66 protein-coding genes and 3 pseudogenes (1 of these 69 cut by a window edge) are annotated in these 54,568 nt (G+C 44.2%); 46 read left to right on the plus strand and 23 right to left on the minus strand.

Annotated features, from left to right (window positions below):
• Positions 1-82: 82 nt before the first annotated feature.
• Both R8N47_RS20300 and R8N47_RS20305 read left to right on the plus strand, forming a co-directional pair.
• Positions 83-979, plus strand: a pseudogene (locus R8N47_RS20300) (sugar transferase); the annotation flags it as partial.
• 2 nt (positions 980-981) lie between these two features.
• A complete protein-coding gene (locus R8N47_RS20305) occupies positions 982-1,791 on the plus strand; it encodes a glycosyltransferase (RefSeq protein ID WP_102780296.1) in 810 nt (269 codons plus the stop codon).
• A gap of 280 nt (positions 1,792-2,071) precedes the next feature.
• On the opposite strand, the pseudogene R8N47_RS20310 reads toward R8N47_RS20305, so the two are convergent.
• Positions 2,072-2,262 (minus strand): annotated as a pseudogene (locus R8N47_RS20310) (transposase domain-containing protein); the annotation flags it as partial.
• A 679-nt stretch (positions 2,263-2,941) separates the two neighbouring features.
• Between R8N47_RS20310 and R8N47_RS20315 the strand changes: the two are divergent.
• The 3 genes from R8N47_RS20315 to galU all read left to right on the plus strand — a co-directional run bounded on the left by R8N47_RS20315 (position 2,942) and on the right by galU (position 5,994).
• A complete protein-coding gene (locus R8N47_RS20315; protein WP_411977262.1) occupies positions 2,942-3,238 on the plus strand; it encodes a transposase domain-containing protein in 297 nt (98 codons plus the stop codon).
• A 641-nt stretch (positions 3,239-3,879) separates the two neighbouring features.
• Complete coding sequence (locus R8N47_RS20320) at positions 3,880-5,046, plus strand: nucleotide sugar dehydrogenase (RefSeq protein ID WP_318070315.1); 1,167 nt, start codon at positions 3,880-3,882, stop codon at positions 5,044-5,046.
• A gap of 69 nt (positions 5,047-5,115) precedes the next feature.
• The gene (gene galU, locus R8N47_RS20325) at positions 5,116-5,994 is read left to right on the plus strand and encodes a UTP--glucose-1-phosphate uridylyltransferase GalU (RefSeq protein ID WP_318070316.1); all 879 of its coding nucleotides are present in this window, start codon (positions 5,116-5,118) and stop codon (positions 5,992-5,994) included.
• Positions 5,995-6,147: 153 nt separating this feature from the next.
• Here galU and R8N47_RS20330 read toward each other — a convergent pair.
• Together R8N47_RS20330 and tpiA are read right to left on the minus strand one after the other, a co-directional pair.
• A pseudogene (locus tag R8N47_RS20330) lies at positions 6,148-7,501 on the minus strand (MBL fold metallo-hydrolase RNA specificity domain-containing protein).
• A gap of 391 nt (positions 7,502-7,892) precedes the next feature.
• Positions 7,893-8,663 carry a triose-phosphate isomerase gene (tpiA, locus tag R8N47_RS20335; protein ID WP_104975795.1) on the minus strand — a complete coding sequence of 257 codons (771 nt, stop codon included), beginning with the start codon at positions 8,661-8,663 and terminating at the stop codon, positions 7,893-7,895.
• Positions 8,664-8,933: 270 nt separating this feature from the next.
• Here tpiA and R8N47_RS20340 point away from each other — a divergent pair, with 270 nt between their 5' ends.
• Both R8N47_RS20340 and R8N47_RS20345 read left to right on the plus strand, forming a co-directional pair.
• Positions 8,934-9,281 carry a 5-carboxymethyl-2-hydroxymuconate Delta-isomerase gene (locus tag R8N47_RS20340; RefSeq protein ID WP_017635986.1) on the plus strand — a complete coding sequence of 116 codons (348 nt, stop codon included), beginning with the start codon at positions 8,934-8,936 and terminating at the stop codon, positions 9,279-9,281.
• Positions 9,282-9,442: 161 nt separating this feature from the next.
• A complete protein-coding gene (locus R8N47_RS20345; protein ID WP_017635985.1) occupies positions 9,443-9,865 on the plus strand; it encodes a DUF805 domain-containing protein in 423 nt (140 codons plus the stop codon).
• Positions 9,866-9,923: 58 nt separating this feature from the next.
• Here the strand turns inward: R8N47_RS20345 and R8N47_RS20350 are convergent, their stop codons facing one another.
• The 3 genes from R8N47_RS20350 to glpX all read right to left on the minus strand — a co-directional run bounded on the left by R8N47_RS20350 (position 9,924) and on the right by glpX (position 12,277).
• Positions 9,924-10,274 carry a DUF3135 domain-containing protein gene (locus R8N47_RS20350; RefSeq protein ID WP_262664573.1) on the minus strand — a complete coding sequence of 117 codons (351 nt, stop codon included), beginning with the start codon at positions 10,272-10,274 and terminating at the stop codon, positions 9,924-9,926.
• Positions 10,275-10,434: 160 nt separating this feature from the next.
• Positions 10,435-11,055, minus strand: a complete 621-nt coding sequence (locus tag R8N47_RS20355) for a helix-turn-helix transcriptional regulator (RefSeq protein ID WP_258469773.1) — start codon at positions 11,053-11,055, stop codon at positions 10,435-10,437.
• 214 nt (positions 11,056-11,269) lie between these two features.
• Positions 11,270-12,277: a class II fructose-bisphosphatase gene (gene glpX, locus R8N47_RS20360; RefSeq protein WP_047101877.1), complete on the minus strand. Its 1,008-nt coding sequence runs from the start codon at positions 12,275-12,277 to the stop codon at positions 11,270-11,272.
• A 348-nt stretch (positions 12,278-12,625) separates the two neighbouring features.
• On the opposite strand from glpX, the gene zapB reads away from it, so the two are divergent.
• Positions 12,626-12,868 carry a cell division protein ZapB gene (gene zapB, locus R8N47_RS20365; RefSeq protein WP_005379536.1) on the plus strand — a complete coding sequence of 81 codons (243 nt, stop codon included), beginning with the start codon at positions 12,626-12,628 and terminating at the stop codon, positions 12,866-12,868.
• 135 nt (positions 12,869-13,003) lie between these two features.
• On the opposite strand, the gene rraA is transcribed toward zapB, so the two are convergent.
• The 3 genes from rraA to R8N47_RS20380 all read right to left on the minus strand — a co-directional run bounded on the left by rraA (position 13,004) and on the right by R8N47_RS20380 (position 15,436).
• On the minus strand, positions 13,004-13,510 hold the full coding sequence (gene rraA, locus R8N47_RS20370) for a ribonuclease E activity regulator RraA (RefSeq protein ID WP_005379537.1): 507 nt from the start codon (positions 13,508-13,510) through the stop codon (positions 13,004-13,006).
• A gap of 76 nt (positions 13,511-13,586) precedes the next feature.
• Positions 13,587-14,504 (minus strand): 1,4-dihydroxy-2-naphthoate polyprenyltransferase, encoded by a 918-nt coding sequence (locus R8N47_RS20375; RefSeq protein WP_005383178.1) that lies wholly within the window; start codon positions 14,502-14,504, stop codon positions 13,587-13,589.
• 128 nt (positions 14,505-14,632) lie between these two features.
• Complete coding sequence (locus tag R8N47_RS20380; protein WP_213906584.1) at positions 14,633-15,436, minus strand: hypothetical protein; 804 nt, start codon at positions 15,434-15,436, stop codon at positions 14,633-14,635.
• A 404-nt stretch (positions 15,437-15,840) separates the two neighbouring features.
• Between R8N47_RS20380 and R8N47_RS20385 the strand changes: the two genes are divergently transcribed.
• Positions 15,841-16,497: an inovirus Gp2 family protein gene (locus tag R8N47_RS20385; protein WP_046874062.1), complete on the plus strand. Its 657-nt coding sequence runs from the start codon at positions 15,841-15,843 to the stop codon at positions 16,495-16,497.
• A 374-nt stretch (positions 16,498-16,871) separates the two neighbouring features.
• Here the strand turns inward: R8N47_RS20385 and R8N47_RS20390 are convergent, their stop codons facing one another.
• The 4 genes from R8N47_RS20390 to radC all read right to left on the minus strand — a co-directional run bounded on the left by R8N47_RS20390 (position 16,872) and on the right by radC (position 19,866).
• On the minus strand, positions 16,872-18,029 hold the full coding sequence (locus R8N47_RS20390; protein WP_318070317.1) for a hypothetical protein: 1,158 nt from the start codon (positions 18,027-18,029) through the stop codon (positions 16,872-16,874).
• Positions 18,026-18,850, minus strand: a complete 825-nt coding sequence (locus R8N47_RS20395; protein WP_025998521.1) for a helix-turn-helix transcriptional regulator — start codon at positions 18,848-18,850, stop codon at positions 18,026-18,028. The genes R8N47_RS20390 and R8N47_RS20395 overlap by 4 nt, the downstream gene beginning before the upstream one ends.
• 114 nt (positions 18,851-18,964) lie before the next feature.
• Entirely contained in the window at positions 18,965-19,396 is a 432-nt protein-coding gene (locus R8N47_RS20400) for a DUF2787 family protein (protein ID WP_017633432.1), read from the minus strand.
• Positions 19,393-19,866, minus strand: coding sequence for a RadC family protein (radC, locus tag R8N47_RS20405; RefSeq protein WP_064353570.1), 474 nt, complete (start codon positions 19,864-19,866; stop codon positions 19,393-19,395). Before radC ends, R8N47_RS20400 begins: the two co-directional genes overlap by 4 nt.
• Before the next feature lie 403 nt (positions 19,867-20,269).
• On the opposite strand from radC, the gene R8N47_RS20410 reads away from it, so the two are divergent.
• Positions 20,270-20,494, plus strand: coding sequence for a hypothetical protein (locus R8N47_RS20410; RefSeq protein ID WP_064353571.1), 225 nt, complete (start codon positions 20,270-20,272; stop codon positions 20,492-20,494).
• A gap of 163 nt (positions 20,495-20,657) precedes the next feature.
• Here the strand turns inward: R8N47_RS20410 and hslU are convergent, their stop codons facing one another.
• The 5 genes from hslU to priA all read right to left on the minus strand — a co-directional run bounded on the left by hslU (position 20,658) and on the right by priA (position 26,986).
• On the minus strand, positions 20,658-21,989 hold the full coding sequence (gene hslU / locus R8N47_RS20415) for an HslU--HslV peptidase ATPase subunit (RefSeq protein WP_017633435.1): 1,332 nt from the start codon (positions 21,987-21,989) through the stop codon (positions 20,658-20,660).
• Between the two features lie 23 nt (positions 21,990-22,012).
• Positions 22,013-22,564: an ATP-dependent protease subunit HslV gene (gene hslV / locus R8N47_RS20420; RefSeq protein WP_005383176.1), complete on the minus strand. Its 552-nt coding sequence runs from the start codon at positions 22,562-22,564 to the stop codon at positions 22,013-22,015.
• 115 nt (positions 22,565-22,679) lie between these two features.
• On the minus strand, positions 22,680-23,228 hold the full coding sequence (ftsN, locus tag R8N47_RS20425) for a cell division protein FtsN (protein ID WP_025998522.1): 549 nt from the start codon (positions 23,226-23,228) through the stop codon (positions 22,680-22,682).
• 222 nt (positions 23,229-23,450) lie between these two features.
• Positions 23,451-24,479 carry a DNA-binding transcriptional regulator CytR gene (gene cytR, locus R8N47_RS20430; protein WP_257978021.1) on the minus strand — a complete coding sequence of 343 codons (1,029 nt, stop codon included), beginning with the start codon at positions 24,477-24,479 and terminating at the stop codon, positions 23,451-23,453.
• Between the two features lie 302 nt (positions 24,480-24,781).
• Positions 24,782-26,986 carry a primosomal protein N' gene (gene priA / locus R8N47_RS20435; RefSeq protein WP_017633438.1) on the minus strand — a complete coding sequence of 735 codons (2,205 nt, stop codon included), beginning with the start codon at positions 26,984-26,986 and terminating at the stop codon, positions 24,782-24,784.
• 295 nt (positions 26,987-27,281) lie between these two features.
• On the opposite strand from priA, the gene rpmE reads away from it, so the two are divergent.
• The 29 genes from rpmE (at position 27,282) to rplQ (ending at position 41,618) form a co-directional block, all read left to right on the plus strand.
• Complete coding sequence (gene rpmE / locus R8N47_RS20440; protein ID WP_005379546.1) at positions 27,282-27,503, plus strand: 50S ribosomal protein L31; 222 nt, start codon at positions 27,282-27,284, stop codon at positions 27,501-27,503.
• A gap of 455 nt (positions 27,504-27,958) precedes the next feature.
• On the plus strand, positions 27,959-28,270 hold the full coding sequence (gene rpsJ / locus R8N47_RS20445; protein WP_004410492.1) for a 30S ribosomal protein S10: 312 nt from the start codon (positions 27,959-27,961) through the stop codon (positions 28,268-28,270).
• A gap of 14 nt (positions 28,271-28,284) precedes the next feature.
• Entirely contained in the window at positions 28,285-28,914 is a 630-nt protein-coding gene (gene rplC, locus R8N47_RS20450; protein WP_005379555.1) for a 50S ribosomal protein L3, read from the plus strand.
• A 17-nt stretch (positions 28,915-28,931) separates the two neighbouring features.
• Positions 28,932-29,534 (plus strand): 50S ribosomal protein L4, encoded by a 603-nt coding sequence (gene rplD, locus R8N47_RS20455; RefSeq protein ID WP_005379556.1) that lies wholly within the window; start codon positions 28,932-28,934, stop codon positions 29,532-29,534.
• The gene (gene rplW / locus R8N47_RS20460; protein ID WP_004398471.1) at positions 29,531-29,833 is read left to right on the plus strand and encodes a 50S ribosomal protein L23; all 303 of its coding nucleotides are present in this window, start codon (positions 29,531-29,533) and stop codon (positions 29,831-29,833) included. Before rplD ends, rplW begins: the two co-directional genes overlap by 4 nt.
• Positions 29,834-29,848: 15 nt before the next feature.
• Complete coding sequence (gene rplB / locus R8N47_RS20465) at positions 29,849-30,673, plus strand: 50S ribosomal protein L2 (protein ID WP_005383168.1); 825 nt, start codon at positions 29,849-29,851, stop codon at positions 30,671-30,673.
• Between the two features lie 21 nt (positions 30,674-30,694).
• Positions 30,695-30,973 carry a 30S ribosomal protein S19 gene (gene rpsS, locus R8N47_RS20470; protein ID WP_004394525.1) on the plus strand — a complete coding sequence of 93 codons (279 nt, stop codon included), beginning with the start codon at positions 30,695-30,697 and terminating at the stop codon, positions 30,971-30,973.
• A gap of 10 nt (positions 30,974-30,983) precedes the next feature.
• Positions 30,984-31,316 (plus strand): 50S ribosomal protein L22, encoded by a 333-nt coding sequence (gene rplV / locus R8N47_RS20475; RefSeq protein ID WP_005383164.1) that lies wholly within the window; start codon positions 30,984-30,986, stop codon positions 31,314-31,316.
• A gap of 18 nt (positions 31,317-31,334) precedes the next feature.
• Entirely contained in the window at positions 31,335-32,033 is a 699-nt protein-coding gene (rpsC, locus tag R8N47_RS20480) for a 30S ribosomal protein S3 (RefSeq protein WP_005383161.1), read from the plus strand.
• 11 nt (positions 32,034-32,044) lie between these two features.
• The gene (gene rplP, locus R8N47_RS20485) at positions 32,045-32,455 is read left to right on the plus strand and encodes a 50S ribosomal protein L16 (RefSeq protein WP_005379577.1); all 411 of its coding nucleotides are present in this window, start codon (positions 32,045-32,047) and stop codon (positions 32,453-32,455) included.
• Positions 32,455-32,646, plus strand: coding sequence for a 50S ribosomal protein L29 (gene rpmC, locus R8N47_RS20490; protein ID WP_005379576.1), 192 nt, complete (start codon positions 32,455-32,457; stop codon positions 32,644-32,646). The genes rplP and rpmC overlap by 1 nt, the downstream gene beginning before the upstream one ends.
• Positions 32,646-32,900 (plus strand): 30S ribosomal protein S17, encoded by a 255-nt coding sequence (gene rpsQ / locus R8N47_RS20495; RefSeq protein ID WP_140367210.1) that lies wholly within the window; start codon positions 32,646-32,648, stop codon positions 32,898-32,900. Before rpmC ends, rpsQ begins: the two co-directional genes overlap by 1 nt.
• 162 nt (positions 32,901-33,062) lie before the next feature.
• Positions 33,063-33,434 (plus strand): 50S ribosomal protein L14, encoded by a 372-nt coding sequence (rplN, locus tag R8N47_RS20500; protein ID WP_004410450.1) that lies wholly within the window; start codon positions 33,063-33,065, stop codon positions 33,432-33,434.
• A gap of 13 nt (positions 33,435-33,447) precedes the next feature.
• Positions 33,448-33,765 (plus strand): 50S ribosomal protein L24, encoded by a 318-nt coding sequence (gene rplX, locus R8N47_RS20505; RefSeq protein ID WP_005379574.1) that lies wholly within the window; start codon positions 33,448-33,450, stop codon positions 33,763-33,765.
• 23 nt (positions 33,766-33,788) lie between these two features.
• Positions 33,789-34,328, plus strand: a complete 540-nt coding sequence (gene rplE, locus R8N47_RS20510; RefSeq protein ID WP_005379573.1) for a 50S ribosomal protein L5 — start codon at positions 33,789-33,791, stop codon at positions 34,326-34,328.
• 17 nt (positions 34,329-34,345) lie between these two features.
• Entirely contained in the window at positions 34,346-34,651 is a 306-nt protein-coding gene (gene rpsN, locus R8N47_RS20515; RefSeq protein WP_004410442.1) for a 30S ribosomal protein S14, read from the plus strand.
• Between the two features lie 29 nt (positions 34,652-34,680).
• Entirely contained in the window at positions 34,681-35,073 is a 393-nt protein-coding gene (rpsH, locus tag R8N47_RS20520; RefSeq protein WP_005379572.1) for a 30S ribosomal protein S8, read from the plus strand.
• A 13-nt stretch (positions 35,074-35,086) separates the two neighbouring features.
• The gene (rplF, locus tag R8N47_RS20525) at positions 35,087-35,620 is read left to right on the plus strand and encodes a 50S ribosomal protein L6 (protein ID WP_005379570.1); all 534 of its coding nucleotides are present in this window, start codon (positions 35,087-35,089) and stop codon (positions 35,618-35,620) included.
• Between the two features lie 9 nt (positions 35,621-35,629).
• Entirely contained in the window at positions 35,630-35,983 is a 354-nt protein-coding gene (rplR, locus tag R8N47_RS20530) for a 50S ribosomal protein L18 (protein WP_005379568.1), read from the plus strand.
• 14 nt (positions 35,984-35,997) lie between these two features.
• On the plus strand, positions 35,998-36,501 hold the full coding sequence (gene rpsE, locus R8N47_RS20535; RefSeq protein ID WP_004745894.1) for a 30S ribosomal protein S5: 504 nt from the start codon (positions 35,998-36,000) through the stop codon (positions 36,499-36,501).
• Positions 36,502-36,508: 7 nt separating this feature from the next.
• Positions 36,509-36,685: a 50S ribosomal protein L30 gene (gene rpmD, locus R8N47_RS20540; RefSeq protein WP_005379565.1), complete on the plus strand. Its 177-nt coding sequence runs from the start codon at positions 36,509-36,511 to the stop codon at positions 36,683-36,685.
• Positions 36,686-36,690: 5 nt separating this feature from the next.
• A complete protein-coding gene (gene rplO / locus R8N47_RS20545) occupies positions 36,691-37,125 on the plus strand; it encodes a 50S ribosomal protein L15 (protein WP_005383155.1) in 435 nt (144 codons plus the stop codon).
• Positions 37,126-37,145: 20 nt separating this feature from the next.
• On the plus strand, positions 37,146-38,480 hold the full coding sequence (secY, locus tag R8N47_RS20550) for a preprotein translocase subunit SecY (RefSeq protein WP_005379562.1): 1,335 nt from the start codon (positions 37,146-37,148) through the stop codon (positions 38,478-38,480).
• A 38-nt stretch (positions 38,481-38,518) separates the two neighbouring features.
• Complete coding sequence (gene rpmJ / locus R8N47_RS20555) at positions 38,519-38,632, plus strand: 50S ribosomal protein L36 (protein ID WP_000868186.1); 114 nt, start codon at positions 38,519-38,521, stop codon at positions 38,630-38,632.
• Between the two features lie 149 nt (positions 38,633-38,781).
• Complete coding sequence (rpsM, locus tag R8N47_RS20560) at positions 38,782-39,138, plus strand: 30S ribosomal protein S13 (RefSeq protein WP_005383154.1); 357 nt, start codon at positions 38,782-38,784, stop codon at positions 39,136-39,138.
• 18 nt (positions 39,139-39,156) lie between these two features.
• Entirely contained in the window at positions 39,157-39,546 is a 390-nt protein-coding gene (rpsK, locus tag R8N47_RS20565; protein ID WP_001118870.1) for a 30S ribosomal protein S11, read from the plus strand.
• A gap of 27 nt (positions 39,547-39,573) precedes the next feature.
• Positions 39,574-40,194 carry a 30S ribosomal protein S4 gene (gene rpsD / locus R8N47_RS20570; protein WP_005383146.1) on the plus strand — a complete coding sequence of 207 codons (621 nt, stop codon included), beginning with the start codon at positions 39,574-39,576 and terminating at the stop codon, positions 40,192-40,194.
• A gap of 24 nt (positions 40,195-40,218) precedes the next feature.
• On the plus strand, positions 40,219-41,211 hold the full coding sequence (locus R8N47_RS20575; RefSeq protein ID WP_005383143.1) for a DNA-directed RNA polymerase subunit alpha: 993 nt from the start codon (positions 40,219-40,221) through the stop codon (positions 41,209-41,211).
• 26 nt (positions 41,212-41,237) lie between these two features.
• On the plus strand, positions 41,238-41,618 hold the full coding sequence (rplQ, locus tag R8N47_RS20580; RefSeq protein ID WP_005383141.1) for a 50S ribosomal protein L17: 381 nt from the start codon (positions 41,238-41,240) through the stop codon (positions 41,616-41,618).
• Between the two features lie 135 nt (positions 41,619-41,753).
• Here the strand turns inward: rplQ and R8N47_RS20585 are convergent, their stop codons facing one another.
• Both R8N47_RS20585 and R8N47_RS20590 read right to left on the minus strand, forming a co-directional pair.
• Positions 41,754-42,233: a DUF2780 domain-containing protein gene (locus R8N47_RS20585; protein ID WP_258516068.1), complete on the minus strand. Its 480-nt coding sequence runs from the start codon at positions 42,231-42,233 to the stop codon at positions 41,754-41,756.
• A 153-nt stretch (positions 42,234-42,386) separates the two neighbouring features.
• Positions 42,387-43,007: an FKBP-type peptidyl-prolyl cis-trans isomerase gene (locus R8N47_RS20590; protein ID WP_005383137.1), complete on the minus strand. Its 621-nt coding sequence runs from the start codon at positions 43,005-43,007 to the stop codon at positions 42,387-42,389.
• Between the two features lie 232 nt (positions 43,008-43,239).
• Here R8N47_RS20590 and R8N47_RS20595 point away from each other — a divergent pair, with 232 nt between their 5' ends.
• On the plus strand, positions 43,240-43,836 hold the full coding sequence (locus R8N47_RS20595; RefSeq protein ID WP_318070319.1) for a LysM-like peptidoglycan-binding domain-containing protein: 597 nt from the start codon (positions 43,240-43,242) through the stop codon (positions 43,834-43,836).
• Between the two features lie 108 nt (positions 43,837-43,944).
• On the opposite strand, the gene R8N47_RS20600 is transcribed toward R8N47_RS20595, so the two are convergent.
• A complete protein-coding gene (locus tag R8N47_RS20600; protein ID WP_318070324.1) occupies positions 43,945-44,406 on the minus strand; it encodes a GNAT family N-acetyltransferase in 462 nt (153 codons plus the stop codon).
• A 142-nt stretch (positions 44,407-44,548) separates the two neighbouring features.
• Here R8N47_RS20600 and dbpA point away from each other — a divergent pair, with 142 nt between their 5' ends.
• Positions 44,549-45,928 (plus strand): ATP-dependent RNA helicase DbpA, encoded by a 1,380-nt coding sequence (gene dbpA / locus R8N47_RS20605; protein WP_318070320.1) that lies wholly within the window; start codon positions 44,549-44,551, stop codon positions 45,926-45,928.
• Between the two features lie 54 nt (positions 45,929-45,982).
• Here dbpA and R8N47_RS20610 read toward each other — a convergent pair whose 3' ends face one another.
• Both R8N47_RS20610 and cpdB read right to left on the minus strand, forming a co-directional pair.
• Positions 45,983-46,561 (minus strand): Crp/Fnr family transcriptional regulator, encoded by a 579-nt coding sequence (locus R8N47_RS20610; protein WP_033906009.1) that lies wholly within the window; start codon positions 46,559-46,561, stop codon positions 45,983-45,985.
• A gap of 97 nt (positions 46,562-46,658) precedes the next feature.
• Positions 46,659-48,620, minus strand: coding sequence for a 2',3'-cyclic-nucleotide 2'-phosphodiesterase (gene cpdB, locus R8N47_RS20615; RefSeq protein ID WP_318070321.1), 1,962 nt, complete (start codon positions 48,618-48,620; stop codon positions 46,659-46,661).
• A gap of 275 nt (positions 48,621-48,895) precedes the next feature.
• Between cpdB and cobA the strand changes: the two genes are divergently transcribed.
• The 5 genes from cobA to cysC all read left to right on the plus strand — a co-directional run.
• A complete protein-coding gene (cobA, locus tag R8N47_RS20620) occupies positions 48,896-49,771 on the plus strand; it encodes a uroporphyrinogen-III C-methyltransferase (protein ID WP_031780800.1) in 876 nt (291 codons plus the stop codon).
• Between the two features lie 59 nt (positions 49,772-49,830).
• Positions 49,831-50,739, plus strand: coding sequence for a sulfate adenylyltransferase subunit CysD (cysD, locus tag R8N47_RS20625; protein WP_005379592.1), 909 nt, complete (start codon positions 49,831-49,833; stop codon positions 50,737-50,739).
• Between the two features lie 18 nt (positions 50,740-50,757).
• Positions 50,758-52,188: a sulfate adenylyltransferase subunit CysN gene (gene cysN / locus R8N47_RS20630; RefSeq protein WP_017633444.1), complete on the plus strand. Its 1,431-nt coding sequence runs from the start codon at positions 50,758-50,760 to the stop codon at positions 52,186-52,188.
• A gap of 251 nt (positions 52,189-52,439) precedes the next feature.
• Entirely contained in the window at positions 52,440-54,164 is a 1,725-nt protein-coding gene (locus R8N47_RS20635; RefSeq protein ID WP_005379596.1) for an SLC13 family permease, read from the plus strand.
• A 24-nt stretch (positions 54,165-54,188) separates the two neighbouring features.
• Positions 54,189-54,568, plus strand: the 5' portion of a protein-coding gene (gene cysC / locus R8N47_RS20640) for an adenylyl-sulfate kinase (protein ID WP_104975808.1). 238 nt of this gene lie beyond the right edge of the window; 380 of the gene's 618 nt are visible here — the first part of the coding sequence; it begins with the start codon at positions 54,189-54,191; its stop codon lies off the right edge, out of view.

The raw sequence follows: 54,568 nt of genomic DNA on the forward strand, positions 1-54,568 counted from the left end.
ACCATTTGATCACATGACAAGATGTGCATCTACCTTAAATTTATGATTTTTATCAAAATCATTAGGGGATTCCTCAGCACAAGATGCTTGCCTTTACATTTACTGTCCTGCTTCAGATGAAGAAAAGATTTCTTTAGTGTTGGAAAGGCACCCAGAAATCAATGCGCAGATCAACAACTATGCAATTCGTGACTTTAAAAATAAGACACTTTGTCATTTTAGAAGCTCACACCTAGACGGTGAGCAGCAAGCTTATTTAGTTGCAGCGACAGAGCTTGGCGCTTGGGTAGAGCCATTGGTCAGCTATTTTGATCGTCGGCTTGGTTACACCGAGACAGAACTACTCCACAGTGGCTATTTCTTGCATCAAAAGGCGTTCTCGATTCTATCTAACCGTAAGAACAGTTGGCAAAAGCGCGCTATAGACCTTCTTTTCGTCTTTATGCTGGCATGGGTTGCTATCCCTGTCGGTTTGATTACAGCCATTCTAATTAAACTGGAGTCACCGGGTCCGGTTTTCTTTAAGCAACGCCGAACTGGCCAATACAATGAAGAGTTCGATGTTATTAAATTCCGCTCAATGCGAAATGATGCAGAGAAAGATGGTGCGAAATGGGCCACAAAGAATGACGCTCGTGTTACTCGTGTAGGAAAGTTTATCCGCAAGACTCGTATTGATGAACTTCCACAGCTTATCAATGTCTGGAGAAACGAGATGTCTATGGTAGGTCCTCGCCCAGAGCGTGAAGTGTTTATCGCAGAGTTGGAAAAAGAAATTCCTTACTATCGTTTTCGTCACGCAGTTAAACCAGGAGTGACGGGCTTAGCTCAAGTAAAATATCCATATGGAGCTTCTGTTGAAGATGCGGTATGGAAGCATAAATACGATATTTACTACATCAAACATCAGAACTGGAAAATGGAAGTTAAGATATTACTTCTTACAGTAAAAACTGTTCTATTTGGGATGGGACGATAGAAATGGAATCAAAATTCTCTGTTTTATGTTCTTTGTATCGAAAAGAACAACCAAATTATCTAGAACAATGTTTTGAAAGTTTGGAGTGGCAAACTTTAGCGGCGAGTGAGATCGTTGTTGTCCACGATGGCCCTCTAACGGAGGGATTATACGCTGTTTTGGAAAAGTGGGAACGTAGGCTACCACTTAAACAAGTTGTTCTTAAAAATAATGTCGGCTTAGGAGAAGCGCTTAATAAAGGTCTGGATGCATGTAGTCATAACCTAGTTGCTCGCGTAGATACTGATGATATTAATCATATGGACAGGTTTGATAAACAAGTGCGGTACATGGACAATAATCCAGATGTAGTAGCTGCAAGCTCTGATGTTAATGAATTCGACACAGACCCTGAAGAACCTAGCAGAGTTAAGAAAGTTCCATGCTCTAAGACTGTATTCACGTACAGCCTAAAACGGAATCCATTAAATCATATGGCTACTATCTTTAGAAAGGATGCAGTAATGAATGTTGGAAGCTACCAACATCACTTATACATGGAAGACTACTATCTATGGCTACGCTTGCAAGCTAAAGGCTATAAAATAAGTAATATTTCAGAAACCCTTGTTAGTGCGAGAGTTGGAAATGGAATGCTAGAGAGGCGTCGAGGCTTGCCCTATGCATTAAGTGAACTAAAAATGATGCGCAAAATGTATAAACTGAACTTATCTAAATCGCCAAAAACTGCGATATACTTTGGTTTAAGAGCTATTTCTCGACTACTCCCCATGACTATGCTTAGCCTTATCTACCATAAAGTCGTGAGATGAATTTTTGAAATATCAGGAGCTCCTGCAATTTAACGGCAAAAAATATGTAAATTAAACCGAAGGAATTGTCACCGATGAGCTCCATATGATTCATGCACTTCGATAATCGTTAATCTTTTTGGTAACATTCTCTCACACCTTCAATGCTTCCTAATAAGAATACTATCCACTACGAATCTGTAGAACTGAATTCGTTCAGACACTTAATTCATTTCAACAACAGAATCACGTTTGACCAGTGAAGTTATATATAATCGGTTAATGAACCAGTGAAAGCTTATTATGCCTCACTGATTTCTACGTTCCATGGTATGAGATCCGACACATCATGTGTCGAACTTCGTTTTGGTAACTCGGTAAACAGGCGTTGGAAGTAATAATAAGGGTTTATGTCATTAGCAGACACGTCATTACGAGACTATATAGGTTTACACTCGCGTTTACACCACCTATCGAAGTTGAGAACAACCAGAAGGTATGGTCTTATATACTAAGACTCACCTATGGTGTGCTTTTGGAGGTTATCAATAAGTGTCCGCAAATCTACACCTTCAATATGATATTTCGTAGTCATAACCTATTAGTTCCACTTATCCACACAGGAACTATCTATATCTCACTATCGCTATCAGCAAGAATGGTTGCGCCTTGTTCAACTATTTTACAACTCCGGTCTATCGTCAGGTCAATTCTGTCTTGAGCACAATCCTTACCGAAGGTTTTTGAAAAAAACTGGCATAAAATTAGATAGTTAGCTAGAATTTCTGAAAAATCTAACCCATTAGTTGGTTCTGAATTTATCACTATCGAAGTGCCAATAAATCAACACCCTGAACCTCAACCTACATCAGTCCTGCCTGTAGATATTAAATAAACATCATCATTGCGAATTGATGCTGGGGCATATCGACTTGAATTCCCGATCGAAGTATCGCCATAGTGGTTGGTACACTTGTTCAAGGAATTAGTTGCATGAAAATGTTTGTAGACATCTCACAAACCTACCTCCGTAAAGCCTCTGCTAACTTAGAAAAGGGATTAACGGATTAAGCGTGTTAACTATCCAGTCTCTGATTGGACAACTTAGCTTCGCTCGACGTAAACGCTACGGTGCTAGCAGTGAAACTATGCCCCTCAGGACTAGAGTTCAATGAAGCGGAAGCTTATGCTGAAACGTGTTATCGATGATAGCCGATTAAATCTTGATAATAATCGCGCAGAACGTTCAGCGTGTCCGTTCACAGTTGGACGGAACAACAGGCTCTTTTGCAATACTCATAACGGTGCTCGAGCTAGTACCGTATTGTACAGTTTGATTGAAACGGCAAAAGCAAACGACTGTGAACCGTATGAATATCTGGAATACGTACTCCGAGAAATCTCTAAGTTGACATGCGATGATGATCATCACCATCTTCTTCCTTGGAATATGCTAAAAGCCGAATAACTTCCCTTTGTTGCAAAATGCTGCTTGAATATCAGATACCACATTAGTTGGTGGTATCTATGTTGATGCTTGAAAGTCAATGAGTCGATTTAAAGACGCTTATGGTCATCAAAATGAAATCCGTCAACTATTCTGCTTACATTGGGCTAGATGTACACAGGGACATTATTGCCGATGTGACTGCAAACTCCGGACTGCAAAGGAAAGTTCGATTCTATGGGAATATTTCTTCAGCAAAAGATTCTGTCATTCGGCTAATGAAGAAACTCATCAAGATCCATGGCTCAATTCTTGCGCGTCACGAAGCAGGGCTTACTGGTTATGACCTATATCGATTGCTGCTCAACATGAATATAGATTGTACTGTTGTGACCTCCTCTAGAATTTCTAAGATATCGACCAACGAGATCAAAAACGATGATCGAGATACTATTGTTCTCGCTCGACTATTAAGAACTGGTGGGTTGGAATGTCGAGTTAGCTTAGTCACTGAGTGTAAGGCGCGCAATACTGCTGAGTCATGGGCGCTTACCTTTTTTGTTTTCAGTCATTCTATAATGATTAAATTACAGAGTATTAAGCTATCTTGAATCTGAAACTATTGATATCCTACTATTAGAAATAAAACTCGGGGCATTAGAATGAAAATAGCGGTTGCCGGTACAGGTTATGTTGGGCTTTCTAACGCTATGCTGTTAGCTCAAAACCATGAAGTGGTTGCACTAGATATCGTTCCTGAAAAGGTTGAATTGCTAAACAAAAAACAATCTCCAATTGTTGATACTGAGATTGAACATTTCCTTGAAAACAGGGAACTAAACTTCATAGCAACAACCGATAAGCAGAAAGCTTATCAAAGTGCAGAATACGTTGTGATCGCAACGCCAACGGATTATGACTCAGTTACGCATTACTTCAATACTTCTTCTGTTGAAGCGGTGATTAAAGATGTTATGTCTATCAATCCTGATGCGGTAATGGTAATCAAGTCTACCGTGCCAGTGGGTTATACTGCGCGTATTAAAGAAGAGTTAGGTTGTGAGAACGTTATTTTTTCTCCAGAGTTCCTGCGTGAAGGTAAAGCGCTTTACGATAACTTGCATCCATCTCGTATTATCGTAGGTGAGCGTAGCGAACGTGCTGAAATGTTTGCAGGTCTGCTAGTTGAAGGTGCAGTAAAAGAAGACATTCAAGTACTCTTTACTGATTCCACAGAGGCGGAAGCAGTTAAGCTGTTCTCTAACACTTATCTTGCAATGCGTGTCGCATACTTCAATGAGCTAGATTCTTATGCAGAAGCGCATGGCTTGGATGCTCGTCAGATCATTGAAGGTGTTGGCTTAGATCCTCGTATCGGTAATCATTATAACAACCCATCATTTGGTTACGGTGGTTACTGTCTTCCTAAAGATACTAAGCAATTACTTGCGAACTACCAAGAAGTGCCAAATAACATCATTGGTGCGATTGTGGATGCAAACCGTACTCGTAAAGACTTCATAGCGGAATCAATCCTCAAGCGTGAACCAAAGGTTGTGGGTATCTACCGCCTTATCATGAAGGCGGGTTCTGATAACTTTCGTGCATCTTCTATTCAAGGCATCATGAAGCGCATCAAAGCGAAAGGTATTGAGGTCTTAGTTTACGAGCCTGTACTCAAAGAGGAAGACTTCTTCAATTCTCGAGTGATTAAAGACTTGGGTGAATTCAAACAAAGAGCGGATGTGATTGTTTCTAATCGTATGGTGGAAGAGTTAACCGACGTAGCGGATAAAGTTTACACGCGCGACTTGTTTGGTAGTGATTAAATTTTTTAGTATAACGATATTATATGCCTCTCACGCATGAGGGCTATTTTTACAGTTGGTGAAATTAAGATGATTAAAAAATGTCTATTCCCCGCAGCAGGCTACGGTACTCGTTTCCTACCTGCAACAAAATCTATGCCAAAGGAAATGATGCCGGTAGTTAACAAGCCATTGATTGAATATGGTGTTGAAGAAGCGATTGAAGCTGGCATGGATGGCATGTGCATTGTCACTGGTCGTGGCAAACACTCTTTGATGGATCACTTCGATAAAAACTATGAGTTGGAACATCAAATTTCAGGAACAAGCAAAGAAGCACTGTTGGACGATATCCGTTCTTTGATTGATTCAGCGAGTTACACATATATCCGTCAACGTGAGATGAAAGGTCTTGGTCATGCTATCTTGACTGGTCGTGAGTTGGTGGGTGATGAACCATTTGCTGTTGTACTAGCAGATGACCTCTGTGTGAATGAAGAGCAGGGCGTATTAGCGCAAATGGTTGAGCTGTACAAGCAGTTCCGTTGCTCTATTGTTGCGGTTCAAGAAGTTCCAGAAACTGAAACTCATAAATACGGTGTAATTGCCGGTGAGATGATCAAAGATGACATCTTCCGAATTGATAACATGGTAGAGAAGCCAGAACCAGGCACAGCACCAAGTAACTTAGCAATTATTGGTCGCTATATCTTAACGCCAGATATTTTTGATCTTATCGAAAATACAGAACCAGGCAAAGGTGGAGAAATCCAAATCACTGACGCATTGATGCAACAAGCGCAATCTGGCTGTGTTATTGCTTACAAATTTAAAGGTCAGCGTTTTGACTGCGGCAGTGTAGGAGGTTACATCGAGGCGACAAACTACTGCTACGAGAACCTATACAAAAAAGCGTCTAGTGCTGAGCTTGCTAAAACACCAACCGTAAAGGTTGCTGAACCAGCATAGTTGTTCAGGCTCGTTACCAATGTGCTTTAACATAGCTTTCTGACGTACAAAGCTTAGTTAAAGCACGTTGATATTCAAATTCTTATGCTGTTTTAACTGATTAACAATAAGTAAGAACTAGGTTATATCGTTATAATGTCGGCTGATATTAGTTTAATAAACCACCTCAACTCCCTCTGCTTCCAACTTCTCCCCTAACTCTTTTTTTGCTTCTTTCTCTCCATGTATCAAATGCACGGCTTTTGGTTGTGCTGGAATCCCAGTAACAAACTTCAATAAATCGCTTTGGTCTGCATGTGCAGAATATCCAGAGATGGTATGGATCTGTGCGTTGGCTTCGATTGGTTGGTTATCGATATCCATCGCGTGGCTGCCTGATTGGATTTCTCGACCTAATGTCCCTTGTGCTTGATAGCCCGCAAACAACACATCATTTCTTTCGTCTGGCAAGAGTGCTTTTAAGTAATTGACGATCCTTCCTCCTTCGCACATACCGGATGCCGCGACGACAATCGCAGGCTCATCGGTGGAGGCTAGTCGATTCACTAATGCTTGATGTTCTCTATGGCTTTTCACAGTAATGCATTGTTCAAAGGCGAGGGGATGACGATGATTGTTGAGCTTTTGCTTTGCTTCTTTTCCCCACAGTTTTTTGAAACGGCGGTAGGTCTTCGTGACTCCTTTCGCAAGCGGTGAGTCTAGGATGATTGGCAAAGAAGACGACAAGTTGCGTTGATGAATCAGTTGCTCAATATCGAATAACAGCTGCTGCGTACGTCCTACGCTGAAAGCTGGGAGCAGAATTACGCCACCGTCTTGCAGTGCGTGATCGATAATGGCATTCAAGCGCTCAATTCGAGTGGCAATGTCTTCATGCTCTTTGTTGCCGTATATGGTCTCGATGAATAAATAGTCGGCACGTTTTGGCGGTGTCGGATCGGGTAAGAGCTGGGTATTGGACGGACCTAGATCGCTGGAAAACACGATGATTTCATTATTCAGGAGTTTGAATTCCACGTAATCAGAACCAAGAATGTGTCCTGCAGGTTGAAAGCGTAGGTAACATTGTTTACCAAGCGTAGCCATTGTTGGTAGTCATAGGGTCTTAGCTGTTTTTTAATGACATTGAGGACTTGTTGACGCTGATGGAAGTTCAAACCCAGTTGCAGCTTTAATCCACCTTCTAGCATTAGCGGTACCAGTTCGGCTGTTGCTTTGGTGCAGTAAATGGGCCTTTAAATCCAGCAGCCAGTAACCAAGGTAGGCGTCCGGTATGGTCGATATGAGCATGAGTCAGGACTAATTATTCGATGTGTTTAACTGGGAACTCAATATCCAGTGATGTCTTGCGATTGCAAAAATGGATGTCTTTGCCTTGAAAGAGTCCACAGTCGATCAGATGCTGCCATGTTGTCAACGCCAGTTTAAATTCATGACAAGAGCCTGTGACGGTATGTTTCCCACCATGGTGAATCACACTGGCGATGTCTGATATGGGTGTTGTCATGTCGATTGCTCCTCCTTGAACAAGTATCAGTAACTATAAATCCTGTGGGCAGAGTAAGTGAATAGAGTTCGTTGGTTGGATGAAATTGAGGGGGGGAATAATCGGAAGTGCGATTAGGTTCTTTGTTTTGATGTAAGGCGTTTTTCGTTACTTAACTTTGGGTTTGACACATGCGGTTAGTAGATTCCTGATGTCGCTTAGGCTCCTCGGAATGACGGGACTCTTATAGATTATTTCTGTTGTTTTGCTGGTTTGATTTGGGTGTGTGCGGAGAGTAGATTCCTGATGTCGCTTAGACTCCTCGGAATGACAAAACTCATTAGATCGTAAGCAAACAAAAAGGGATGCATGAAGCATCCCTTTGTTATTTTTACTGAGAGTAAAAACGAGATTACGCTTTTGCTTTAGCCGCTGCTTTAGCGATTGCTGCGAAACTTTTCGCGTCTAGAGAAGCACCGCCAACGAGAGCGCCGTCGATGTCTGGTTGTGAGAAGTAAGCTTCAGCGTTTTCTGGCTTAACAGAACCACCGTATTGGATGATTACTTGTGCTGCAACTGCTTCGTCTTTCGCTGCGATTAGTGCGCGGATAGAAGCGTGGATGCGTTGTGCATCTTCAGCTGTTGCTGCTTTACCAGTACCGATAGCCCAGATTGGTTCGTAAGCGATGATTGCGCCGTTTAGAGCTTCAACACCGTAAGTGTCGATAACTGCGTTGATTTGACGTGCGCATACAGCTTCAGTTTCGCCAGCTTCGTTTTGAGCTTCAGATTCACCGATACAGAAAACAGGAGTTAGACCGTTTTCTTTTAGGAAGTTGAATTTCTTAGCGATGAACTCGTCAGATTCGTTGTGGTATTCACGACGCTCTGAGTGACCGATGATGATGTGAGAAGCACCGAAGTCTTTCAGCATTTCTGGAGACATGTCGCCAGTGAAAGCACCGCTGTTATTTAGGTCAGTGTTTTGAGCACCTAGGATGATCTTGTTACCGCCTTCAACAATTAGACGCTCAGCCAGATCTAGGTAAAGTGCAGGTGGAGCTACTGCTACGTCAACACCTTCAACGCCTTCAAGCTCAGCGTTAAGACCAGTTAGCAGCTCAGTTACCATTGCTTTGCTGCCGTTTAGTTTCCAGTTACCCATCACTACAGGACGACGCATAGGAATATCTCCCTTATTTTTAATGTAAATAGTCTATTAATGTAAAAAATCTACGTAGGAATATAACAGAATAATGTGAACAGATCATGATTGGCGTCATGTCTTGTCCGGCTTTCTTCACTGATTCGACCAAGCATCGATCCTGTTATTTTTGTTAAAAGCAATCGATTGGTGATCGCGTAGACAGAATGATAGTTCATTCCTCGGAAATTGCTGGCTAGATTGGTATTACTACGCACTGAATTTATTATGTTGTAGAAAGGAATCAAAATGCCAAACTTAGTTTTAGAGTATTCGAACTCAGTGGAAGAGCGAGTCAATGTACAAGGTTTGCTGGAAGACTTACATAAAGCTGCGTTAGATAGTGGCCTTTTTGAACTCGCGTCTGTGAAATCTAGAACGCTCCGGTGCCACAATTGGTTAATAGGGGAGGAGGGAGATAGCCTCGACTTTATCCATATCAACTTTGATTTGTTATCTGGCCGCTCCCAAGAACAAAAGCGAGAACTGTCACGAGCCTTGATGGCGACACTTCAAGAGCAAGCCAGTCACGTACACAGTTTAACGGTCAATATCCGAGACATGGATATAGATAGCTTCCAAAAGGTAGTGAACTAGGTTGCGCTGAATTGCCCGAGAATAGCGAGGGGTTATTGTTACGAATTCTCAGCCTGGCTCTGCTTGTTATAAGGACGTTGTGGGTACCCAAGTTATCGGTGTCCTTTCCAAACTATATCGACTCGGCTAATCTATAACCTTTCTACTTTGGGGTAAATTTGATGTCGACTAAAGAGTTACTGTTTTCTTTTCAAGGACGTATAGACCGTAAAACCTACTGGATTTGGAACGTAATTTACTATGTGTCCATTCTAGGCTTTGGTGCCGGTATCAGCCAACTGCTTCCTACTCTCACTTATGTGCTTCTTCCTATTTTCTTGGTGGTTCTGTTGATCCCTGATTTGACGATCACCGCCAAGCGTTGGCACGACCGCAACAAATCGATCTATTGGCTAGCACTGAATATTCCGTTGATTATAGGACGAATTGCCACGCCAATGACTAACCCTGCCGCGCAAGAGCCGTCTACCCCACAGATGTTCGTCGCTTCCATTTCTCTGATTTGTGGTTTATGGATTCTAATTGAATGTGGTTTCTTAAAGGGGACATCAGGACCAAACCAATATGGCCCTGAGCCGGAGTAAGTATAGCTCTATGTTCTTTGAATAAGGCTCTAGGATTCTAGAGTCTTATTCCTGCCTTTTAGTAAAAATCATCCCTATCTTTAAACGCGTTTAAGCTAACCACATCCGCTTTTTGTGTCGGTGCCGCTTCCCCTTCTAGCGCTGCTTTGAACTTTACGACCTGTTTTCGCAACTCGTTCATCAATACCACATTGGTGTGATGAGGGTTTTTACACGTGCTGATGACTCTATCAATGTGGCTTTGTTGAGCCCGCAATCTTTCTTTCATATCTTCTGATGCGCTTTCGATCATCTCTTTCGCCATCTCATGACGAAATTGCTCAAAAGCTTCTGGGTCTCGCTCTGCCATTCGAACCATTTCATCGAATGGAGGAAGCGTTTGGGATGGGATATGACGTAGATTAGACATTGATGCTCTCCAAATCCTTATGGAAATTGCCTTTAGTTACTAAAAGCCTATACCACTAGAAAGAGGAGAGAGGATGAATTCTTCAGCCGTCTCACTTATAAGAGAAGCTTTCAAGCCTGAGATTGAATAAGTGCGGCATGTCGATGTTTGGTTGTGGTGGTTACTGCAGTTGTTGGATGAGGTAAACGCAGCGTCTTTGGCCGCTAATGATGTGCTCGGTACGCTCTACTTTGGTGTCATGTCCAAGTAAAGACTGAAAGACACTTAATTCTGATTGGCACAAGCTTGGGCAGCGAGTTGCGGCTTTACAAATCGGACAGTGATTTTCGATCAAGATAAATCCGTTCTCATCTTTCTCGAGCTCTGCCATATAGCCTTCTTGCTCTCTTAATGTGACGAGTGTTTCTAGTTTGCTTTGCAGAGAGTCGCATTGCTTAAGATGCTGACGATAACTTTGTAACGTGAGTTTTTCCCTTTCTGATGTGACTTTTTCCAGTCCATCTTTGCCAAAGATATGTTCGACAGCTTCTATAAACTGAATGGTCAACTCACCGTGACGGTCAGCAAATTGCTCATGACCTTTTTGAGTGAGAGACCAATGACGAGCAGGGCGACCAACTTTTACTTTTACGTCATGGATAGAAAGAATACCATCATCTTCTAAACTTTGCAGGTGCTGACGAGCCCCCATGGTTGTCATACCTAGCTCAGAGGAGAGTTGTTTTGCAGTGACGGAACCGTCACGCTTAACGATTTGCAATATCCTATCTACGGTCTTCATATACCCACCATTTATACGTCAGTAGATATTATGCGCGATAGGGTTAGTAAAGAAAAGTGTTGACTTAATTTGAGTGTGGATTTGTAGGGGCTATGTTTATGCGAACCAATATATACACTCTGAACAGTGAGAAACGAGGTGATTCAGAATCTATTGTCCGGCTGTGCGGAAAGAAAGGCTCAAACTCAGATTGAGCGAGAGCCTCGAGAAATGCTTAAAGAATAATATCGCGTACTTCTGGATCTTTACGATCTAAGTAGTGAGTCGATTTGATGCGGCGAATAGTTCGGCATCGACCGCGCACGAGCAGCGTTTCTGTGGTTGCAATATTGCCTTGACGAGAGATACCTTCCAGCAAGTCACCTTTAGTGATGCCTGTAGCTGAAAATACCACATTGTCGCTACGAGCCATGTCTTCCATTTTGAGGACAACATTCGCTTTTACGCCCATTTCATCGCAGCGTTTTAGTTCATCTGCGCCGTAAATGCGGTTTTCTTCAGTATCGCCTTTTACCTCATGACGAGGAAGCAGGCGACCGTGCATGTCACCGTCTAGCGCTCGAATTACCGCTGCTGATACAACCCCTTCTGGCGCACCGCCAATACAGTACATCATGTCCACTTCACTGTCTGGCATACAAGTCAGAATAGAGGCAGCCACGTCACCATCAGGCACCGCAAAGACACGTACGCCCATTGCTTGCATTTCTGCAATAACGTTATCGTGGCGAGGTTTCGCAAGGGTAATAACGACTAGGGTATCAAGTGGCTTGTTCAGGGCTTTTGCTACGTTCTCTAGGTTTTCTTTTAACGGCTTTTCTAAGTCAATTACGCCTTTTGCACCAGGGCCAACAACCAGTTTTTCCATGTACATATCTGGCGCTTTAAGAAAGCTGCCTTTCTCACCTGCGGCAAGTACGGCTAGTGCGTTCGATTGTCCCATTGCCGTCATACGCGTCCCTTCAATCGGGTCGACAGCGATATCCACTTCATCACCACCAATACCCACTTGCTCACCAATGTACAGCATTGGCGCATCATCGATTTCACCTTCACCAATGACAATTTCACCACTGATATCTGTTTTGTTCAGTAGCGTGCGCATAACTTCAACAGCTGCGCCATCGGCTGCGTTTTTATCGCCACGGCCAAGCCATTTATAACCAGCCAGAGCTGCACCTTCAGTCACACGGGAAAATGCCATTGCTAAATCGCGTTTCATGATGTCTCCAAGTAAGCAAGAGGGAAGAAGAATTTGCACGGCGATTCTATCACAAGGTCGAGTAAACGTTTGCCTTTTTGCGAGGCTTTTACTTTATCTAACTTGAATTTGATCAATACTTAGGGCGATTTTCAGCGTAGCGGGACGCAAAATCCTTGCTCAAAAATGCTTCAGCGACAAGAAAAGTCAGCGTTTAGTGAGATTGCGCTGATTTTTTGACCGAATGATGCAAAATATCGAATATAGTGAGTGTTTCTCATCGCGACGCTGAGTAGAATGAACCTTATATAGGTTAGGTGTGCATCAATCTCGCACATCGTCCCAACGGAATAACATAGGTAGGCCAAGATGTCTTTTGAAGTACTAGAACAACTAGAATCTAAAATTCAAACTGCAGTTGACACAATCACTCTTCTTCAGATGGAAGTCGAAGAGCTGAAAGAAGATAAAGCTAAACTTGCGGAAGAAGCGAACGAGCTTCGCTCTCAACGTGAAGAGCTAGAGCAAAAAGCACAACAAGCACAGCAAGAGCACGCACAATGGCAAGAGCGCATTCGTGCACTGCTTGGCAAAATGGATGAAGTGGAATAATTCGGCTTCTTCATTCCAAATTAAAAACACCCGCGTTAAGCGGGTGTTTGTGTTTTAGGGAAGTAGAAAATGTTGAGACAAGGCTAGGCGCTAAGAGCTAAGAGAAGGCCCTATAACTTAAACACCTAAAATTGGCTATGCTTCTTCATCCAACTCTAAATCAATATTCAATGGTTCAGGCGACAGAATAATTCCGGTGCTATCGGCATAAATATAATCTTCAGGTAAGAAGCTGACGCCGCCAAAGTTGACTGGTACATCCAATTCGCCAATACCCTGGCTGGTCGCTCCAACAGGAATAGAAGCGAGGGCTTGAATGCCTAAATTCATATCTTCAAGTTCATCGACTTCACGAACACAGCCGTAAACGACAATGCCTTCCCACTCGTTTTCTTCCGCAATGGTTGCGATTTCTGCATCGATAAGGGCTTTACGTAGGGAACCGCCACCGTCAATTAACAAAACGCGACCAAGTCCATCTTGCTCTAATGTCTCGCGGATCAACGAATTATCTTCAAAACACTTGATGGTGGTGATTTGCCCGGCAAATGAAGCGCGACCGCCAAAGTTACTGAACATTGGTTCAACCACATCTACCTGATCGAGGTAGATATCACAGAGTGCTGAGGTATTGTATTCCATAGCGTACCTTTCTAAACAGAAATTGGTTGTCTTTGAGTATATCTAGGCATTAAGTCAATGCAATGACAATCCTTTTTTAACTTACTAGAGTTTGAGCTACCACAATTGTTGCAAACAAAACGTTGGTGACTAGAGAACATTTCACGATGACTGGCATCATTGGTGCTATCTGTGCAGGCTTTTGTGTATGCCAAACTGCTTTACCATGATCGGCCACGAAATAAATACTAAGTAAAAATGGCAAGCTAATCCAAACGGGTTTGTCTTGAATTAACAAGTAAGCTGCAAAGGCAAGGATAGCTCCGCCAAGTAAAATAAAGTGGTACTGTTTGGCTTTACGTTGACCTAAGCGTACCGCCACCGTGCGTTTACCACACTCTCGGTCGTTCTCTATATCACGCATATTGTTGATATTGAGTACTGCAACGGCGAGTAAACCGCAGCCTAAAGCAGGTAAGAATAGCGTGGTGTCTACGTGACCAGTATGCAAGAAGTAGGTACCGGATACGCCGAGTAGACCAAAAAACAAGAACACTGATATATCGCCAAGCCCCACGTAACCGTATGGTTTACTACCCATGGTATAAGCAATGGCTGCGAGAATGGCCAAAATTCCCAACCCGATAAAAGTGACAATGCTTTCCAGTGAACTTAGTGAATAGAAAACTAACACCAAGCCTGAGATAGCGGTCAGAACGATGTTAAAGATAATTGCCTGTTTCATCTGTTTCGCACTTACAGCGCCTGACTGCATCGCTCGTAATGGGCCGAGGCGTTTGTCGTTATCTGTACCTTGAACGGCATCGCCATAGTCGTTTGCCAGGTTGGACAGAATTTGCAGCAATGTCGCGGTTACGAAAGCCATGATGGCAATTGTCAGTGAAAAATGACCTGCCGAGTAGGCGAGTACGCTACCAGTTAAGATAGAGACCAATGCCAGAGGTAATGTTTTTGGACGAGCGGCTTCAAGCCAGATCTGTAGAGATTGTTTCATGGAAATTTCGTGCTAGTAACCAATGTGCCCAGTATAGACATAAATTTTTATGTACACTATTAACTTAAATCAAATAGGAGACGATTAAGTAAACTAATATGAGTATTAAAAGCAATACAGCGAGGTTCCTATAGCCTTAAGTATTCATTATTTATGAGTGATTCTATAACTTTATTTCTTTTCATGTTTTTTGAAATTGATATAGCTTTAAGTTTTTCATTGCTGCTTTCAGATAAGTTTATACAATATTGCTTTTTAGATTGAACTTTATCTCTAAACTTCTTTTGATCCCATGCCTTTTTTATCCTTTTAATAGTGATTTCTCTTTTGTTTTCTTCAATTGCATCAAAAAAAGCGATAATGAAATCTTTCAGGTCTTGCGTTGAGCTTTTATTATTCCAAATGTATTTAATAACCAAAGGCTCATGTTTAAGTATGTAGCTCCATGCCCACTTTATTTTTTCTTCATCATCTTTCAACCATGAAATGATCTCAGTTTTATCAAGTGATAAATACCACTTTCTCACAATCCCCCTCTCTAGTTCAATATGGCTATGCTTGCTTCTATTTACCTTTCTTATATATGATACTACCCAGTCTACTCTTTCTTTAAAACTGCTTCCATTTGGATTTAATGATAGTTTTCCGGATAGTTTTTTTTGAATGTAAAACCATGAAAAATTACAAAATCTTTCATTTTTTCGTATTTCATTTTTTATGTATAAAATTGAATTGTATTTTTCTTCTATTTTCCCGACAATCCTTTTGCAATCTTCAAATGAGTATGATTTAAGAGTAGTATTTATTATGTTTTCATTTTCTTTAATACTTAATGATTCGTCCCATACTGCTCTAATACCATGTGTTGATAGCTGATTAGTATAGAACTTTCCCATGTTTTCATCTTTAATCATTACATCGTAATCTTCCATAATTAAACCCTCTTAAATAGTAATTTTTATCAGCCAGTATCTTACATTTACTACAATGTAGTTTCAATCTGATCAACCTCTATCTTTCAAAACTACAATGTAGTTTTTTCAGTGATGTAAGTTAAAAGTTGATTGTCACTAATCATTCATGGTTGTAGCTAACTTCAGAGTCGCTCTTTCGCATGTGTTGTACAGGGGGCTTAGAATTAACGCTTACTAGATATGTTGGTATGGTTAATATACATAAATACATAATTAAATATATAGTTAACCGTATATACTCACTTAACTAAGTACTCATATCCTACACAGTCTACCTTAGTAGAATTGGTATGCTCTCCTTAAATACCATGTATTAAATAACACAGTAATTCATATCTTTGGATGAATACCAAAGAGAATGAATGATGACTTATACTTACAAAGGTTTAGAGGTTCTTTATCCGGTCGATCAACTCAATACACACTATCTAGATCGTATTATATTAACCATGTCTAAAGTATTAAAAGACTATAAGAGAGTTCATGCGTTAAGACTGGATCTGAGACTTCCTGTTTCTGACAGTGAAAAAGACATACTTTTCAGAGATGAGATTTTGAACAATACATTTAATCAAAAAAATATCATTAAACGATTCTTTGAATCCTTGAAGGCAAAAATAAAAGCGCAAGAAAAAAGAATGAAAGCGAGTGGTAAAAGGGTATATCCATGTCACCTACGGTATGTTTGGTGTAGGGAAAGGAATAAATCTACAAATGACCACTATCACCTTGTCCTGTTTTTTAATAAAGATAGATATTGGAGTAGCGGTTATAGAGATAATGAAGAAAGTTTAGCAAGACTCATTATGGATGCATGGAATAGCGCACTAGGAGAGTGTGTTGATAATGCAGATAGGTTGGTTCAACTTGTTTATAAAGGTACGCATTATTTAGAACAAAATAAATACGACTTCGAGAACAAATACCAGGCCCTCTTTACAAGACTCAGTTACTTTGCCAAAAATAGAACGAAGCATTATGGTGAAGGAAAACGTTGCTTTGGAACTAGTCAGGGATGATAGCTAATATTAATCTGCTCATCTGTTTAGTATTTCGAAACGTGATTGCTCTATAGATTGATTATAAGTGTAGAGATAACTGGAGAAGCATATGGTCTCTTAGGTTCAACTTGCCATTCGGGGTATGCTAAATAAGCACGCAGCATTCGGTGGTACGGTCATGCACTGTTGGTAGATTGGGCTCGATAACATCAGTAGTGTTAATGGTATCCGTTCTCAGGCCCCTACGTCTGTGTCAGTGTAAATGCCGTCTCACGTACTTAGTTATTCATGTATTATTTCTGAATACGCTTCGTTGTGCTCCATAATGACATTGGGAGTCTGACAAAAAATAGGAAGCTAGGCCTCCTATTTTTTCGACCTGCTGAAGATTACTATTTGGTTAGAGTTACACATGCCTTCCATGGAAAGTTAGCAGGTGCAGGCTTTACTGTATTAACCGTAACGCAGTCTTCGAATGACTGACCTTCAAAGTCTACATCCGTTAGACGATACCAAATGCTAACACCACTATCAGTGTATTCAATCGATGCGATTTCGCCGTGTTTGAATTCACCAATGACTTCGAATGTCATAGGACGACCTTGGTAGTCGATAGCCCATGCACCAGCTGGACGTAGTCCTCCGATTTCATCAGAGCCGATATTAACACCGCCAGTGTAAGCAAACACAGGCAAGTCTTTGTTAGGTAGCACGCCGTCACCATCGATGTCGATAAAGTAATCTACGTGTGGAATATCAAAGTCTAGACCGTTGTCTGCGTAGTACTTCTGAGTGTTCTCGTAAGCTGCTGTTTTGTACAGTGCTAGGCTGTACTTGGTCAGAGCTTGTTTCATTTCTTCAAACTGAACGGAGTTAGGCTCTAACAATACCTGACCAATTTTCTCGATTTGTTGCTCTAACGTGAGTCCGTTTTCGGTTGCCATAGTTAAAGTACTTGCAGAGATCACGAGTAGCACAGTGCTGGTATCGCCAGCGTTAGAAAGGTTGACGTTATAGAAGTTAATGCCATCTGCCCATTGCTCAGGATCATAACTGTAAAGGCTTAGCAGCTCAGCGGTCGCCTCATGCACCGCCTCCTCAAAGGTCTGTCCGGCTTGTACCTTTGCCATGATACTTGCTTTCATGGCCGCTGTAGCGACATTGAAGTTCACTTGTGTCGTTTCGTTCATATCGACAAAAGCGCTCATGCGCATCTGCTCATCACTTTTTCCTGTCAGCTCATTAAAGTAATTCCCCTGTGCAACGAGTTCGACATAAGGCGTATTGAATCGCTCATTCATGTTATAATTACCTTCATAGTCCTCTATTTGAGTGGTGTAAGAGATGTCGGTCTTTTCTAAGTCTTGGTTAAGTTCATAGGCGGTGACGACTGAACCAGGTTGTAGAGGACCTTTCTGTACTGCACCACCAAATTGATATGATTGCCCTGAGTCGTTATTGTCACGCCCGCCAGAAGAGCCGCCACATCCGATTAAGGCGAAAGGAATAGTAAAGAGAGCGATGGTAAGTAGGGGTTTAGATAGGTTCATTCTATTTCTCCATAATAAGTTTTAGAGGGTACTATTTTGTTTAATTCAAGATGAGAGTCAGCGATATCAAACAGCTCTTTAACTTCAGACGAGAGCAGAGTCGCATCTGTTTGAAGCTCAAAGCGAAAGCTCGACATCGTGGCCTCCTGGATGTTGCAAAGAGGTAAGGTGTTCAACTTGGTATGCGTGTGTGTACGCCAAACGAGATAAGGGCTGCCGTGATGGAGTACGAGACTTATTGGTTGAACGTTAGTTAGGCGTAGAGTGCCGTCTCCTTTGTTTATCTTTAATGAGATAAGACGTTGTTGAAGTGTCGCTAGACATACAATCTGAAAAATTTGGATATCGACTTGAGCGTGTTTACTCAATGGGGTTGGGGCTGTGATAGGAACTTTGGATGACCAATGATTTTGAATGTTATTGATGTCTTCAGGAGTTATGTTCGAAAGGAGGTCATCTAAGAGTGGAGCAAGGCTGCTAGGCAGATGATGCTTGGTTGACTCGATGAGCCAATAGATCAATACCGCTTCGTGAGCCGTCGTGCTCATCTTCAGAGTTTCGGTTTTTTGGTAACCAAAGGGTTTGTCTCTATCATCCACCATTACATTGGGAAACATGGCACAGATAGCGGACAGATTACGTTGGATAGTACGCAAGGAGCGCTCTAAACCAAGCGGGGAAAGTTGAGCTTGAATTTGCCTGGCGGTGACTTTCTTATTGTAAGGAATAAGGTTGTAAATCGCCAAGATAAGCTCAAGGTGATACTGAGTTTGGTTAGGTGGCGTCATGGTCAGTTCAACAAGGTTCGTTTTGTTGGGTATGACAATATCAAAAAGGCGCGACAAAGCTTGTCGTATCAATGCCTTAAGCAAAAATGATACGACGAAATTTGTCACACCTACGTCATGAAGTGTCGTGATTAAGGGGGCAGAGGCTTACTTTCCAACGATGGATAAATCGATTTCGTCAAAATCCATGCTTGAAAGATGCCGAGCGAACGTTTTCATCCATACCTGAAGAAGGTCGATTACTTCTGGATGTTCAAGGTTTACCGCCCCTGTATCGGGCTGATAACACCATCCCTTGGCAAGATGAAAGTACAGTTCAGGCTGAACGTTGAGCGCGCTCTCAAATGGGTAAGAAAAGCTGATAAAGAAGACAATCTGCCAGGGCTCTGAATTTGCAGTGCGTTGGAACTGCACTTCAACAGGGTGAATGCCTCGGCCATGGCGGTAGTAGCTTAATTGGCGGCAAGTCAAGAGCAACTGTTTGGCATTGTCAGGTAAAGAGTACCCCTTCAATAGCTTCTCCAACTGCTGACGCAATTGTGGCGCTAAAGAAACACCACCATAAATAGTGTTGATCATATCCACCCCTTTTCTGCAAACGAGACACTACTTTCTCCCACAACGATATGGTCAAGCACCCTTACATCCACTAACGCTAAAGCGTCGATAAGCTTGCGTGTGATACGCCTATCCGCTTGAGATGGGGAAGGGTCACCAGAAGGGTGGTTATGCGCCAGAATGACTGCCGCTGCATTCACTTCCAAGACGCTTTTGACGACCTCGCGCGGATAAACGCTGGCGGAGTCAATGGTGCCTTTAAAGAGTGATTTAAACTCGATGACACGGTGCTGGTTATCAAGTAGTAGCAGAGCGAAAACCTCGTGCTCCGCGCTGGCTAGTTTGAATCGAACATACTCTTTGGTTGCTTCAGGGTTACAAAGGGCATTACCTCGAACGTAGCGGTTAGCTAGGATTTCAGCAGCATGCTCTAGGATTTCATTTTCTTGGTGTTTCTTTTGTTTATGGTAGTGAAGGTTATCGGTCGGCATAGGTCCTCCAAGAGTGAAACGATAGGAACTTCACTAAGAGGACATATATCTGAAAATAATTGATTCCAAGGGAAGTTGGAAAGAATTCTAAATGTTTAACAACTAAGTAAGTTTTCAGAGAACATTTAATTTTGAGCTTAGACTATTTAGTTCTGGCTATGTTGAAATTGCTGTTACCTACTTTGACTTAGGAGACTGTTCAATAATGGAGAGATAAAAGTTGTGAAGTGAACGATAGAATTAAGTTCACCTAATAAGAGTACGGATGTTGGAAATTTATAAATATATATCATTTGATGCATACGGTGCTCTTGTTAGATAACGAGACGTTGCAAAGTTTGTTTTTCCATAAAAAGGGTTGCCGACGGCAACCCTTTTTCTACTTATTAATAATGGAGTTTTTATGTCTTTGTATCAAACGCTTGGTAGGGCTATTACTGGAACAGCGAGTGTTGCAGGTGTGATCGCTTCTGCGCCAGTATTTGGTCCGAAAGGAACTATTACATCTAGTGGTGTTGTTGTGTCTGTTTTGGTTGGAACATCAGCAGCATTGCTTGACCAAACAGTGCAATCCACATCTTTGCAAGACCTTACTGTCAAACCTAACGAGCATTGTGACGAACTATAAGCTACAAAATCTTAGGTAGATAAAGAAAGCCATTACACAGTGTCATCCCTATTAAAAGTGGCGTGACGGTAATGGCTTGAATGAACTTAAATTAACCAAATGAAAGTTTCCAAGTGTGCACATTTACACAATGTAATTCACTAGGCTAATTGAATCTTACTATTTATAGGATAAATCGGCTTAGATCTTCATCTTCAATCGTATCGCCTAGGCGCGCTTTCACGTAAGCGGAATCAATAACGAATTTAGCGCCAGATTGCTCCGCTGCGTCGTAAGAGATTTCATCCATCAAGCGTTCCATTACGGTGTGTAAGCGACGAGCACCGATGTTTTCTGTGCTTTCGTTGACCGTCCATGCCGCTTCCGCGATTTGCGTGATGCCGTCTTCTGTGAACTCGATGTCCACATCTTCCGTTTTCATCAACGCAACGTACTGCTCTGTTAGAGAGGCTTTCGGCTCTGTTAGAATACGTTTGAAGTCGTTGCTGCTTAGTGCTTCTAGCTCAACACGAATTGGTAGACGACCTTGCAACTCTGGGATCAAGTCAGACGGTTTTGCCACTTGGAATGCACCAGATGCAACGAACAGAATGTGGTCTGTTTTTACCATGCCGTGCTTGGTTGATACTGTGCTGCCTTCAATTAATGGAAGTAGGTCGCGCTGAACACCTTCGCGTGAAACGTCTGGGCCTGAGCTCTCACCGCGTTTACAGATCTTGTCGATCTCATCGATAAATACGATGCCGTTGTTTTCAACGTTGAAAATCGCTGCTTCTTTTAGCTCTTCTTGGTTTACCAGTTTCGCCGCTTCTTCTTCCGCTAACGCTTTCATTGCGTCTTTGATTTTCAGCTTACGTTTTTTCTTTGTGTCGCCAGCGAGGTTTTGGAACATGCCTTGCAGCTGGTTAGTCATCTCTTCCATACCAGGAGGCGCCATGATCTCTACGCCCATTTGTGGTGCGGCTACGTCGAGTTCAATTTCTTTATCGTCTAGTTGGCCCTCACGCAGTTTCTTACGGAAGATCTGGCGAGTGTTAGAAGACTCTTCCGTTTGCTCTGCTTGACCCCAGCTATCACGTGCCGGTGGCAGTAGCGCATCAAGAATACGTTCTTCCGCTTGCTCTTCTGCGCGGAACTTCACTTTTTCCATCGCTTGTTGATGCGTCATTTTTACCGCGACATCTGTTAGATCACGGATGATGGTTTCAACTTCTTTACCAACGTAACCCACTTCGGTGAATTTTGTCGCTTCAACTTTGATGAAAGGGGCATTTGCCAGTTTTGCGAGGCGTCGTGCGATTTCGGTCTTACCAACACCAGTAGGACCAATCATCAAGATGTTTTTGGGCGTCACTTCGGCACGCAAGTTTTCTTCAAGCTGCATGCGGCGCCAGCGGTTACGAAGTGCAATCGCAACCGAACGCTTGGCTTTTTCTTGACCGATAATGTGGCGGTTCAATTCATGAACGATTTCGCGAGGCGTCATTTCAGACATATTCTTTCCTTACTTCGTTACGATTACGCGGTTGGTTTTTCAGGCTCTACTGTTGAGTCTAGCTCTTCTACCGTGTGGTGATGGTTAGTGAAGACACAAATATCACCCGCGATATTGAGAGCTTTTTCCGCGATCTCACGAGCATCTAGATCTGTGTTTTCTAGTAGGGCGGTTGCTGCTGCTTGTGCGTAAGCACCACCAGAGCCAATCGCAATCAGGTCGTGTTCTGGCTGTACGACATCACCATTACCAGTAATGATTAACGATGCGGTTTCGTCGGCAACGGCAAGTAAGGCTTCGAGCTTGCGCAGAGCACGATCGCTACGCCAGTCTTTGGCTAGCTCAACTGCTGCTTTGGTTAGGTGACCTTGGTGCATTTGCAGTTTGCTTTCGAAGCGCTCAAAAAGGGTGAAGGCATCCGCAGTACCGCCGGCAAAGCCCGCTAGTACTTGGTTGTTGTATAGGCGGCGAACTTTGCGCGCATTACCTTTCATTACGGTATTGCCTAGAGATACTTGGCCATCACCCGCGATGACGACTTTATTATTTCGACGTACAGATACAATGGTAGTCACAGTCGACCTCTTGATTATTTCTCTTTGGATTTAATTCAGTATATGGGGGAGGAGAAATGGGGATTCAAGGGGGCAAAAAGAAAGGCCCTAGGATCTTAGCTCCTAGGGCCTGAGTTTAAAGATTTTCTTTCCAAATCGCGCACGGCTCGATTTTCGCGCGTTGCAGTTTATGACGGTCACGTTCTGCATCACGTTTGAACTTATACGGACCTAGTACCACGCGATACCATGAACTGCCTTCTTTCTTACGAATCTTGCTCGACATCCCTTGGAATGCGATTGCAAGCTTGCGCTCTTCTGCTTGTGCCTGGGTTTTGTACGCGCCACACTGCATGATGTAAGGAATTTTAGAAACTTCAATTTCTTTGGCCACAACTTCAACTTCACGTTTCGGTAGTGACTCAACATATTCCCATTTTTCTTCTGGTGGTGGCGGCAAATCTTTTTTCGGTTTTGGTTTACTGACAGTGGTTGTTGGCTGTTTCACTACAGGCTGTTTAGGTTCTGGATCGCTACTCAAAAGGTAAAGACCATAGCCAAAACTACCCACTAGCAAGATTGCGAGCAGACCACTACGCCAAGGCTTTTTTCTTATCGGCGGCTGTTTTTTTGTCGACTTTTTTGGGGCGCCTCGCCCCCGTCTTACATAATCTCTATTTGCCACGGTTATTTCTGGTCATCAAGGATTCTTGCAAATATGTTAATCCAGAACGAGTTGAGAAAACACCCTATTGATAGAATCTTGATAGCTAAAGCGCGACAACGCCCGAGTATAGGGGGGTGTTTCAGTTCTCGCTTATATTTATTCAGGGATACACAAAAAGCAGGAGGGTAAATAAAAAGCGGCGCCTTAGCACCGCTTTAGGGATGAATACTAATCTTTAGGTTAAGGGCGCTGTGGTGGCGCTGCACTTCCGCGAATGACGAGATTAGTTTCAAGCAGACGCGAGCCTGAATGCACGTCGTGGCCTTTTAACATCTCGAGCATCATTAGCATTGCTTGTCGACCAATCTCATAGCGAGGCTGAGAGATAGTGGTCAACGGTGGATCGCAGTACTGAGCGAAGTTAATGTCATCAAAGCCCACAACAGAGAGATCTTGCGGGACTCGTAAGCCAAGCTTTTTCGCTTCTTGAATTGCGCCGATGGCCATTGTGTCACAGTGACAGAAAATAGCCGTTGGTGGCTCTGGCAATTCGAGCAGTTTACGAACGGCTTTTGCTCCGCCATCAAAAGAGAATTCAGTAATGACACTATATTGTGGATCTTTATTGATGCCGGCACGGCGCAGGGCTTGTTGGTAGCCTTGTTGGCGGAACTGACACAATATTGCTGTATCTGGTCCAGAGATTTGAGCAATGCTTTTATGACCTAATTGGGTCAGGTAATTCACCGCTTCAAATGCTGAGGTCAGGTTGTCAATATGTACTGTCGGAAGCTCGAGTTCAGGCGCAAATTCACACGCCATTACCATCGGAGGTAAGTTCTTTTGTTCTGGCTTACTGACATCGAATGGTAGATCTGTACCAAGCAGTAGCATTCCATCTGCCTGCTTAGTAAATACGAGATTAACGAAAGAGCTTTCGCGTTTCTTCTGTTGTCCGCTATCGCCCAGAAGGACTAGATAGCCATGTTCCATGGCTGCATCTTCAATACCGCGAATAATTTCAGAAAAATAAGGATCACAGATGTCGGGAACGATAGTAACAATGGTTTTTGATTCGTTTCTACGTAAGTTACGCGCTAATGAGTTTGGAGAATAACCCGCTTCAAGTACGGCTTCTTCTACTCTCTTTCTTGTAGAAGAAGAGACCTTCTCTGGATTCATTAAGGCTCGAGATACCGTAGCCGTAGACACTCCCGCAAGCTGGGCAACATCCTTCATTGTCGCCATAGTTTTTAACCTCTCATTTATTTTTTGCCAAGGTGACGTTATTCCGGTTTGAAATCAGAGTAATCAACCGAGTTAGAGCTGTGTTTGCTCTTCGCTCAGTTCGTGTTAACGAGTGGGAAAATGGATTCTTCACCGCGATATCAATTTATGGGAATAGTCATTGTTTTAATTTAAGCCTGTGCAAACAAGTCACTTTAGACTTTTCTAATTTGGATAGTCTATTCATTTCTAAAGTGAAAGTTACGGTCTGTTTAACAAAAATTGCAATCTTGGTGTGATTTTGGTCACATTAAATGGTAATTCATTACATAGTTAAACGTTTGCTAGCTGAGATCTTGTGGTTCTATGTCTAAATTCCAGCGTACTTTCTTAGCATTTGGCAACAACTCAATAGCAGGTTTGGCACTGGTTAATAACTTTTGCATCAATGAACGATGTTGAGTTTGTAGTAATAGTTGCCAGCGGTATTTACCAGCCCGCTTAGCCAAAGGTGAAGGAGTTGGGCCTAATACCATACAAGAATCATCGAACAGAGGGTGTGACTCTAACGTAAAACGAACCTGACGCAGGAAGTCTTCAACTACCTCACTTTGGTTTGCCTCTGCTTTGAACAGAGTCAAGAAACTATAAGGCGGAAGCTGAGCCAGTTTGCGTTCTTCCAGAGCAGTCATAGCAAAGTGGCGATAGTCTTTTTGAAGCAGGGCCTGCAGCAAGCTGTGCTCAGGATGGTGGGTTTGCAGGATAACCTCGCCAGGTTTACTTGCGCGGCCGGCACGACCAGCGACCTGAATAAACAACTGCGCTAGTCTCTCGGAAGCGCGGAAGTCGCTACTATAGAGAGAGCCATCAACATCCAAAAGAGCAACGAGCGTTACATTTGGAAAATGGTGCCCCTTAGCCAGCATTTGGGTGCCAATCAGAATTTGATGTTCACCTTTACGAATTGATTCAAGGGCATCTTCCAAACTACCTTTGCGACGTGTGCTGTCTCTGTCGATGCGAATAGCGTTGTATTCTGGAAATAACTGAGCCAATTGTTGTTCGAGTTGTTCCGTTCCTACGCCGACGGTAACCAATTGAGTTGAACCACACCCCTGACATTGATGAATCACCGGTTGTTGTGATCCGCAGTGATGGCAGCGTATTTCGTTGCTGTAATGGTGGAACGTATAGTACGCATCACAGCGTTTACATTCTGCAATCCAACCGCATTCATGGCACATCAAAGCGGGCGAAAAGCCTCGACGGTTAAGAAACAACATCACTTGATTGCCTGCTTTTAAATGCTTGCGCATCTCGGCAATCAGTTGGGCAGATAAGCCACTTTCTAAATACTGACCTTTTACATCTAACACTTTATTGGTGGTTGGTACGGCAGAGCCAGCTCGTTGGGTTAGTGTTAAATGGTGATACTTGCCTGACAGGGCATTGTGCAATGTCTCCAGTGCAGGTGTGGCTGAGCCCAGGATAATCGGTACTTGCTCTTTATGGGCGCGCATGACAGCAACATCACGAGCGTGGTAACGCAAGCTGTCTTGTTGCTTATAAGAAGCGTCATGCTCTTCATCCACGATAATAATCCCCAAATCAGCAAAAGGTGTCAGCAGGGCTGAACGAGTGCCAATGATGATTCCCGCTGCTTTATCCCTGGCAGAAAGCCAAGCGTTAAGTCGCTCGGTTTCATTCAAACCTGAATGAATCACGTCTACCGGGACATTAAATCGATGCTTAAAGCGGTTGATGGTTTGGGGCGTTAGACCGATCTCAGGTACTAAAACTAATGCTTGTTTCCCTTGCTCTAAAACTGGCTTGATAAGGTTTAAGTAAACTTCTGTTTTACCAGAGCCAGTTACTCCCTCTAATAAATAGCAAGCAAAACCTGTTTGGCTATTTACACTCGCAATAGCCAGCGCTTGTTCGTGGTTGAGCTTTGGCTTCTCGACGTCGCATTCAACGTGCTGTCCCCACTGGGTGATTGCAGGCTTCTTCTCGATACGTTCAATCCAGCCTTTCTCTTCTAAAGACTTTAGTACTGTTGAGGCTATCTCTTGGTCGACAAATTCCTGGTGAGGCAAAGCGCAGTTAACCAACATTTGCAAGACCTTCTGTTGTTTGACCGCTCGACGATCAAGCCCTTGCATCAGCTTGTCTTTACCGGATTCGGTAATTTGCCACTCTTGTAGCGTCGCAAAATCTGCAGGCTTTCCTTTACGTAGAGCTGCTGGCATCGCATTGTGTAGCGTATCTCCAAGTGGGTATTGGTAGAACTGGCTGCACCAATTTAGCAGAGAATAAAGCGTCTCTGGCCATATCGGTTGGGAGTCTAATACCGCTTTGATTGGCTTAAGCTGATCTTTAGGAAAGTCGGAGTGGTTTACCATTGCGGTGACGATGCCAACTAACGTTTGACGTCCAAAAGGTACGGATACGCGCCCGCCAATGATCGGAAACAGGTGCCCCGGAATGGCGTAATCAAATTGTTTGTCGAGCGGAACGGGTAATGCCACTCTAGCAATGGTTGGGCGCATAAATTTTTAGCTATTAAAAAGAGGGAAAGGAAATGAGAGTCTATTAAAATCGGTATGGAAATTCGAGTAAAGCAATATGATTCAGCGTGAATCGTGCCTCTATGATTAGTCTGGCTAAAAAAGTGGCGAAAAAGTTGCCAAATGTGTTGATCCGAGCAATGTGATTCTTTACTATATCGCGCCTTGAGATATGGCTTCGGCAATTAGTTGATGCGGTATCCCATTTTATTATTAATTGCGTGTGGTGTGCGGCTTAGATTCGTATAGCGACACGGCCTACTATTGAGGTTATCCCATGAAAGCTGGTATCCACCCAGAATACAAAGCAGTAAAAGCGACTTGTTCTTGCGGCAACTCTTTTGAGTTCAACTCTACTCTAGGTAAAGAGTCTATCCACCTAGACGTATGTGACAAGTGTCACCCATTCTACACTGGTAAGCAACGTATCGTTGATACAGGCGGCCGTGTTGATCGCTTCAACAAGCGTTTCGGTGCACTATCAAGCGGTAAGAAATAATAGCAGCCGCTATTACGATTACAGTTTAGAAAAGGACGCTTCGGCGTCCTTTTTGTTTAATGGCTACCAAGCGAAGAGAGATGTATAGGGTTTGGAATATTCCCGATTATTTTTCACTCAGCGCTTGCAACCTAAAGTGTGATCTGTATAATGCAGCGCACTGGTTAAGCCAGTTGTGAACCAATGAGCAGTGAGGAGCGAGCAAATCTAAGGATTTGTGAGGTAATGTATACTCAGCTTATGTTCGCGGTTAATACAATTAGCTATCTTTTCTTCGGAAAAACTATCCTCAAAGGTGACTTTGGCATATAGGGATAGTTAATCGAAAATTAACTGACAATGCGTCCTAATCTTGGATGCTACGGTTTCACATAAATCAATCGGCATTCTCTCGTCTTGACGAGTTTGAGTGGCGATATTGTTTGTGTAATTTATTAATTTTGGAGCTCTGTCTCATGCAGAACCAACGTATCCGTATCCGCCTAAAAGCTTTCGATTACAAACTAATCGATGCTTCTACAGCGGAAATCGTTGAAACAGCTAAGCGCACTGGCGCACAGGTTCGTGGTCCAATCCCACTGCCAACTCGTAAAGAGCGTTTCACAGTTCTTATCTCTCCACACGTTAACAAGAAAGCACGTGACCAGTACGAAATCCGTACTCACAAGCGTCTAATCGACATCGTTGAGCCAACAGACAAGACTGTTGATGCTCTAATGCGTCTAGACCTTGCTGCGGGCGTTGACGTTCAAATTAGCCTAGGTTAAGGGAGATTAGAAGTATGATTGGTCTAATCGGTCGTAAAGTGGGCATGACCCGCGTATTTACTGAAGAAGGCGTTTCTATCCCAGTAACAGTTGTTGAGGTTGAAGCTAACCGTGTTTCTCAAGTGAAAACTCTTGAAACTGACGGCTACGCAGCAATCCAGGTTACAGCTGGTTCTAAGAAAGCTAACCGTGTAAACAAAGCTGAAGCAGGTCACTTTGCTAAAGCTGGCGTTGAAGCTGGTCGCGGTCTTTGGGAATTCCGTTTAGAAAACGGCGAAGAGTTCGAAGTTGGTTCAGAACTAACTGTTGAACTATTCAACGAAACTAAGAAAGTAGACGTTACTGGTACATCTAAGGGTAAAGGTTTCCAAGGCGCTGTTAAGCGTTGGAACTTCCGTACTCAAGATATGACTCACGGTAACTCATTGTCTCACCGTGCTCCTGGTTCTATCGGTCAATGTCAGACTCCAGGTCGCGTATTTAAAGGCAAGAAAATGGCAGGTCACATGGGTGCTGAGCGTGTAACGACTCAAAACCTAGAGATCGTACGTGTTGACGCTGAGCGCAACCTGCTTCTTATTAAAGGTGCAGTCCCAGGCGCAACTGGCGGCAACGTGATCGTTAAACCAGCTGTTAAAGCATAACGTCTCAGGAGTAAGTAATGGAACTAATGGTTAAAGGTGCCGATGCACTAACTGTTTCCGAAACTACTTTCGGACGTGAGTTTAACGAAGCTCTTGTACACCAAGTAGTTGTTGCGTACGCAGCAGGTGCTCGTCAAGGTACTCGTGCTCAAAAAACACGTTCAGAAGTTTCTGGCGGTGGCGCTAAGCCATGGCGTCAAAAAGGTACTGGCCGTGCGCGTGCTGGTACAATCCGTAGCCCAATCTGGCGTACAGGTGGTGTTACTTTTGCTGCGAAACCACAAGATCACAGCCAAAAAGTAAACAAAAAAATGTACCGTGGTGCTATGAAGAGCATTCTTTCTGAGCTTGTTCGTCAAGAGCGTCTAATCGTTGTTGATAACTTCTCAGTTGAAGCACCAAAGACTAAAGAGCTAGTTGCTAAGCTTAAAGAGCTTGAGCTAACTGACGCTCTAATCGTGACTAGCGAAGTAGATGAGAATCTATTCCTAGCTGCTCGTAACCTATACAAAGTTGACGCACGTGATGTTGCTGGTATCGATCCAGTATCTCTAATCGCGTTTGACAAAGTTGTAATGACTGCAGAAGCAGTTAAGCAAGTAGAGGAAATGCTAGCATGATCACTGAAGAGCGTATCCTAAAAGTTCTACGTGCACCGCACATCTCTGAAAAAGCAACTATGGCAGCTGAGAAAGCGAACACTATCGTTTTCAAAGTAGCTAAAGATGCGACTAAAAAAGAGATCAAAGCAGCTGTAGAAAAGCTATTTGAAGTTGAAGTTAAGTCTGTAAATACTCTTATCACTAAGGGTAAGACCAAACGTCAAGGTCTACGCCAAGGTCGCCGCAGCGACGTTAAGAAAGCGTACGTTACTTTGAAAGAAGGTCAAGATCTTGACTTCGTTGGCGGCGCGGAATAACAGGAGTAGTTAAAAATGGCTATTGTTAAATGTAAGCCGACTTCCCCTGGTCGTCGTCACGTTGTTAAAGTTGTTAACGCTGACCTACACAAGGGCAAGCCATACGCACCTCTTCTAGAGAAAAACTCTAAGAACGGTGGTCGTAACAACAAGGGTCGTATCACAGTACGTCACATCGGCGGTGGTCACAAGCACCACTACCGTGTAGTTGACTTCAAACGTACTAAAGATGGTATTCCAGCGACAGTTGAGCGTCTTGAATACGATCCAAACCGTAGCGCAAACATTGCTCTAGTTCTTTACAAAGACGGTGAGCGTCGCTACATCCTAGCACCTAAAGGTGTTGTAGCTGGTGATGTTATTCAGTCTGGTGTTGATGCACCAATCAAAGCTGGTAACACTCTACCAATGCGTAATATCCCAGTAGGTTCAACAGTACATAACGTTGAACTTAAGCCTGGTAAAGGTGGTCAGCTAGCTCGTTCGGCTGGTGCTTACGCTCAAATCGTTGCTCGCGACGGTGCGTACGTAACTATCCGTCTACGTTCTGGCGAGATGCGCAAAGTTCTTTCTGAAGGCCGTGCAACAATCGGTGAAGTTGGTAACTCTGAGCACATGCTACGTGAACTTGGTAAAGCAGGTGCATCACGTCATCGCGGTATCCGTCCAACGGTTCGTGGTGTTGTAATGAACCCGATTGACCACCCACATGGTGGTGGTGAAGGCCGTACTTCTGGTGGTCGTCACCCAGTATCTCCTTGGGGTATGCCTACTAAAGGCTTCAAGACTCGTAAGAACAAACGCACTGACAAGTACATCGTACGTCGTCGTAACAAGTAATCTATATAAAGAGGAATCGCCATGCCACGTTCTCTCAAGAAAGGTCCTTTTATTGACCTACACTTGCTGAAGAAGGTAGAGAAAGCGGTGGAAAGCGGAGACAAAAAGCCTATTAAGACTTGGTCCCGTCGTTCAATGATCATCCCTACGATGATCGGTTTGACCATCGCTGTCCATAATGGTCGTCAGCACGTACCAGTATTTGTAACTGATGAAATGATCGGTCACAAACTGGGTGAATTCGCACCAACACGCACTTACCGCGGTCACGCTGCGGATAAGAAAGCTAAGAAGCGCTAAGGAGTAGATAATGGAAGCAATTGCTAAACATAACTTTGCTCGCATTTCGCCTCAGAAAGCTCGCTTAGTTGCGGATCTAATCCGTGGTAAATCTGTTGACCAAGCTCTAGAAATCCTAACGTTCAGCAACAAAAAAGCTGCTGCACTAGTTAAGAAAGTTCTAGAGTCTGCTATCGCTAACGCGGAGCACAACGAAGGTGCAGATATTGACGATCTGAATGTCGCAAAAATCTTTGTAGATGAAGGCCCAACCATGAAGCGTATTATGCCTCGTGCTAAAGGTCGTGCGGATCGTATCTTGAAGCGTTCAAGCCACATCACTGTTGTTGTAGCAGATCGCTAGAGACTAGGAGAGTAAGCAATGGGTCAAAAAGTACATCCAAATGGTATTCGTCTAGGCATCGTTAAGCCTTGGAATGCTACATGGTTTGCTAACACCAAAGATTTCGCTGACAACCTAGACGGCGACTTCAAGGTACGTCAGTTCCTTACAAGTGAACTGAAAAAAGCGTCTCTATCACGTATCGTTATCGAGCGTCCTGCTAAGAGCATCCGTGTGACTATTCACACTGCTCGTCCAGGCGTTGTTATCGGTAAGAAAGGTGAAGACGTTGAGAAGCTACGCGCAGCTGTAGCTAAAATTGCAGGTGTACCAGCGCAAATTAACATCGCTGAAGTACGTAAGCCTGAACTAGATGCGCAACTTGTTGGTGACAGCATCGCGTCTCAGCTAGAGCGTCGTGTTATGTTCCGCCGTGCTATGAAGCGCGCAGTACAAAACGCAATGCGCCTGGGCGCTAAAGGTATCAAAGTGGAAGTAAGCGGTCGTCTAGGCGGCGCTGAAATCGCACGTTCAGAGTGGTACCGTGAAGGCCGTGTGCCTCTACACACTCTACGTGCTGACATTGATTACGCAACTTCTTCGGCTCACACTCAATACGGTGTGATCGGCATTAAAACTTGGATCTTCAAAGGTGAAATCCTAGGTGGTATGCCAGCAGCTAACGCTGTAGAGCCTAAAGGCGACAAGCCTAAGAAGCAGCGTAAAGGCCGTAAGTAAGGAGTCGACAGATGCTACAACCTAAACGTACTAAGTTCCGTAAGGTTCAGACTGGTCGTAACCGTGGTCTAGCTAAAGGTACTGATGTAAGCTTCGGCGAATTCGGTCTTAAAGCTGTTGGCCGTGGTCGTCTAACTGCTCGTCAAATCGAAGCGGCACGTCGTGCAATGACACGTCACGTTAAGCGTCAAGGTAAAATCTGGATCCGTGTGTTCCCAGACAAACCAATCACAGAAAAACCACTTGAAGTTCGTCAAGGTAAGGGTAAAGGTAACGTTGAGTACTGGGTAGCCCAAATCCAACCTGGTAAGGTTATGTACGAAATGGGTGGTGTACCTGAAGAATTGGCACGTGAAGCGTTCCGTCTTGCGGCACGTAAACTGCCTTTCAAAACTACATTTGTAACTAAGCAGGTGATGTGATGAAAGCACAAGATCTACGCGAGAAAAGCGTTGAAGAGCTTAACGCTGAGCTAATGAATTTGCTACGTGAACAGTTCAACTTGCGCATGCAAGCTGCGACTGGTCAGCTACAGCAAACTCATACTCTGAAAGCTGTACGCCGTGATATCGCACGTGTGAAAACTGTTTTGACTGAGAAGGCAGGCGCATAATGAGCGAAGTAAAACGTACTCAACAAGGTCGTGTAATCAGCGACAAGATGGACAAGTCTATCACTGTTGCTATCGAACGTTTCGTAAAACACCCAATCTACGGTAAATACGTAAAACGTACGACTAAAGTACACGCACATGACGAGAACAACGAGTGTGGCCTAGGCGACACAGTTGAAATCGCAGAGTGTCGTCCACTGTCTAAGACTAAGTCTTGGACTTTGGTAAAAGTTCTAGAAAAGGCGAAGATTTAATCTCGTTAATTCTATGAAACTAAAGCGGCTCCAAAATATTTTTGGAGCCGTTTATTTTTTGACTACCCAATCACAAAAAAGGGTGGTACAATTCGCGTCCCTTTTAAAGAGGCAGCCCGACCCGTGATGGGTCTAGTTATTAATATTTAGCGGAGCACTAACATGATCCAAATGCAAAGTATGCTGGACGCAGCTGATAACTCAGGCGCACGCAGCGTAATGTGTATTAAGGTTCTGGGTGGCTCTCACCGCCGTTATGCACATATCGGTGACGTCATCAAAGTTACTGTGAAGGAAGCAATCCCTCGCGGTAAAGTTAAAAAAGGTGATGTTCTGAAGGCGGTGGTAGTGCGCACCCGTAAAGGCGTACGTCGTCCTGACGGTTCTGTCATTCGCTTCGACCGAAATGCTTGCGTATTGCTAAACGACAATACTGAGCAACCAATCGGTACACGTATCTTTGGTCCTGTGACACGCGAACTTCGTGGCGATAAGTTCATGAAGATCGTTTCACTGGCTCCAGAAGTTCTGTAAGGAGCACGTAGAAATGGCAGCTAAAATCCGTCGTAATGACGAAGTAATCGTTCTTGCTGGTAAAGACAAAGGCAAGAAAGGTAAAGTAACTAAGGTTCTAGCAACTGGTAAAGTTATCGTTGAAGGTATCAACCTAGTTAAGAAACATCAGAAACCTGTTCCAGCTATGGGTATCCAAGGCGGTATCGTAGAGCAAGAAGCAGCTATCGACGTTTCTAACGTGGCTATCTTTAACGCAGCTACTGGTAAAGCTGACCGTATCGGTTTCCGTTTTGAAGACGGCAAAAAAGTTCGTTTCTTCAAGTCTAACGGCGAAACCGTTTCTAACTAATAGAAGTAATTTGGAGTTCTACTATGGCGAAACTGCATGATTACTACAAGTCGTCTGTAGTCGCTGAACTGACCAAACAGTTCGGTTACACAAGCGTCATGCAAGTCCCTAGAATCGAGAAAATCACCCTAAACATGGGTGTTGGTGAAGCAATCAACGATAAGAAACTGCTAGAAAACGCAGCGTCTGATATGGCAACGATCTCTGGTCAAAAGCCACTTATCACAAAAGCGCGCAAATCTGTTGCAGGTTTCAAAATCCGTGAAGGCTACCCTATCGGTTGTAAAGTAACCTTGCGTGGCGAACGTATGTGGGATTTTCTTGAGCGTTTAATTAACATCGCTCTTCCACGTGTACGTGACTTCCGTGGTGTTAGCGCTAAGTCTTTTGACGGTCGCGGTAACTACAGCATGGGCGTTCGCGAGCAAATCATCTTCCCGGAAATCGACTTTGATAAAGTTGATCGAGTACGCGGTCTAGACATCACTATTACGACGTCTGCTGGTACTGATGAGGAAGGCCGTGCTCTGCTGGCTGCCTTTAACTTCCCATTCCGTAAGTAAGGTGAAGGGTTACTGTTATGGCTAAAAATTCAATGAAAGCACGTGAAGCAAAACGTGCGAAGCTAGTAGCTAAGTTCGCTGAAAAGCGTGCAGCGCTAAAAGCTATCATCAGCGATGTAAACGCATCTGAAGAAGATCGTTGGAACGCGGTTCTTACACTGCAATCTCTTCCACGTGATTCAAGTGCATCACGTCAGCGCAACCGTTGCAACCAAACTGGTCGTCCACACGGTTACCTACGTAAGTTCGGTCTAAGCCGTATTAAGGTTCGTGAAGCTTGCATGAAAGGCGAGATTCCGGGTCTTCGTAAGGCTAGCTGGTAATTGCCACTTAATCATTTGGAGTAAATCATATGAGCATGCAAGATCCGATTTCGGATATGCTGACCCGCGTTCGTAACGGTCAGGCAGCAAACAAAGTTGCTGTAAAAATGCCTTCTTCAAAGCTTAAAGTTGCAATTGCTGCACTACTAAAAGCTGAAGGTTACATCGTTGACTTCGCTGTTGAAGGCGAAGCAAAACCTGAGCTAGAAGTTACACTTAAGTACTTCCAAGCTAAACCAGTAATCGAGCAACTTAAACGTGTTTCTCGTCCAGGTCTACGTGTTTACAAGAAGAAAGATGAACTTCCTTCTGTAATGGGTGGTCTTGGTATTGCTATCGTTTCTACTTCCAAGGGTCTTATGTCAGACCGCGCTGCACGTAAAGCAGGTCTTGGTGGTGAAATCATCGCTTACGTAGCTTAATAAGGAGTAGACTATGTCTCGTGTTGCAAAAGCACCTGTCGCTATTCCAGCTGGCGTAGAGGTGAAACTAAACGGCCAAGAAATCACTGTAAAAGGTGCGAAAGGCGAACTAACTCGTGTTCTTAACAACGCAGTTGTAATCGCTCAGGAAGAAAATAACCTGACTTTCGGTCCTAAAGAAGGTGTTGCTAACGCATGGGCTCAAGCAGGTACTGCTCGCGCTCTAGTTAACAACATGGTTGTTGGTGTTACTGAAGGCTTTACTAAGAAGCTAACTCTTAAAGGTGTAGGTTACCGTGCTGCTATCAAAGGCAACGCTGTAGGTCTAACACTAGGCTTCTCACACCCAGTTGAGCACGAGTTGCCAGCGGGTATTAAAGCTGAATGTCCAAGCCAAACTGAAATCGTGATCACTGGTGCTGACAAGCAACTAGTTGGTCAAGTTGCGGCTGACATTCGTTCTTACCGTGAGCCTGAGCCATACAAAGGCAAAGGTGTTCGTTACGCAGATGAAAATGTGCGTACTAAAGAAGCTAAGAAGAAGTAAGGTAACACTATGGATAAGAAAGCATCTCGCATCCGTCGTGCTACACGTGCACGTCGTAAGATTGCAGAACTGGGTGCGACTCGCCTAGTTGTACACCGTACTCCTCGTCACGTGTACGCACAGGTTATCGCGGCTAACGGCTCTGAGGTTATCGCAGCAGCTTCTACTGTAGAAAAAGCGATCCGTGAGCAAGTGAAATACACTGGTAACGTTGATGCAGCTAAAGCAGTGGGTAAAGCTATTGCTGAGCGCGCTCTAGAGAAGGGCGTAACTGCAGTTGCATTTGATCGTTCTGGTTTCCAATACCACGGTCGAGTAGCGGCGCTAGCAGAATCTGCTCGCGAAGCTGGTCTGAAATTCTAAGGTAGGGTTGGAAGATGGCTAAAGAACAACAAGTTCAAGCGAATGATTTGCAAGAAAAGCTAATCGCAGTTAACCGTGTTTCTAAAACGGTTAAAGGTGGTCGAATCATGAGCTTCACTGCACTAACAGTAGTTGGTGACGGTAACGGTCGTGTAGGTTTCGGTTACGGCAAAGCTCGTGAAGTACCTGCAGCGATTCAAAAAGCAATGGAAAAAGCGCGTCGTAACATGACTACGATCGCTCTAAACGAAGGCACTCTTCACCACCCAGTGAAAGGTCGCCATTCGGGCTCTAAAGTTTACATGCAGCCTGCTGCAGAAGGTACTGGTGTTATCGCAGGTGGTGCGATGCGTGCAGTACTAGAAGTTGCTGGTGTACACAACGTACTATCTAAAGCGTACGGTTCTACGAACCCTATCAACATCGTTCGTGCAACGATCGATGCACTAGGTAGCATGAAGTCACCAGAAATGGTTGCTGCTAAACGTGGTCTAACTGTTGAATCTATTTCGGAGTAAGAACACCATGGCAACTATTAAAGTAACTCAAACTAAAAGCTCAATTGGTCGTCTGCCAAAGCACAAAGCTACTTTGCGCGGTCTAGGTCTTCGTAAAATCAACCACACAGTAGAACTTGAAGATACTCCGTGTATTCGCGGTATGATCAACAAGGTTTACTACATGGTTAAAGTTGAGGAGTAATCAGAATGCGTTTGAATACTCTAGCACCGGCTGCTGGCGCGAAAACTTCTGCGAAGCGAGTAGGTCGTGGTATCGGTTCAGGCCTAGGTAAAACTGGTGGCCGTGGTCACAAAGGTCAAAAATCACGTTCTGGCGGCAGTGTTCGTCCAGGTTTCGAAGGCGGTCAGATGCCTCTGAAACAACGTCTACCAAAATTCGGTTTCACTTCTCGCAAGAGCCTAGTGTCTGCTGAAGTTCGTCTAGCTGAGCTAGCGAAAGTTTCTGGTGACGTAGTTGATCTAAACAGTCTTAAAGCTGCTAACATCATCACTAAGAACATCGAATTTGTAAAAGTTGTTCTTTCTGGTGAAATCAACAAAGCAGTGACTGTTAAAGGTCTACGTGTGACTAAAGGCGCTAAAGCTGCAATCGAAGCTGCAGGCGGTAAAATCGAGGAATAATCTCGAGGAACGAGGTACAGATGGCTAAGAAACCAGGACAAGATTTTCGTAGTGCTCAGAGCGGCTTAAGTGAACTAAAGTCGCGCTTGTTATTCGTAATTGGTGCACTTTTAGTATTCCGAGCCGGCTCTTTTGTGCCGATTCCTGGTATTGACGCTGCTGTACTTGCCGATTTGTTCGAACAGCAAAAAGGTACCATCGTTGAAATGTTTAACATGTTCTCCGGTGGTGCTCTTGAGCGTGCATCTATATTAGCATTGGGCATCATGCCGTATATTTCGGCATCTATTGTTGTCCAATTGCTAACTGTAGTTCATCCAGCGTTAGCTGAACTCAAAAAAGAGGGTGAAGCAGGCCGTCGTAAGATAAGCCAATACACACGCTACGGCACGCTTGTACTTGCAACCTTCCAAGCTATAGGTATTGCAACTGGCCTACCAAACATGGTCGACAATCTGGTTGTTATCAACCAAACCATGTTTACGCTAATTGCTACCGTAAGTTTAGTAACCGGTACCATGTTCTTGATGTGGTTAGGTGAACAAATTACAGAGCGCGGAATTGGTAATGGTATTTCGATACTAATTTTTGCAGGTATTGTTGCTGGATTGCCTTCTGCAATCGGTCAAACAATCGAGCAAGCGCGTCAAGGTGAATTGCATGTACTTCTTCTGTTGCTAATCGCGGTATTAGCTTTTGCAGTAATTTACTTCGTTGTTTTCATGGAACGTGGTCAACGCCGAATCGTCGTTAACTATGCGAAACGTCAACAAGGTCGTAAAGTATTTGCTGCGCAAAGCTCGCACTTGCCTCTTAAAATTAACATGGCAGGTGTAATTCCAGCGATTTTTGCATCAAGTATTATCTTGTTCCCAGGAACATTGGCTCAGTGGTTTGGTCAAAACGGTGAGAGCAGCGCGTTCGGTTGGTTAACTGACGTGTCTTTGGCTCTTAGCCCAGGTCAACCGTTGTATGTAATGCTTTATGCAGCAGCAATTATCTTCTTCTGTTTCTTCTACACGGCGTTGGTTTTCAACCCACGTGAAACAGCAGATAACTTGAAGAAGTCTGGTGCATTCGTACCCGGTATCCGCCCAGGTGAGCAGACAGCGAAATACATTGATAAAGTAATGACACGTCTAACCCTTGCTGGTGCACTGTACATTACCTTTATCTGTCTGATTCCCGAGTTCATGATGGTCGCGTGGAACGTACGTTTCTACTTCGGCGGTACATCGCTACTAATCGTAGTTGTTGTAATTATGGACTTTATGGCACAGGTACAGACTCATCTGATGTCTCAACAGTATGATTCTGTGTTGAAGAAAGCGAATCTGAAAGGCTACGGCCGTTAATCCGGCGGTAGACTCAGTTTCATTTACGGAGTTTAGCAATGAAAGTTCGTGCTTCCGTTAAAAAAATCTGCCGTAACTGTAAAGTAATCAAGCGTAACGGTGTCGTTCGCGTGATTTGCAGTGAGCCAAAGCACAAACAGCGCCAAGGCTAATTAGCAGAAATTTTTACTTGAAAATGAAGGTTGGGTCGAGTATATTCCTCGGCCTACCTTTTGCGTGCAAAAGAAGTAGTATTCCGCAGCGTATCCATAACGGGCTTTGCTGTGGCTAATTCTTTTATAGAAACACTTAGGAGTGAATAATGGCCCGTATAGCAGGCATTAACATTCCTGATCAGAAACATGCAGTAATCGCTCTAACAGCGATCTACGGCATCGGTAAAACTCGCTCTCAAGCTATCCTAGCTGAAGTGGGTATTGCTGAAAATGTTAAGATCAGTGAACTAACTGAAGAGCAGATCGATCAACTGCGTGATGGTGTAGCTAAGTACACTGTAGAAGGTGATCTACGTCGTGAAGTATCTATGAACATCAAGCGTCTTATGGACCTTGGCTGTTACCGTGGTCTTCGTCATCGTCGCAGTCTACCACTACGTGGACAGCGTACTAAAACCAACGCTCGCACCCGTAAGGGTCCGCGTAAGCCGATCAAGAAATAATCGGGAAGGTAGAGTACAATGGCTAAACAACCAACTCGCGCTCGTAAGCGCGTACGCAAGCAAGTTGCAGATGGCGTTGCGCACATCCATGCTTCTTTCAATAACACAATCGTAACCATTACTGACCGTCAAGGTAACGCTCTTGCATGGGCTACTGCAGGTGGTTCTGGTTTCCGTGGTTCTCGTAAGTCTACTCCGTTCGCTGCACAGGTTGCTGCTGAGCGTTGTGCTGAAATGGCTAAAGAATACGGCCTAAAGAACTTGGAAGTTATGGTTAAGGGTCCTGGTCCAGGTCGCGAATCTACTGTTCGTGCACTAAACGCCGCTGGTTTCCGCATCACAAACATCGTTGATGCTACACCAATCCCTCATAACGGTTGTCGTCCACCTAAGAAACGTCGCGTATAACGTTTCTAGGACAATTGGAGAAGAATCATGGCAAGATATTTGGGTCCTAAGCTGAAGCTTAGCCGTCGTGAAGGCACTGACTTATTCCTTAAGTCTGGTGTTCGCGCGATCGATACCAAGTGTAAAATTGATAACGCACCAGGTGTACACGGCGCTCGTCGCGGTCGTCTATCTGAGTATGGCGTTCAGCTTCGTGAGAAGCAAAAAGTACGTCGTATGTACGGCGTTTTAGAAAAACAATTCCGTAACTACTACAAAGAAGCTGCTCGCCTAAAAGGCAACACTGGTGAAAACCTACTTCAGCTTCTTGAAGGTCGTCTTGATAACGTAGTTTACCGCATGGGCTTTGGCGCAACTCGCGCAGAAGCACGTCAGCTAGTTAGCCACAAAGCTATCCTAGTAAACGGTAAAGTTGTAAACGTTCCTTCTTTCAAAGTAGCGGCTAATGACGTTGTTTCTATTCGCGAGAAAGCTAAACAGCAAGCTCGTATCAAAGCAGCTCTAGAAGTTGCTGAACAACGTGAAAAACCAACTTGGATTGAAGTAGATGGTGGCAAGATGGAAGGTACATTCAAGCGTATGCCTGAGCGTTCTGATCTATCAGCTGACATCAACGAACAATTGATCGTCGAGCTTTACTCTAAGTAAGGTTTAAACTAAAGAGAGGACACAATGCAGGGTTCTGTAACAGAATTTCTTAAGCCACGTCTAGTTGACATCGAACAAATCAGCTCGACTCACGCAAAAGTAACTCTTGAGCCATTAGAGCGTGGCTTTGGTCATACTCTGGGTAATGCACTTCGCCGCATCCTTCTATCTTCTATGCCAGGTTGTGCTGTAACAGAAGTAGAAATCGAAGGCGTACTTCATGAGTACAGCACGAAAGAAGGCGTTCAAGAAGATATTCTTGAAATTCTTCTAAACCTTAAAGGTTTGGCTGTGCGCGTTGCCGAAGGCAAAGATGAAGTGTTCATTACTTTGAACAAATCAGGCTCGGGCCCTGTGGTTGCAGGTGACATCACCCATGATGGTGATGTAGAGATCGCTAACCCTGAACACGTAATTTGTCACCTAACGGATGACAACGCTGAGATCGCAATGCGTATCAAAGTTGAACGTGGTCGTGGTTATGTTCCAGCTTCTGCGCGTATCCATAACGAAGAAGACGAGCGTCCTATCGGTCGCCTACTAGTAGATGCTACTTACAGCCCAGTAGACAAAATTGCCTACGCTGTAGAAGCAGCTCGTGTAGAACAGCGTACTGATCTAGACAAGCTTGTTATCGATATGGAAACAAACGGTACTCTAGAACCTGAGGAAGCAATCCGTCGTGCAGCTACAATCCTAGCTGAACAATTGGATGCATTCGTAGATCTTCGTGATGTACGAGTTCCTGAGGAGAAGGAAGAGAAGCCAGAATTCGATCCGATCCTACTGCGTCCTGTAGACGATCTTGAACTAACAGTTCGCTCTGCTAACTGTCTGAAAGCAGAAGCGATTCACTACATCGGTGATCTAGTACAACGTACTGAGGTTGAGCTACTTAAAACGCCTAACCTTGGTAAAAAATCTCTTACTGAGATTAAAGACGTACTTGCGTCACGTGGTCTATCTCTGGGCATGCGCCTAGAAAACTGGCCACCTGCATCAATCGCTGAAGATTAATCGATACTAGTTAGAAGGATTAGGTCATGCGCCATCGTAAGAGTGGTCGTCAACTCAACCGCAACAGCTCACATCGCAAAGCGATGTTCAGCAACATGGCTAGCTCTCTAGTACGTCATGAAGTTATCAAGACTACTTTGCCAAAAGCAAAAGAGCTACGTCGCGTAGTTGAGCCTTTGATTACACTAGCTAAGACTGACAGTGTTGCTAACCGTCGTCTAGCATTTGCACGTACTCGTGACAACGAAGTAGTTGCAAAACTATTTAACGAACTAGGTCCACGTTTTGCTGCTCGTCAGGGCGGTTACACTCGTATCCTAAAAGCTGGCTTCCGTGCTGGTGATAAAGCTCCAATGGCTTACATTGAGCTTGTAGATCGCCCAGCTGCTGAAGAAGCTGCTGAGTAATCAGTTCGTAAGAACGAGAAAGCCGAGCATTAGCTCGGCTTTTTTGTATCTGTAATTCAGTAAACCTTTATATCCAGCCTACATTTATTTCAACCCATGCAGACTGGCAATTTAAAAAGTGATTATCACTTACGCTTATTTACTAGTATTCCACAACCCGCCCAACGAACTTAGAAGCCCTTCGCTAGCGCCTTGCTTGTTCAAGTAATCCAAGATTACTGGAGCAAACTGACTGATCATAGATGGGTCTAAACCTAACGTATCGAATGCACTTTTTACTGCACTGATATTCTCAATATTTCCTAGTAAGCTTTGTGCCCCTTGCAAGTTTGAAAGTCCAGGAATCAAAGACTGTAATTCACTACTATTTTCTTGCGAAAGCTGGCTTTGAGCCAAAGCGAGTAGCGCACTACTGCCTCCGGCTGCTTGCTCAGTGGATACTGGTAATTGGCTAGTTAGCATGTCTGTTAATGGAGATGACTCGGTGTTCAAGCTGCTGCCGACCATGTCCATCAGGCCACTTTCTTTACTTTTTTGAGTGACTGAATCTAAGAATGCGTGCGCACTACCAATGTTGATTGATAGGAGTGCTAGAGTTAGGAGTGTTTTACGCATGGTACCTCCAAAGGTTGAGCGTTTTTTAAAAGTGATTTTATTTTTAAAGGCTATCAGAGTGAAAGGTTCAGAGGTGAGAAAGTCTATTCAGTTTAGACAAAAAAACGGCGCTAGTGCGCCGTTTTATTTAATCATAATTGAAAATGGTTTCAATTAGATAATATCTAATAGTTCTACTTCGAAAACTAAAGCTGCAAATGGAGGGATAGCCGCACCAGCGCCACGCTCACCGTACGCAAGATCTTGTGGTACGTATAGCTTCCACTTAGAGCCAACAGGCATTAGTTGTAGTGCCTCTACCCAACCTTTGATTACGCCTGTAACAGGGAATTCAGCAGGTTGACCGCGAGATACAGAGCTATCGAATACGGTACCGTCAGTTAGCTCACCGTGGTAGTGAACGCGAACTGAGCTTTCTGCTGTAGGAACTGCACCAGTACCTTCAGAAATGATTTCGTACTGAAGACCAGAGTCTAGAACATTAACTTCAGGTCGTAGAGCGTTGTCTTTTAGGAACGCTTCGCCTTCTGCTGCCGCAATTTTTGCTGCTTCTTGGCGGGCTGTTTCTGCACGAGTGTGAAGTTCTTGTAGTGCTTTGTTGATTTCATCAATTTCGATTGATGGCATGTCACCAGTTAGTGCTGTTGCAATACCTGCTGCGATAGCATCAACGCTAAGACCTTCAAGACCAGAGCCTGCAAGTTGCTGACCCATTTGCAGACCAATGCCGTAGCTTGCTTTTTGTTCTGCAGTTTCAAATTTAATTTCAGACATGAATGTCGCTCTTATTAGGAGTGATAAAGGCAACAGGATATCAGTTTCGAGCTTAGGTTTAAATGATTGCGACTGAATGCTTAATTGAGGCGGCCAGGTTGTGACTTATCTCTTACTCCAAGTGAAATTTCTGCTAATTTAATCCCAATTCCATTTTAGTTTGGTGAAAAACATATACTCTCCGCGTCGGTATTTTTATACTGGCCGTAGAAGTATTAAGGGACTCATTACAATGAATCGTCGCAGAAAGAAAAAGCAGCAAGTCGACTATGTCGAACTGGTTAAACAAAAATTCGCTGCTATCGACTGGAAGCAGCCGTTCAACAAAGAGCAATGGTTGGAGCGTACACAGCCTGTTAAGCAGTTTTGGTTGCGTCTGCCTAAATTTCATCAGCGTGCTTTGATGGTCTTAGTGCCATTGATTCTGGTGCTCCTTGTTATTCCTTTGCCGAATAAAACAGAACAACCAGTTGAGCAGACTGAGGTCGATCATCCACGCGTAGCGATTGAGCTGAACGCGCAGAGTTTAAGCCAGCAGAGAACCTCTCAGAACTCTGGACCGAAATCTGAAGACTGGAAAGAGTACACGGTTAAAAATGGTGATACATTAGCGCAGGTTTTCAGAAGTAATCAGCTCTCTATGGCGGATCTTAGCGCTCTAGTCAAAATAGAGGGCAGTGATAAGCCGCTAAGCCAAATAAAGCAGGGACAATTGATTCGCTTTAAGCTTAGTGACGAAGGTGAGTTAGATATGCTACAGCTGGAAAAAAGCGGGCGGTCCGTTATGTTTTTCCGTTTATCGGATGGGACCTTTGGACGTAACAAGTAAACGCTTCAAATGAAAAGACGCGAAGATATCGCGTCTTTTTAGTTAGTTTTTCATAGCGATTAGTTTTTCATAGCGATTAGTTTTCATAGTAACCAATCGAGTTGAAGCTTATAGCGCTACGGATTCTTTCCGCATATCCACATGAGGGATACCATCTTCAAGATAGCACTCTGAGATAACCTTGAATCCATGACTAGCATAAAACTGGATGAGGTGTTCTTGAGCACCTATATCTATTGTCTGTCCTGGCCATAATGTTTCGCATTGTGCCAAGGCCTTGTCCAATAACTTATGACCTAAGCCACCGCCTCGCGCGGTCTGCTTTGTCACCACTCGACCAATACTCACATTGTCATACGTAGTGCCTCTGGGCAGTAATCTTGCGCAAGCAACCAGTTCATCACCGTGATAGCCTATTAGATGATAAACGCCTTCCAGCGTGTCCTTACCATCCAGTTCAGGGTAAGGGCAGGTTTGTTCAACAACGAATACATCCACACGCAATTTCATCATTTCATACAGCTGTGTGGTTGTTAGCTGAGCAAAGGGCAAAGTAATCCAAGTGAGCATGTTGTTATCCGTAATGAGAATAGAGTGACTGACTTTACTTTGTTTTGAGCTCATACTCATTAACAAAGGTTAATTATCACTGGTTTTCCCACCAAATCTGGTGATAATGTGCCCTCTTTCCATCTCACCTGAGGATATCCCCGTGAGCAAACAAACATTCGATCAAGTTGGGCTGAACCCAGCGTTACTCGCCACACTTGATTCCCTGAACTATACCCACATGACGCCAATTCAAGCTTTGAGCTTGCCTGCAATCCTAAAACATCGTGATGTCATCGGGCAGGGTAAAACGGGCTCAGGTAAAACCGCTGCATTTGGTTTAGGGGTTTTATCGAACCTCAACGTCAAACGCTTTCGTGTCCAGTCATTAGTATTGTGTCCAACGCGTGAGCTTGCAGACCAAGTAGCGAAGGAAATTCGTACTTTAGGTCGCGGCATTCATAATATTAAAGTGCTTACTCTCTGCGGTGGGATGCCTATGGGGCCACAAATTGGTTCGTTAGAGCATGGTGCGCATATCCTAGTCGGCACACCTGGCCGTATTTTGGATCACCTTGAGAAAGGCCGAATTAACCTTAGCGATCTGAATACCTTGGTGCTAGATGAAGCTGATCGCATGTTGGACATGGGTTTCCAAGACGCATTAGATGCAATCATCGATGCAGCGCCAAAGCAGCGTCAAACTCTACTTTTCAGTGCTACTTTTCCAGAAAAAATTGAGCAAATTGCGCAGCGTATAATGCAGACACCGGAAGTGATTAAGGTGGAATCGACGCATGATACTTCAAGCATTGCGCAGTACTTCTATAAAGTTGAAGGCTCGGAAGCGCGTGATGAAGCATTGGCGAATTTGCTGCTGACTCACCAACCAGAGTCCGCGGTGGTTTTTTGTAATACCAAAAAAGAAGTTCAAAGTGTCGCAGATGAGTTGCATCACAAAGGATTCAGCGTTATCGATATCCATGGGGACTTAGAGCAGCGTGAACGCGACCAAGCATTGGTGCAGTTTGCTAACAAGAGTGTGTCTATCCTTGTTGCAACAGACGTTGCAGCGCGTGGTTTGGACGTTGATAATCTTGACGCAGTCTTTAACTTTGAGCTATCGCGCGATCCTGAGGTTCATGTGCACCGTATTGGTCGTACAGGTCGTGCGGGTAGTAAAGGTTTAGCGTTTAGCTTTTTTGGTGAGAAAGACGGTTTACGTGTAGCTCGTATTGAAGAATACCTAGAGATGGACGTGGTACCAGCAACATTGCCTGCCAAATCAAATCAGCAGCCATACCAAGCGAAGATGGTGACGATTAACATTGATGGCGGTAAGAAACAGAAAGTACGACCGGGTGATATTTTAGGTTGTTTGACAGGAAAAAATGGTATTCCAGGCTCTCAAGTCGGAAAGATTCACCTATTCCCTGTGCGCGCTTATGTTGCCGTCGAAAAGTCTGTGGCTAAAAAGGCTCTACAGACCATTAGTAACGGCAAGATGAAAGGGCGCCAGTTCCGGGCGCGAATTCTTAAATAGCTCAAATAGCAGAGACAAAGCTCTTCGTTTGAAGAGCTTTTTTCTTTTTTGAGTTTATTTGAGAGTGTGATCTTTGGTTAAGCGTGCTTTGATTCGACTCAAACTGATTGGCGTAATGCCCAGGTAGGCCGCAATTTGACTATCGGTAATACGTTGCTTTAAATCTGGGTAATGAGCGCAAAATAATTGATATCGTTCCTCTGGAGAGTAGAGCAACATAAAGCGTTCTTTATTCTCTTTATTAACCAGTTGGTTTTCGAGTAGCTTTAAGTAAATGGCGTGCTTTTCTGCTCGCCAGTGATGCAACGTTTCAATTGGCAAGCAAAATAGCTGACAAGCGCTCAGCGTTTCCAATAAGTAAGGCGAAGGTTGGTCCTTTATTATGCTCTCAAACCCGATAACCCAGTCCTTCTCCCAATAAAATTCTTTACTGAATTCTTTGCCGTGCTCCGTGAGATAGCTTGCGTGGCATAACCCCTCAATGATGAAGTAAAGGTGTGAGCTCAACTCCCCTTGGTGATTAAGAATGTGGCGTGTAGGCAGTTCGAGCAACTCACCATTTTCAATAAGTTGGTTTGCTTCTGTCTCTAAAAAGCCATGATTGACTAAGTCTGAAAAAAGATCGCTGTGCATGTGATAACTCAGAAACGGTTTTCTTTATTTTAACGAGTTTTATTGATAACAAAAAAGCGGCTCATGAGAGCCGCTTAGTGTTGCTGTCAAATCAACCTTATTTATTCAAATCGATTTGATAAATCGCGAAACCAATGTCATCTGTTGACACGCGCTTCATTGGGTATTGTCCTTTCTCTTTGATGAACTGCGCCGCTTTATCGCTAGGGGAGGTTTCGAAACGAATATCTAGCTTGTTATCGGACTTAATCGGTGCGAAAGACCAGTTGTTGTCAGCGCTTGGTGTCACTTCTCCTTTTTCTTCACTCACGCGAGAAATATAAGTGGCGACGACAGAGCGGTTTTCATCTGGTGCGTCAAATGCAATGAAATCTGGGCCTGTACCAGGGAAAGTATTGCTATATGCACGGTAGTTATTGGTTGCGATGATGAAATCTTGCTTCGGATTGACAGGCTTACCATTGAACGTCAGGTTCACAATACGCTGAGAATCTGGATTAATCACTTTACAATCCGCATCGTACTTCGGCGGTTGGGTAACGTCGATTTGGTAGTTAACCCTATCAATAACATCGAAGTTGTAAGTACGGAAATTATCCCAATCAATCAAAGATTGCGGTTTAGGATTGTTGATGTCGATGTGGTTGAATTGACCCGCACTGCACTCTAGCCATTCGCGAACTTCTTTACCTTTCACTTTCATCGCAACCAAGGTGTTTGGATATAAGTAAAGATCGGCCGCATTACGGAAGGTGAGCTGACCGGATTCTACTTCTGTAAAGTTATTCGGATCGTTCTTACGACCGCCGACTTTAAATGGTGCTGCCGCACTCAGTACTGGAATGTCAGAAAGGTCTGGGTCGCCTTGAATAAAGCGTTCTACGTAGTCTTTCTGAGCAAGGTTAACGATTTGAATGGTGGGGTCGTCCTGCACTAATGCCAAGAAGCTGTACATGACATCACTTGCTTTGCCGATTGGTTGGTTTACAAATTCACGAGTGCCTTTGTGATCTTCTTCTAACGCTTTCACAATATCTGCATCGGCTTTAGCTAATGACTTCTTATTTACTTTATCGAAGATAGGGCGTGCTTCTGCTTGGCCTTCGACGACTTGCCATCTGCCGTCTTTCTCTTTCAGCATCAAATCCATCACACCTACGTGACTTCCCCAGCGGCCCGGCATCACGGACGTTACACCATTGATGGTCCCTTTATTTATATCAACACCAGGTAGGTTTGCGAAGTCTTTCCCTGGGAAGACGGCGTGAGAGTGACCAAAAGCAATCGCATCAATACCTTCAACTTCTGTGAGGTAGTAAACAGAGTTTTCAGCGCCTAGTTTGTATGGATCAGTAGAAATGCCCGAGTGTGGAATCGCCACAATCACGTCTGCGCCTTCTTTCTTCATTTGAGGAATCAGTTTCTCTGCTGTTTCCTTAATGTCTTTAGCAAAGACTTTGCCTTCTAAGTTCTTCTTATCCCACACCATAATTTGTGGTGGTACAAAGCCGATGTAACCCACTTTTATTTGATGCGCTTCGCCGTTTGTGTCTTTAAATGTGTGAGTTTTGATGAGGTAAGGCTTGAAGTAATGCTCACCGGTTTGTTTATCAAATACGTTTGCATTGATGTAAGGGAAGTTTGCACCCTTCAACGTCGTTTGTAGGAAATCTAAGCCATAGTTGAACTCATGATTGCCAATGTTGCCCACATCGTAGTCTAGCTGGTTCATCGCTTTGTAGACTGGGTGCACGTCGCCGGGATTAATCCCCTTTGCCGCCATGTAATCGCCCATTGGGCTGCCCTGAATTAAATCACCGTTATCTACTAGTACCGTGTTTTCTGTCTCGGACTTAGCTTGTTTCACTATTGTCGCTGCGCGACTTAAACCGATTTGCTGTGATGGTTGGTCTTTGTAGTAATCGTAATCCATCACGTTGGTGTGAATGTCGGTGGTTTCGATAATACGAAGCTTGATGGTATCGGCCATTGTTGGGCCAGCAAGCGTTAGCATGCCACTTAATACTGCGAGGGAAATAGGATGAACTGCCACTTTCATTTGGTGCTCCAATTCAATGATAAGGGGAAATCGTACTGCGTAATGTATCAAACACAGATGCAACTCGATGATAAAGGTACAGAAAACTGTGAACATTAATCAGTTTACTGAACCTTATTCATATTAACCGCCGACTTTTTCACGCTTTTGAATGAGACCAAACAAAAACTTCTTAGCAGATTTTTGAATAAAAAATGAAATTTTAGAATTTCAGGTAATATAAACGCCCCGCCATAATGCTTGCATAACGATATCAATGGACGATGAGCAAGCACATGGCAACGAACGATTCAGTCACTTCTTTTCCTAAACCAAAGCCCCGGTTAGTTTCTGACAACCCAGTCGCTGGTGTTACTCGTTTTGCAAAGCAATCGCTACAGCCTGGTGAAGTCGCCTTAGTAGGTGCAGGACCAGGCGATCCTGAACTTCTGACGGTGAAAGCACTGAACTGCTTGCAGCAAGCTGACGTGGTTTTGTACGACTACTTGGTGTCTGAAGAAATCATGGCATTGATTCCAAGCGATACGATTTTGGTGTGCGTTGGGAAGCGAGCTGGGCATCACAGTGTGCCGCAGGAGAAGACGAATCAGCTTTTGGTGGATTTTGCCAAGCAGGGCTACAAAGTAGTGCGCATTAAAGGTGGGGATCCGTTTGTATTCGGTCGTGGTGGTGAAGAGTTAGAAGTGCTTGCTGATGCCGGCGTTCGTTTTCAAGTTGTCCCTGGCATTACCGCAGCAGCTGGCGCAACCGCTTATGCTGGTATTCCACTGACTCATCGTGATTATGCGCAATCGGCCATCTTTGTGACTGGCCACTTGAAAGAAGAAAGTGATGAGATGGATTGGTCCACGTTGGCGCGTGGGAATCAGACTTTAGTGATCTACATGGGGCTGATGAAATCACACTATATTCAGAATCAACTCATTAAGCATGGCCGTTCAGCGTCGACTCCGATTGCCATTATTGAGCGTGGCACGCAGATTCAACAAAAAGTATTTACGGGAGAACTCTCCCAACTATCTGATTTATCGAAGGAAGCACAGTCGCCATCTTTGATTGTTGTCGGAGAGGTAGTGCGACTGTCTCAAAAGTTAGACTGGTTTTTGTCTAGTACTGAATTCAACAAAAGTGCTATTGCCAACTCCATATAATTTCAGACCAAAGATTAGAGACGTAATGCGCCTTCAAGCTTAAAAAGGAAATACAAAACATGGACCAACAACGTTTAACTCACCTTAAACAACTCGAAGCGGAGAGTATCCATATTATCCGTGAAGTTGCGGCTGAGTTTGATAACCCAGTCATGATGTATTCGATTGGTAAAGATTCATCAGTGATGCTGCACCTTGCGCGTAAAGCTTTTTACCCAGGTAAGATTCCATTTCCATTGCTGCATGTCGACACCGATTGGAAGTTCCGCGAGATGATTGAATTTCGTGATCGCACCGCGGCCAAATACGGTTTTGAGCTTTTGGTACATAAGAATCCAGAAGGTCTAGCCATGGGCTGTAGTCCGTTTGTTCATGGTTCTTCTAAGCACACTGACATCATGAAGACTCAAGGCTTAAAACAAGCGCTGAACAAGTACGGTTTTGATGCTGCCTTTGGTGGTGCGCGCCGCGACGAAGAGAAATCACGGGCGAAAGAGCGCGTGTATTCATTCCGCGATAAGAACCATACATGGGACCCTAAAAACCAACGTCCTGAGCTATGGAAGACGTACAACGGTCAGGTTAATAAGGGTGAGAGCATTCGTGTATTCCCGCTGTCTAACTGGACTGAGCTTGATATCTGGCAATACATCTATTTAGAAAACATCGAGATCGTGCCGCTTTACCTCGCGGACAAACGCCCAGTTGTTGAACGCGATGGCATGCTGATCATGGTTGATGATGATCGTATGGAGCTTCAACCGGGTGAAGTGATTGAAGAGAAGAGTGTGCGCTTCCGTACCCTTGGTTGTTATCCATTGACTGGTGCCATCGAGTCTGAAGCAAACACTTTAACTGGCATTATCGAAGAGATGCTGGTGGCAACGTCGAGTGAGCGCCAAGGCCGAGCGATCGACCACGATCAGTCAGGATCGATGGAGCTTAAGAAACGTCAAGGTTACTTCTAAAGGATCTAAGGAAAGATAATGAACAGTGCAGTTGAAGCTCAATTAGCCGAGCTTGGTATCGAAGGCTATTTAACACAACACCAGTACAAGTCGTTACTTAGATTCTTGACTTGTGGCTCGGTGGATGACGGTAAAAGTACATTAATCGGTCGCTTACTCCATGACTCAAAACAAATTTATGAAGATCAGCTAGCGGCAGTGCACTCAGACAGCCAACGTGTGGGTACCACGGGTGAAAAGCCTGACCTTGCGTTGTTGGTCGATGGCTTACAAGCTGAGCGTGAGCAGGGGATCACGATTGATGTGGCTTACCGCTATTTCTCGACGCAGAAACGTAAATTCATCATTGCAGATACTCCTGGACACGAGCAGTACACACGTAACATGGCTACAGGTGCATCGACATGTGACTTAGCTGTGATTCTGGTTGATGCACGTAAGGGCATTCTCGATCAAACTCGTCGTCACTCTTTCATTTCCAACCTATTGGGATTGAAGCACTTTGTTGTGGCGATCAACAAGATGGACTTAGTGGATTACTCCCAAGAGCGCTTTGAAGAGATCCGCGATGAGTATCTGAAGTTCTCTGAGAATCTGACAGGGGATATTGATATTCAAATCATCCCGATCTCAGCGCTTGAAGGGGACAATGTGGTGGATAAAGGCCAAAACCTGACTTGGTTTAAAGGCCCATCATTGCTTGAGCTTCTTGAAACGGTCGATGTGGATCAAGAAAAAGGCGCGGGTGAATTCCGCTTCCCTGTGCAATACGTTAATCGTCCTAACCTCGATTTCCGTGGTTTTGCGGGGACCATTTCTTCTGGTTCGATCAAAGTCGGTGATGCCATTAAAGCATTGCCATCGGGTAAAACGTCAACTGTGGCTCGTATTGTGACCTTTGATGGTGATATCGAAGAAGCTCGTGCAGGATTAGCTGTCACTCTGACGCTAAGCGATGAGATCGATATTAGCCGTGGCGACTTAATTGTTCTAGATAATGCTCAAGTGGAAACCACAAACCATTTGCTTGCCGATGTGGTGTGGATGACAGAGCAACCCCTGCAACCGGGTCGTGACTATGACATCAAAATCGCAGGTAAGAAAACCGTAGGTCATGTTGAAGCGATTCGTCATCAATATGACATTAATAATCTCTCGACTCATAGCTCGGCAGAGCTGCCATTGAATGGTATTGGTTTGTGTGAATGGTCTCTTAATGAGTCAGTCGCGCTGGACAATTATCAAGACTGTGCAGATACCGGTGGCTTTATCATTATCGATCGTCTGACAAACGTGACGGTTGGTGCTGGCATGGTTAAAGAGAGCCTCGCCGTGGTTGAGCGCGATTTGACGGACATCTCTGCGTTTGAAGTTGAGCTTAATGCGCTTGTCCGTAAACACTTCCCACACTGGGAAGCAAAAGACGTCAGCCAGTTTCTGAAAAAGTAACTGGCTTACCCAAGTACGATAATTTCAGGCTCTGTCTGCTGTTGTACTTGGGGCGTCGCTACCTAACTGAATTGCGAAATGTCGTTAGGTATTCTCCTAATACCAGAATGCTTCGGTGGAGCCCAAGAAAACCGAGCATTCTGATGTTCTTTTCGCTTGCGCTGATTTTTGTCTGTTTACTCGTTTGTCGGTGTTTCATGGATAAATGAGTCGTTGTTGTGCCCTTTGGGGCTATTTGGTAAGGAAAGGCTATGTGGGAACAAGGGTTTGTGTTAGCGATTTTGCTTGGCATTATCACTTGCTTGCTTGTCACGAAAATTAAGCCTAGTTATGTCTTTGCGGGTGCCGCTTTTATTGCATTCATGGCTGGGATGATGGATTCAGCCACCATCGCATCCAATTTTACCAACTCTTCATTGTTAACCCTGGTTCTATTGATTCTTGCATCCTGTGCTCTAGAAAAAACACTGCTGATCAGTTGGGTGAGCCGAAGTATCTCTGAGGGCCAGTTAGGCAGCGTAATTGCTAAGCTCGGTGTATCGACCGCCTTGCTCTCTTCATTTACGAATAATACCGCTGTGGTTGTCTCATTGATTGGGGCGATTAAGCGTAATCAGCAGCATGCACCTTCGAAATTACTTATTCCCTTGTCTTACGCCGCCATTTTTGGTGGCACGTTAACTTTGATTGGTACGTCGACTAACTTAATCATCAACAGCTTTGTCGAAGACGCAGGCTTACCGAGCCTGAGCTTTTTTACACCTACGATGATAGGTTTGGCTGTGCTGGTGGGAGGGATGCTGATTCTTATCCCGCTCAGCTACTTGCTACCGAATTATGATGATCAAAACCAAGAAGATTTACCTTACTTTCTTGAGTCTCGCGTTGAGCCTGGCTCACCGCTAGTTGGGCGTACGATCAGCGAGAATAATTTACGTGCGCTGCGCAAACTGTTTCTTGCAGAAGTGGTGCGCGATGGTGTTACTGTTTCTTCTGTGGGGCCGGATTTTGTGCTCAATGCAAAAGACCGCCTGTTATTTTGTGGCGATGTTGAGAGCGTCGCGACCCTGCAAGAAATTCCGGGCCTCAAGTTGTTTGGTCAGCAGCACTTAAATGGGCAAAACTTTATCGAAGTTGTGGTGAGCTCGTCGGCGACGTTTTGCTACAAAACCCTCAAAGAGAGCCGATTCCGCGACCGATTCGATGCCGTTGTTGTGGCGATTCGCCGAGGCCACGAACGCCTAGAAGGTGGCTTGGGTAGCATTACCTTAGCGCCAGGGGACACGTTAGTTCTGGTTCCAGGCAAGCGTTTTGAGTCTGAACGCCGAGCTCATCGTAAAGAGTTTGTTTTAGTGCATGACTTGGACTCTAGCGCTCGGCTTGATACGAATAAGTCTTCCATTGTATTACTGGGCTTTGCAGCCGTAATTGGATGCGCTCTATTAGAGTTAGTACCGATTATTAAAGGTCTAGCTGCGTACCTTATCGCGCTTATTGCGTTTGGTATTGTGCAGATTTCAGAACTGCGCCGCCGTTTTCCGATCGATATCGTCGTGATTGTCGGTTCCGCTTTGTCTATTGCTCAACTGATGATCTCTTCTGGATTGTCAGAAAGAATGGGAGTGATGTTTATTGAAGCGTTTAATGGCTGGGGAGTATTTGGTGCCTTGGTGGCGACTTATATCATGACATTGGTACTCACTGAATTGGTGACAAACAATGCCGCGGCTGCGCTTTCTTTTCCTATCGGTTATAGCATGGCGGTGGGTTATGGCGTGGATCCGATGCCATTCATCATGGCGGTTTTGTTCGGCGCGAGTGCGAGCTTTATCTCTCCCTACGGTTACCAAACTAACCTGCTGGTGTACAGCGTAGGAAATTACAAATTGACCGACTACGTGAGAATTGGAGTGCCAATTTCGATTGTGTACTCTGTATTAGTACTTACTTTGATCCCGGTCTTTTTCCCGTTTTAATTCCGATATTTACAAGGATACGTTATGACTGCCGAAACGACGGTAAAAGATGAAAACATTGTTTGGCACCAGCATTCGGTTGATAAACAGCTTCGTGCTGAATTAAAGAAGCAAAAACCTGCCGTATTGTGGTTCACTGGTTTATCTGGAGCGGGTAAATCAACCGTAGCAGGGGCGTTGGAAAATCGCCTTGCAGCATTGGGTTACCACACCTATTTATTGGATGGTGACAATGTACGACATGGTTTGTGTAGCGATTTAGGTTTTTCTGAACAGGACCGTCGCGAGAACATTCGTCGCATTGGTGAACTGGCGAAGTTGATGGCAGATGCGGGTTTAATTGTTCTGTCGGCGTTTATTTCACCGCATCGTGCAGAGCGGAAGTTAGTACGCGATTTATTGCC

The organism is Vibrio sp. 2132-1 (assembly GCF_033344315.1).

What these genes read in the sequence shown, in the direction of transcription:
- R8N47_RS20305 (WP_102780296.1), top strand. Translation starts at nt 982, where the DNA reads ATGGAATCAAAATTCTCTGTTTTATGTTCTTTGTATCGAAAAGAACAA.
- R8N47_RS20315 (WP_411977262.1), top strand. Translation starts at nt 2,942, where the DNA reads ATGAAGCGGAAGCTTATGCTGAAACGTGTTATCGATGATAGCCGATTA.
- R8N47_RS20320 (WP_318070315.1), top strand. Translation starts at nt 3,880, where the DNA reads ATGAAAATAGCGGTTGCCGGTACAGGTTATGTTGGGCTTTCTAACGCT.
- galU (WP_318070316.1), top strand. Translation starts at nt 5,116, where the DNA reads ATGATTAAAAAATGTCTATTCCCCGCAGCAGGCTACGGTACTCGTTTC.
- tpiA (WP_104975795.1), bottom strand. Translation starts at nt 8,663, where the DNA reads ATGCGTCGTCCTGTAGTGATGGGTAACTGGAAACTAAACGGCAGCAAA.
- R8N47_RS20340 (WP_017635986.1), top strand. Translation starts at nt 8,934, where the DNA reads ATGCCAAACTTAGTTTTAGAGTATTCGAACTCAGTGGAAGAGCGAGTC.
- R8N47_RS20345 (WP_017635985.1), top strand. Translation starts at nt 9,443, where the DNA reads ATGTCGACTAAAGAGTTACTGTTTTCTTTTCAAGGACGTATAGACCGT.
- R8N47_RS20350 (WP_262664573.1), bottom strand. Translation starts at nt 10,274, where the DNA reads ATGTCTAATCTACGTCATATCCCATCCCAAACGCTTCCTCCATTCGAT.
- R8N47_RS20355 (WP_258469773.1), bottom strand. Translation starts at nt 11,055, where the DNA reads ATGAAGACCGTAGATAGGATATTGCAAATCGTTAAGCGTGACGGTTCC.
- glpX (WP_047101877.1), bottom strand. Translation starts at nt 12,277, where the DNA reads ATGAAACGCGATTTAGCAATGGCATTTTCCCGTGTGACTGAAGGTGCA.
- zapB (WP_005379536.1), top strand. Translation starts at nt 12,626, where the DNA reads ATGTCTTTTGAAGTACTAGAACAACTAGAATCTAAAATTCAAACTGCA.
- rraA (WP_005379537.1), bottom strand. Translation starts at nt 13,510, where the DNA reads ATGGAATACAATACCTCAGCACTCTGTGATATCTACCTCGATCAGGTA.
- R8N47_RS20375 (WP_005383178.1), bottom strand. Translation starts at nt 14,504, where the DNA reads ATGAAACAATCTCTACAGATCTGGCTTGAAGCCGCTCGTCCAAAAACA.
- R8N47_RS20380 (WP_213906584.1), bottom strand. Translation starts at nt 15,436, where the DNA reads ATGGAAGATTACGATGTAATGATTAAAGATGAAAACATGGGAAAGTTC.
- R8N47_RS20385 (WP_046874062.1), top strand. Translation starts at nt 15,841, where the DNA reads ATGATGACTTATACTTACAAAGGTTTAGAGGTTCTTTATCCGGTCGAT.
- R8N47_RS20390 (WP_318070317.1), bottom strand. Translation starts at nt 18,029, where the DNA reads ATGAACCTATCTAAACCCCTACTTACCATCGCTCTCTTTACTATTCCT.
- R8N47_RS20400 (WP_017633432.1), bottom strand. Translation starts at nt 19,396, where the DNA reads ATGATCAACACTATTTATGGTGGTGTTTCTTTAGCGCCACAATTGCGT.
- radC (WP_064353570.1), bottom strand. Translation starts at nt 19,866, where the DNA reads ATGCCGACCGATAACCTTCACTACCATAAACAAAAGAAACACCAAGAA.
- R8N47_RS20410 (WP_064353571.1), top strand. Translation starts at nt 20,270, where the DNA reads ATGTCTTTGTATCAAACGCTTGGTAGGGCTATTACTGGAACAGCGAGT.
- hslU (WP_017633435.1), bottom strand. Translation starts at nt 21,989, where the DNA reads ATGTCTGAAATGACGCCTCGCGAAATCGTTCATGAATTGAACCGCCAC.
- priA (WP_017633438.1), bottom strand. Translation starts at nt 26,986, where the DNA reads ATGCGCCCAACCATTGCTAGAGTGGCATTACCCGTTCCGCTCGACAAA.
- rpmE (WP_005379546.1), top strand. Translation starts at nt 27,282, where the DNA reads ATGAAAGCTGGTATCCACCCAGAATACAAAGCAGTAAAAGCGACTTGT.
- rpsJ (WP_004410492.1), top strand. Translation starts at nt 27,959, where the DNA reads ATGCAGAACCAACGTATCCGTATCCGCCTAAAAGCTTTCGATTACAAA.
- rplC (WP_005379555.1), top strand. Translation starts at nt 28,285, where the DNA reads ATGATTGGTCTAATCGGTCGTAAAGTGGGCATGACCCGCGTATTTACT.
- rplD (WP_005379556.1), top strand. Translation starts at nt 28,932, where the DNA reads ATGGAACTAATGGTTAAAGGTGCCGATGCACTAACTGTTTCCGAAACT.
- rplW (WP_004398471.1), top strand. Translation starts at nt 29,531, where the DNA reads ATGATCACTGAAGAGCGTATCCTAAAAGTTCTACGTGCACCGCACATC.
- rplB (WP_005383168.1), top strand. Translation starts at nt 29,849, where the DNA reads ATGGCTATTGTTAAATGTAAGCCGACTTCCCCTGGTCGTCGTCACGTT.
- rpsS (WP_004394525.1), top strand. Translation starts at nt 30,695, where the DNA reads ATGCCACGTTCTCTCAAGAAAGGTCCTTTTATTGACCTACACTTGCTG.
- rplV (WP_005383164.1), top strand. Translation starts at nt 30,984, where the DNA reads ATGGAAGCAATTGCTAAACATAACTTTGCTCGCATTTCGCCTCAGAAA.
- rpsC (WP_005383161.1), top strand. Translation starts at nt 31,335, where the DNA reads ATGGGTCAAAAAGTACATCCAAATGGTATTCGTCTAGGCATCGTTAAG.
- rplP (WP_005379577.1), top strand. Translation starts at nt 32,045, where the DNA reads ATGCTACAACCTAAACGTACTAAGTTCCGTAAGGTTCAGACTGGTCGT.
- rpmC (WP_005379576.1), top strand. Translation starts at nt 32,455, where the DNA reads ATGAAAGCACAAGATCTACGCGAGAAAAGCGTTGAAGAGCTTAACGCT.
- rpsQ (WP_140367210.1), top strand. Translation starts at nt 32,646, where the DNA reads ATGAGCGAAGTAAAACGTACTCAACAAGGTCGTGTAATCAGCGACAAG.
- rplN (WP_004410450.1), top strand. Translation starts at nt 33,063, where the DNA reads ATGATCCAAATGCAAAGTATGCTGGACGCAGCTGATAACTCAGGCGCA.
- rplX (WP_005379574.1), top strand. Translation starts at nt 33,448, where the DNA reads ATGGCAGCTAAAATCCGTCGTAATGACGAAGTAATCGTTCTTGCTGGT.
- rplE (WP_005379573.1), top strand. Translation starts at nt 33,789, where the DNA reads ATGGCGAAACTGCATGATTACTACAAGTCGTCTGTAGTCGCTGAACTG.
- rpsN (WP_004410442.1), top strand. Translation starts at nt 34,346, where the DNA reads ATGGCTAAAAATTCAATGAAAGCACGTGAAGCAAAACGTGCGAAGCTA.
- rpsH (WP_005379572.1), top strand. Translation starts at nt 34,681, where the DNA reads ATGAGCATGCAAGATCCGATTTCGGATATGCTGACCCGCGTTCGTAAC.
- rplF (WP_005379570.1), top strand. Translation starts at nt 35,087, where the DNA reads ATGTCTCGTGTTGCAAAAGCACCTGTCGCTATTCCAGCTGGCGTAGAG.
- rplR (WP_005379568.1), top strand. Translation starts at nt 35,630, where the DNA reads ATGGATAAGAAAGCATCTCGCATCCGTCGTGCTACACGTGCACGTCGT.
- rpsE (WP_004745894.1), top strand. Translation starts at nt 35,998, where the DNA reads ATGGCTAAAGAACAACAAGTTCAAGCGAATGATTTGCAAGAAAAGCTA.
- rpmD (WP_005379565.1), top strand. Translation starts at nt 36,509, where the DNA reads ATGGCAACTATTAAAGTAACTCAAACTAAAAGCTCAATTGGTCGTCTG.
- rplO (WP_005383155.1), top strand. Translation starts at nt 36,691, where the DNA reads ATGCGTTTGAATACTCTAGCACCGGCTGCTGGCGCGAAAACTTCTGCG.
- secY (WP_005379562.1), top strand. Translation starts at nt 37,146, where the DNA reads ATGGCTAAGAAACCAGGACAAGATTTTCGTAGTGCTCAGAGCGGCTTA.
- rpmJ (WP_000868186.1), top strand. Translation starts at nt 38,519, where the DNA reads ATGAAAGTTCGTGCTTCCGTTAAAAAAATCTGCCGTAACTGTAAAGTA.
- rpsM (WP_005383154.1), top strand. Translation starts at nt 38,782, where the DNA reads ATGGCCCGTATAGCAGGCATTAACATTCCTGATCAGAAACATGCAGTA.
- rpsK (WP_001118870.1), top strand. Translation starts at nt 39,157, where the DNA reads ATGGCTAAACAACCAACTCGCGCTCGTAAGCGCGTACGCAAGCAAGTT.
- rpsD (WP_005383146.1), top strand. Translation starts at nt 39,574, where the DNA reads ATGGCAAGATATTTGGGTCCTAAGCTGAAGCTTAGCCGTCGTGAAGGC.
- R8N47_RS20575 (WP_005383143.1), top strand. Translation starts at nt 40,219, where the DNA reads ATGCAGGGTTCTGTAACAGAATTTCTTAAGCCACGTCTAGTTGACATC.
- rplQ (WP_005383141.1), top strand. Translation starts at nt 41,238, where the DNA reads ATGCGCCATCGTAAGAGTGGTCGTCAACTCAACCGCAACAGCTCACAT.
- R8N47_RS20585 (WP_258516068.1), bottom strand. Translation starts at nt 42,233, where the DNA reads ATGCGTAAAACACTCCTAACTCTAGCACTCCTATCAATCAACATTGGT.
- R8N47_RS20590 (WP_005383137.1), bottom strand. Translation starts at nt 43,007, where the DNA reads ATGTCTGAAATTAAATTTGAAACTGCAGAACAAAAAGCAAGCTACGGC.
- R8N47_RS20595 (WP_318070319.1), top strand. Translation starts at nt 43,240, where the DNA reads ATGAATCGTCGCAGAAAGAAAAAGCAGCAAGTCGACTATGTCGAACTG.
- R8N47_RS20600 (WP_318070324.1), bottom strand. Translation starts at nt 44,406, where the DNA reads ATGCTCACTTGGATTACTTTGCCCTTTGCTCAGCTAACAACCACACAG.
- R8N47_RS20610 (WP_033906009.1), bottom strand. Translation starts at nt 46,561, where the DNA reads ATGCACAGCGATCTTTTTTCAGACTTAGTCAATCATGGCTTTTTAGAG.
- cpdB (WP_318070321.1), bottom strand. Translation starts at nt 48,620, where the DNA reads ATGAAAGTGGCAGTTCATCCTATTTCCCTCGCAGTATTAAGTGGCATG.
- cobA (WP_031780800.1), top strand. Translation starts at nt 48,896, where the DNA reads ATGGCAACGAACGATTCAGTCACTTCTTTTCCTAAACCAAAGCCCCGG.
- cysD (WP_005379592.1), top strand. Translation starts at nt 49,831, where the DNA reads ATGGACCAACAACGTTTAACTCACCTTAAACAACTCGAAGCGGAGAGT.
- cysN (WP_017633444.1), top strand. Translation starts at nt 50,758, where the DNA reads ATGAACAGTGCAGTTGAAGCTCAATTAGCCGAGCTTGGTATCGAAGGC.
- R8N47_RS20635 (WP_005379596.1), top strand. Translation starts at nt 52,440, where the DNA reads ATGTGGGAACAAGGGTTTGTGTTAGCGATTTTGCTTGGCATTATCACT.